Origin of the sequence: Streptomyces sp. NPDC048603 (assembly GCF_043199475.1) — a bacterium.
GTDB lineage: Bacteria > Actinomycetota > Actinomycetes > Streptomycetales > Streptomycetaceae > Streptomyces.
The window spans coordinates 110,935-167,340 of record NZ_JBICVY010000001.1; the positions used below are offsets into that span (position 1 = coordinate 110,935).

A 56,406-nucleotide genomic window follows, 5' to 3' on the forward strand; every position below is an offset into this window, starting at 1 on the left:
GCCCGGTGCTCTACGAAGACCGGTCCTGACCGACGTGCTGCCCGTGCGGCCGGGAGCCGCACGGGCAGCACGGGGGAACGACCCCGACACCGACCACCGACCACCGACCACCGACCACCGACCACCGACCACCATCCAGCACGAAACGGGGACGGACCGTGGCACTGTTCGACCTTTCCGCCGAGGAACTGAGGAACTACCGGCCCGATCGCGACGAACCGGAGGACTTCGACCTGTTCTGGGCCGACACGCTGGCAGCCGCGGCCGCGTCACCGGTCGACGCCTCCTTCACCCCGCACGCGACCGCGCTCCGGCTCGTCGAGGTCTACGACGTCTCCTTCACCGGGTGGGGCGGCCAGCGCGTCGCCGCCTGGCTGCTGCTGCCCGTGAACACCCCCGGCCCCCTGCCGTGCGTCGTCGAGTACGTCGGCTACAACGCGGGCCGGGGACTGCCGCACGAATGGCTGCTGTGGGCCACCGCCGGATACGCCCACTTCGTGATGGACAACCGGGGCCAGGGGTCCGGGTGGCGCACGGGTGACACCCCCGACAACGGCGCGGGCGGCGGACCCTCCCACCCGGGGTTCATGACGCAGGGCGTCCTCGACCCGCAGGACTACTACTACCGCCGTCTGTACGCCGACGCGGTCCGCGCCGTCACGGCGGCCCGCCACGCCCCGCGGGTCGACCCCTCCCGGGTGATCGTGGCCGGGAGCAGCCAGGGCGGGGGCCTGGCCCTCGTGGCGGGCGGGCTCGTCCCCGATGTGGCGGCCGTCATCGCGGACGTGCCGTTCCTGTGTCACTTCAGCCGTGGCGCCGAGGTCACCGACGAAGCCCCGTTCCGCGAGATCGCCGCCTACTGCCGTGCCCACCGCGACAAGGTCGACCGCGTGTTCCGGACCCTGTCCTACTTCGACTGCGTCAACTTCGCGGCACGCTCCCGGGCGCCCGGCCTGTTCTCGGTCGGCCTCATGGACCAGATCACCCCGCCCTCCACCGTGTACGCCGCGCACAACCACTACGCCGGGCGGAAGGAGATCCACGTCTATCCCTACAACGCGCACGAGGGAGGCGGCCCGCATCACCAGGTGAACCAGCTCGACTTCCTGGGGAAGGTGCTGGCGGCCTGAGGACGGCCGGTGGCCGGGGTCACGGGGACGGCGGAGGGGTCCATCCGGGATCGCGTCCGCTGAGCCCGACCGCCCGGTCCAGCAGGGGGGCGTCGTCCGGTACGGGCACGACGGGTCCGAAGATGTCTCCGCGGCCCTCGTCGTCGACGGAGGCCAGCAGGAACGCGTGCGAGGCCTGCAGCGCGGCCCGGTCGGGTGCGTACTCCTGGCCGGTGGCTCGGGCCAGGTCCCAGCCGTGGACGACCAGTTCGTCGGTGGCCACCGCTCCCGCGACGTCGCCGGGCAGGTCCACGCCGCCCGCGCGGGTCATGCCGGTCCAGGCGGCCGGATCGTTCCATGCCTCGCCCAGTTCGGCGAGGACCCGGGGAAGTTCCTCGCGCCAGGCGGCGGGCAGGGAGGAGCGTTTCGGATCGGGGGCGGTGTCCGTGGTGGGGCCCAGGTCCTTGCGGGCGGCGTCCCGGAAGGCGACGGCGAGATCTGCGAGGTGGACCAGCAGAACACCGACCGTGTACGCGGGGCAGGGGGTCGGGCCGGCGAGCCGGCCGTCCGGGACACCCGCCACCAGACGGGCCACGATCCGGGCCTGCGGTCCGAGGTCGAGAGCGGTCGTATCCGTCATGTGCCGTTTCCTCCGGAACGATGGGTCTGCAGGGTAGACCGGCGGCGCGGACCGGCCACCCATCGAAACGCGGGCCGGCGGGGGTTCCGTCCGCGGATCCGGCGTCGGGCTCTGGAAGCGGTCGGATGCGTCGTCGGCCGATCGGTCCAATCCGGAGTGGTCCTCGCCGTCCCGGAGGGCGTGGCGCTCCGGTGTGGGCCGGGGCCCTTCCTAGGGTCGGCGGGTGGGACCGGGCCGCAACGGCCGCGGTAGCGGCCCGGCAGCGGTAGCGGCGCCGGCAGCGGTACGACCGGGCAGAACGGATGGGTGAGCCGTGGATCGTGTGGTGGCGCCGTCGGGTGGGCGTATCGCTTCGTCGGCGGCGGCCGGCCGGGCCGGCCGGGCCCGCACCCGCCGGCTGGCGGCGCTCGTGGGCCTGTTCGTGCTGTGTGCCCTGCCGGCGGCACCGGCGAACGCCGAGCGGACACGCCCGGCCACCGGGAGCGTGCACCCTCCCGCCGGCCCGCCGCTGTACGTGTCCGACTACGGCAACAACCGGGTGGTGGTCCTGGCAGCCGACGGAAGCGGGCAGGCGACCCTGCCCTTCGACGGCCTGGTGCGGCCCACTGGCCTGGCCCAGGACTCCTCCGGCGCCCTCTACGCGGCCGACACGGGCAACAACCGCGTGGTGAAGCTGCCCCCGGACGGCGGGGAGCAGTCCACCGTGCCCACGGACGGCCTGTCGCGCCCCCTGGGCCTCGCCGTGGACGCCGAGGGCAGCCTCTACATCGCCGACAGCTTCAACGACCGGGTGGTCAAGGTGTCCGCCGGCGGTGGCCAGACGACCGTCCCCACGTCAGGGCTGCTGCACCCCTGGGGCCTCGCGCTGGACTCCGACGGGGACCTGTACGTCTCCGACTTCGTCAACGACCGGGTCGTCCGGATCGCCGCCGACGGCAGCGGCCAGAGCACCGTGCCGGTCGGCGGACTGTCCCAGCCGACCGGTCTCGCGCTGAACGCCGCGGGCGACCTCTATGTCTCCGACAGCGGCAACAACCGGGTGGTGAGGGTGGCCGCGGCGGACGGCGGGCAGAGCACGGTACCGACCGGTGGCCTGAGCAGTCCGCTGGGGCTCACCCTGGACGGGTGCGGCTTCCTCTACGTCGCCGACGGATTCGGCAACCGGGTGGTACGGGTCCGGGAGGCGGGCGGGGACCCGTCCACGCTGCCCGCCGAGGACCTCAACACGCCGACCGGACTGTCCGTCCCGCCGGCGACCGCCCGGCCCGGCCGGGACGGGGCTACGCCATCCTGCCCCTCCGCCCCGCACCCGACGCCCCGGCGGTACGCGCCGTCCGCCTGACAGCCTGACCGCCGCACCGCCGTGGCAGCGGCACGGCGACCCCGGCACGAAGCCGCCCTCAGCCGGCGGCCGTTCCGGCACTTCCCAGGAGTACGGCCAGCAGGCGCCCGGTGGTCGCCCCGAGGCCTTCGCCGTCGCCGGGGACCCTCGTCATCAGCAGGTGGTGGGTCGTGCCGACGAGAGCGAGGGCGATGGAGGCGGTGTCGGTTCCGGCGGGCAGCCGGCCACCGCGCTGTTCCGCCCCCAGGTACGCGGTGAAGGCCTGCTGGATCGCGTCGAAGGCGGGCGCACCGGCCTGGAAGCCCTGCCGCGTGTGCAGCGCGGCCGCCGGACGGGTCATCGCCAGTCCCACCACCGCCGGGGGCAGGGCCTCCAGCAGGGCGAGGACGACCTCCTGGAGGTTGGCCGTCACCGTACCCCGGCCCACTTTCGCGTCCAGGGCCTCGGCCTGGCGGGCGCTGCGCGCGAACCGGTCCAGGACCAGCTCGGCGACGAACTCGTCCAGGCCGGCGAAATGGGTGTGCAGGACGCCCTTGGCGCAGTCCGCCTCGGTGGTGATCGCGCGGCTGGTCAGGGCCAGTGCGCCGTCGCGGGCCACCACCCGCTCCGCGGCCGCGAACAGTCTCTCCCGCAGGTCGGGAATCGCCACTCCACGAGGTGACACAACAGCCCCTTTCCATAAGCCCGTTGCATGTATGGGCACATGCCCATACTGTTTGGGCACATGCCCATACTAGGGCCGGGACGCGCTGCCGCGCGTTCCGGCGGGAGGGAGTTCACCCATGGGTCGATTCGCCAACAGCGCGCAGGCCGAAGCGTGGAACGGCTACGAGGGCGAGCAGTGGGCCCGCGGCCAGGAGCGCTGGGACGCCGTCAACGACGGCTTCAACCAGCCCCTCCTGGACGCCGCGGCCGTCACGGACACCGACCACGTGCTGGACATCGGCTGCGGGGCCGGACGCACCACCCGTCTCGCGGCCGGGCGCGCCCGCGGGGGCCGGGCGCTCGGCCTGGACCTGTCCGGGCCCATGCTGGAGAAGGCCCGCGAGAGCGCCCTGCGCGAGGAGGTGGAGAACGCCTCCTTCGTTCAGGGCGACGCCCAGGTCCACGCCTTCGAGGCCGGGGGCTTCGACACGGTCATCAGCCGGTACGGCATGACCTACTTCGCCGACCCCGCCGCCGCGTTCGCCAACCTCCACCGCGCCCTGCGGCCGGGCGGGCGGCTGGCGTTCATCTGCGCGGCCGAGGCCGGGGCCAACGAGTGGCTGCGGGCGATGGCCTCGCTCGACGGCATCCTGCCGCTCGGCGGCTTCGGCAAGGCCGGCGGCCCCGGCATGTTCTCGCTCGCCGATCCGGACCGCGTCCGCGCCCTGGTCACGGCGGGCGGCTTCACCGGAGTCGGGGTGCAGCGGGTCGAGGTGCCCGGGAGGTGGGGCACCGACGCGGCGGACGCCGCGGCGTTCCTGCTGGACTCCGGCCCCGGACGCCACCTGCTCGACCAGGTCGGCCCGCAGCGGCAGGCCGAGGCCCGCCGGACGCTGACGGACGTCCTGCGCCGCCACGAGAGGGACGGGGCTGTGTGGCTGCGCAGCAGTTCCTGGCTGGTCACCGCGGTCTGCAGCGGGGCCGCGCCACGCTGACCGCCACCGGGGGCCGAGGCCACACCGCTCCACGGCCGGGTCCGCACCACAACCGATCGGCCCGCTCCCGCGTCCTACCCGCAGAGTCATCTCCGCCCTGCCGTCCGGCGCGGGGCCCACACCGACCCTGGAGGGGCATCATCGGGACGTTCACCGCCGACCAACCGAGCGGGACCGCGCGGCCCCGCCGCAGGACCGGCATCGGCAGAACACTGCTGGGGGGTGTGGCGGGCGTGCTGCTGACCGTCACGGTCATGGCCGCGCTGTGGTGGCCCCGGAGCGAGGTGACGTACCGCAGCAGCGCTCCCTCGTCGGTGGTCTACGACGACGGGTCTCCGCACTTCCTGACGCTGGTGCACCGGTACGACCTGGCGGGGCGGCACTCCTACGAGATGGTGATCGGCAGATCTCCGGGCGCCTCCTACGGACACTGGGTGGACGTCGACACCGTCCTGGGCGCGAAGGGGATTCAATCCACCACGTGGACGGAGTCCGGGGTGCGGGTCCGGTTCCCCACCGGTCACGAGGTGTTCGTCCCGGCCCGCTCGTTCCTGTTCGGCAGGTGACCCCGCCGGGCTCCGGCCCGCATTCTCACCGCCGACTTCTGGGAGCGCTCTCAGTGAGGGGTGGGCAGCGCTTATCCTGATCCGCGTCGGAACGGCAGCGCGGCGCGGGCCGCGGACGGAGACGGGAGTGCCTGCCTTGCCGGAGCAGAGCGCGGGGTCCTCCCGCCCCACGCTGGAAGCCGTGGCCGCGCGGGCCGGAGTGTCCAGGGCGACGGTCTCACGGGTCGTCAACGGCGGTGCGGGCGTGCGCCGGCCGGTGGTGGAGAAGGTGCGCGAGGCGGTCCGGGAACTTGGCTACGTCCCGAACCGCGCGGCCCGCTCGCTGGTCACGCGGCGCCATGGCGCGGTCGCCGTGATCATCGCGGAGCCGGAGTTCCGGATCTTCTCCGACCCGTTCTTCGAGAAGCAGGTGCGCGGGATCAGCCGGGAGCTGACCGTGCGGGACACCCAGCTGGTGCTGCTCTGGGTCGAAGGCGCCGGTGAGCACGAGCGCATCGCGCGCTATCTGGACGCGGGGCATGTGGACGGGGCTCTCGCCTTCTCCCTGCACAGCGATGACCGGCTGCCGGCGCTGATCGCCCGGAGCAGGGTCCCCGTGGTGTTCGGGGGCCGGCCGGCGGTGGAGTCGGGGCTGGCCGTGCCGTTCGTCGACTGCGACAACCGCGGCGGCGCCCGGGCGGCCGTACAGCACCTGGTGTCCCTGGGGCGCCGCCGTATCGGGCACATCGCGGGGCCCCGCAACCAGACGTCCGCGCTGGACCGCATCGCCGGTTACCACGACGTGCTGGTGGACGCGGATCCGGCGCTGCTGGGCCAGGGCGACTTCACCAGGGAGAGCGGTGCCCGCGCCATGGCCGGGCTGCTGGACCGGCGGCCCGACCTCGATGCCGTCTTCGCGGCCAACGACCTGATGGCCGCGGGCGCGCTGGCCACCCTGCGGGAACGCGGGATGCGGGTGCCGCAGGACGTGGCGGTGGTCGGCTTCGACGACATGGACTCGGTGGTCGGGTCCGCCGAACCCGCGCTCACCACGGTGCGCCAGGACATCGAGGGCATGGGCCGGCTCATGGTGAGGCTGCTGATGCGGGTGCTGGACGGGGCGGCCGACGCGGCCTCGGCGTCCGTGGTCACGCCGACGAGTCTGGTCAGGCGGGAGTCCGCGTAGCGGCCGCGGGCGCGGGGTGGTGTCCCGCGCCCGCGACCGGTTCTTCCACCGCCGGGGTCAGTCGTACGGGATGACCAGGACCGCGGCGTCCGTACCCGTCTGGAGGCGGGAGTCCGCGCTGCCGATCGCGCTCCAGACCTCCAGCCGTACCGTTCCGCCGCGCAGGTCGCCGAGCGTGCCGGTGATGGCCTTCAGGCCCCGGGTCTGGTCGTACACCTCCCAGCCCGGGACCGGGTCGGTGGCGAAGTAGTGGTACGTCTCGGTCCGGTCGAAGGTGCCGTCGCCGGTGAGGTCGTAGCCGACCCGGACCTGCTGGCCGAGGGCGACCGCCCCTCCGGCGTCCACCGGGAGGCGGAAGGCGGTCGTGCCGTTCGCCCGGAGGGTGCCGCTCACGTTCCGTGCCTCGTAGACCAGCGGCTTGTACGGGGTGCCGTCGTGGTTGGCCCCGTCGGCCGAGGGGATGGTGTCGCTGCCGGGCGTGCCGCCGGTGCCGGCCGTGGTGAGCACCCCGCCCGAGCGGAGGCGGTAGGTGTCGCCGCCGGAGGGGTCGGGGTCCGGGTCGGTGCCGGATCCGATTCCGGTCGCGGTGGACCGGGGAGGCACGGTCAGGGTCTTGCCGTCGGAGAAGGTGACGGTGCGGGTGGTGGTGCCGTGGTTGTGGGCCGTGTAGGTGCGGGTGCCGTTCCTGCCGAAGACCGCGGAGGTCGGGATGTCGCCGGTGACCGACGGGTCGGGGGCGCCGAGGGCGTTCAGAGTCGTGATCCAGTGGTAGGTGTGCGCCTTGGACTCGCCCGCCTCCGGGGTGTAGGCGGTGTTGCCGGCGTCCCACTTCGCCTTCGCGGCTCCCGGGTCGGCGAGCGCCTGGAACTCCCAGAGGATGTCCCGCCATTCGGCGGCGGGACCGCCGTTCTCCCGCTCCATCTCGGCGAGGTTGCGCCGGATCGCGTCCTTGTGCCCGCCGAGGTGGAGGGATCCGCCGGTCACCGGGAGCACGTTGATGCCGTGGATCTCCTCGGGGTTGGCGGTCCACCAGGTGGCGTAGGCGGCGCCGCTGCCCCAGACCATGCCGGCCGTGTCGTGGCCGAAGGAGGCGGGGAAGACCTGCCCGTCGGCGTCGAACCAGTACTGGGAGATCGCCTCGCCCTCGGTGGCGAGCAGGTAGGAGCCGAGGTCGCGCAGGCCGGTGTCGCCGGTGGCCGAGCCCCAGAGCACGAGGGCGGCGCTCAGGTTGGTCGACTCGGAGGAGGACTCCTGGTTGTTGCCGGCGGCGAAACCCTGGTGTCCGGAGGCCCAGCTGTGGCCGGCGTAGACGTCGAAGCCGCGCAGGAACGGGAAGGCGCCGTCGGTGCGGGAGGGGTTGGCGGTGTCGCGGATCAGGGTCTTGACCATGCCGCCCCAGGCGGAGTCGGCGGCCCAGCCGGGGTCGTACTGGGCGACGATCGCGGCCGCGTACACGTAGTAGCCGTAGTGGAAGTGGTGGTCGTTGAGCTCGGTGTCGCTGCCGTAGGAGGCCGGGTAGCCGGTGAGGGTCTTCCAGGTGCGGTCATAGGAGAACTCCTGTCCGCCGCCCACGGTGAACCAGTCCTGGAGGCGGCCCTTGAGGAGGGCGAGGAGCCGGTCGCGGGTTCCGGTCTCGCCGGTCTGGTCGGCGAGCGGTACGAGCTGGGCGAGCCGGCCGAGTGCCTTGCCGGTCCAGTAGGTGTCCACCGCCCCGGAGAACGGGTCGGGGGCGGACACCGCCTCGTTCAGGAGGGTGCGCAGCCGGGCGGTGTCGACGTCGTTCGTGCGGGGCAGGCCGGGAAGGACCGGGGCGGTCTTCTGGGTGGTGGTGAAGGCGAGGCCCTCGCGGACCTTCATGGTGCCGCGCGGCGAGACGTAGGTGTAGGGGGTGAGGAGGTCGGTGGTGTGGAGCCACTGGTGCCGGTAGAGGGCCTGGAGGGTGCCGCGTTCGGTGCCTTCCCTGGGCTCGGTGGTGAGGGTGTAGGTGGCGCGGACGGTGCCGCCGGCGGTGCTCCAGTCGACCCGGGATCCGGTGACGAAGCTGAAGGCGTACTTCCGGTACGTCGCGAGGGCGTCGGTGGAGGGCAGGACGGCGACGGAGAAGTAGTCCCTGCCGCCGAGCGCGGCGCCGATGGTGGTGCCGGAGACGTTCCAGTCGCTGCCGGTCGGCGCGAAGAGGGCGTAGTGGTGGCCGGCGACGGTGATGCCGAGGACGTTGCCCTGGTCGGCGAAGACGGTGGGGGTGCCGGCGGTGGTGATCTGTGCGGTGCCGCCGGAGCCCCGGGCGTACACGAACGGGCTGCCGTGGCCGATGGTGGTGCGCAGGGTGCGGGTGCCGTCGGACCAGTAGGGGGTGACGGTCCAGTCGGACCAGGAGTCCGCCCTGGTGTCGGTTGAGTTCAGCCCGGCGAGGCCGAGGGTGAGGTCGCGCTTGTGGGGGAACTCGTACTGGCGGCCGTCCCCGACGACGGCGGGGCTGGTGGGGTATCCGATCTCCAGCCCGCCCGCGACCGCCTGGTAGGTGAGGGGGTGGCCGTACATGGGTGTGGAGTACGGGTTGTCGCCGTAGCGCTGGAAGGCGAGTGAGGACCACCAGTCGTTGGTGGGCACCGGCTTGCCCGCGGCCGCGGGGGTGACCTTGGGGGTGACGGGCGTACCGGTGTTGGTGGTGGGGCCGGAGGTTCCGGCGGGGCGGGTGTCGGAGTGGCTTCCGGCGCCCACGGGGACGGTGGCGGCTGCCACGGGGCTCGCGGCCGTGCCGAGTCCGGTGGCCGCCAGGGCGGCGGCCAGGACGAGCACGGCGGCTCGGCGCGAGTGGAGGACGGGCATGGGGGAACACCTCATGTCATCGCGGTGGGTCATGTCCGGGACTCGTATCCGAGAGCGCTCTCAGCTGGCCGGAAACGTAAGACTCCCGAAACGTGGGTGTCAAGAGAGCCTGCAACAGCGGAAGTTGATGCTCATTCCGGCCCATTGCGGCTTCGACTCTTGACGGATCACGCGTGTCACGGGCACGCTCCCCTCGCCGGATGAGAGCGCTCTCAAGAAGGTGTTCCCGTTCGTTCCCGGAGCCAAGGGAGGCTTCCCATGCCCACGTCCCGATCCACCGGCAGAGCCGTCGTCCGCCTGGGGGCGGTCGCTCTGGCCGGGCTGCTGCTCGCCGCCTGCGGCGGTTCGCCGGAGGGCGCCTCCGGCAGCGCGGACGCCAAGGTCACCGTCACCGTGGACCTGTTCGGCTCCTTCGGCTACGAGGAGGCCGGGCTCTACGCCGAGTACGAGAAGCTGCACCCGGGGGTGACGATCAAGCAGACCGACACCGAGGACGAGGCCGACTACTGGAAGTCGCTGCAGACCCGGCTGGCCGGCGGTGGCGGTCTCGCCGACGTCCAGGCCATCGAGGTGGGCCGGATCGCCTCCGCCGTCCAGCAGCAGAGCGACAGGTTCGAGGACCTGCGGACGTACGGCGCGCAGGCGCTGAAGGGCGGGTTCGCCGAAGCCACTTGGGCGGCGGCCACCGGCAGGAACGGTGAGGTCCTCGGCCTGGGCACCGACGTGGGCCCGGAGGCGATGTGCTACCGCACCGACCTCCTCGCGCGGGCCGGCCTGCCCACCGACCGCGAGGAACTCGCGAGGAACTGGTCGACCTGGGAGGGCTACCTGGAGCTCGGCCGGCAGTACAAGGCGAAGGCCCCTGCCGGGAGCGCGTGGCTCGACAGTGTCGGCAGCCTCTACTCGGTCATGATCGGCCAGCAGAAGGAACGTTACTACGACGCCTCCGGCAAGCTGGTCTGGGAGACCAACCCGGCCTTGAAGGCGGCCTGGGAGGCGTCGGTCACGGCGGCGCAGGGCGGGCTGAGCGCCCGGCTGGACCAGTGGTCGCCGCAGTGGAACCAGGCGTTCGCCGCCGGTTCCTTCGCCACGCTGCCCTGCCCCGCCTGGATGCTCGGCTACATCAAGGGCCAGGCCGGGGAGGCCGGAAAGGGCAAGTGGGACGTCGCGAAGCTGCCCGCCGGTGCCGGGAACTGGGGCGGCTCGTACCTCGCCGTTCCGCGCGCGGCCAAGCACAAGAAGGAGGCGTACGAGCTGATCGCCTGGCTCACCGCGCCCGAGCAGCAGGCCAAGGTCTTCCGGAAGCAGGGCAACTTCCCGTCCGCCACCGGTGCCATCGCCACGATCTCCGGCGCGACCGACCCGTACTTCTCCGGCGCACCGATCGGCAGGATCTTCGGCGAGGCCGCGAAGGCCGCCCCGGTCCAGGTGCTCGGTGTCCACGACCAGAACATCGCCCAGCAGATCACCAACGCCCTGGGCGAGGTCGAGCGCAAGGGCACGGCACCCGAGAAGGCGTGGGCGAACGCCAGGAAGGGCGTGGCGAACACCCTCGGCTGACCGGCCGGTCCCCTGCAGGCCCGCAGGTCCCTCCGTCCCCAGGCACCGACTCGTCCCGAATCCCGAAGGGCCGCATCGTGACCCTGACAGCATCCGCACGCACCCGGCCGCGCACCCAGCCGCCGCCGGGCCGGGCGTCCACCGTCCGGCGCGCGTGGCGCACGGTCTCCCCGTATGCCTACATCGCCCCGTTCTTCACCCTGTTCGCCGCCTTCGGGCTCTTCCCGCTGATCTACACGGCGTTCGTGTCGCTGTACCGGGTGGAGCTGCAGACCCCGGGCGAGATGGAGTGGCGCGGGCTGGGCAACTACACCGCGCTCCTCGGCGACGAGTTCTTCTGGACCTCGCTGCGGAACACCTTCACCATCGGGGTGCTCTCCACCGTCCCGCAGCTGCTGATGGCGCTCGGCCTCGCGCACCTGCTCAACCACAGGCTGCGCGGGCGGACGTTCTTCCGTACGGCGATGCTGCTGCCGTACGCGACCTCGGTCGCCGCCGCCACCCTCGTCTTCGCCCAGCTCTTCGGCCGTGACTTCGGCCTGGTCAACTACGTGCTGGGGTTCGCCGGAATCGACCCGGTCGACTGGCAGACCGGCACGGTCGCCTCCCAGATCGCCGTCTCCTCCATCGTCATCTGGCGCTGGACCGGCTACAACGCGCTGATCTACCTGGCCGGCATGCAGTCCATCGCGCACGAGCTGTACGAGGCCGCCGAGATGGACGGGGCGTCCCGCTGGCGGCAGTTCTTCCACATCACCCTGCCCGGGCTGCGGCCGACCATCGTCTTCACGGTCGTCGTGTCCACCATCGGCGCCACCCAGCTCTTCGGCGAGCCGCTGCTGTTCGAGGGTTCCGTCTCCGGCGGGATCTCCCACCAGTACCAGACGCTCGGCCTCTACCTGTACGAACAGGGCTGGGGCTTCTTCCACCTGGGCCGGGCCGCCGCCATCGCCTGGGTGATGTTCCTGCTGATCCTGCTGGTCGTCGGGGTCAACGCCGCGATCGGGCGCCGCCGCGCCCGCAAGGAGGCCGTCCGATGACCGCCCTCGCCGATCCGCCGGCCGGGCGCCCGCCCTCAGGGCAGCGGGCCCCGGACGGACGCCGCCGCTCCCGGCACGGCTCCCGGAACCGCTCCCGCGCCGGGCGGACGATGCGGGGCGGGGTGCTCGCCCACGCGATCCTCGTCCTCGCCGTGCTCGTCTCGGCGTTCCCGTTCTACTGGACCGTCGTCGCCGCCAGCCGCTCCAACGCCGACCTGGCGAAGGTGCCACCGGCGCTGCTGCCCGGGCCGAACCTGATGCACAACTTCGAGGCGGTGGTGAAGGAGGCCGACATCGGCAGGGCGCTGCTCAACTCCCTCATCGTGTCGGGGTCGATCACCCTCGGCACGGTGCTGTGCTGCACCCTCGCCGGGTTCGCCTTCGCCAAGCTGCGCTTCCGCGGCCGCGGCGCCCTGCTCGCCGTCACGGTCGGCACCATGATGATCCCGCCGCAGCTGGGCGTCATCCCGCTGTTCATGCTGATCGCCGAACTGCAGTGGGTGAACCAGCTCCAGGCGGTCATCCTGCCCGGACTGGTCTCCGCCTTCGGCGTGTTCTTCATGCGGCAGTACCTCATCCAGTCGCTGCCGGACGAACTGATCGAAGCGGCGCGTGTCGACGGTGCCTCCACCGCCCGGATCTTCTGGTCGGTCGTCGTCCCCGTCGCCCGGCCCGGCATGGCCGTGCTCGGCCTGCTGACCTTCATGGCCGCCTGGAACGACTTCTTCTGGCCCGTGGTCGCCCTCTCCTCCTCGGAGCCGACCGTGCAGGTCGCCCTGCGCCAGCTCGGCGGCGGCTACGTCAACGACCAGTCCGTGGTCATGGCCGGCACCCTGCTGGGCACCCTGCCGGTGCTGCTGGTCTTCGGCCTGCTCGGGCGGCAGATCGTCGGCGGCATCATGCAGGGCGCGGTGAAGAGCTGAGCACACCGGCGCCCGGCGCGCCGCCGCCTCCTCTCCCCTCCCTCTCCCCCTGCCCCACCGCCGCCCCCACCTCCGGCGCCACCCCAGAGTCCTCTCACCCCCGGGAGTTCCCGCCTCATGACCGCGCTCGACGCACGCCCCCGCAGCGGGGCGACCCTCCGCTTCCCCGAACGCTTCCGCTGGGGCACGGCCACCGCCGCGTACCAGATCGAGGGAGCGGCGGCCGAGGACGGCCGCACCCCCTCCATCTGGGACACCTTCAGCCGCACCCCGGGGAGGGTCCGCAACGGCGACACCGGCGACATCGCCGCCGACCACTACCACCGCATGAGCGAGGACATCGCGCTCATGCGACGGCTCGGCGTCACCGACTACCGCTTCTCCCTCGCCTGGCCCCGCGTCCAGCCGACCGGCCGGGGACCCGCCGCCCGGAAGGGCCTGGACTTCTACCGGCGGCTCACCGACGAACTGTGCCGGGCCGGCATCCGGCCCGTGGCCACCCTCTACCACTGGGACCTCCCCCAGGAACTGGAGGACGCCGGCGGCTGGCCGGACCGGGAGACCGCGTACCGCTTCGCCGAGTACGCGGGCCTCGCGGCGGAAGCGATCGGCGACCGCGTGGCCACCTGGACCACCCTCAACGAGCCCTGGTGCGCGGCCTTCCTCGGCTACGGCAGCGGGGTGCACGCCCCCGGCCGTACCGGCGCCGTCGACTCGCTGCGCGCGGCCCACCACCTCAACCTGGCCCACGGCCTGGCCGTCCAGGCGCTGCGGGGCGCCGTTCCCGGTACCGCCGAGGTGTCGCTCACCCTCAACCTGCATGCGGTGCGGGCCCGCACCGGCACACCGCAGGACCTCGACGCGGCCCGCCGGATCGACGCCGTCGGCAACCGGATCTTCCTCGACCCCGTCTTCCGCGGCCGGCTCCCGGAGGACCTCGTCGGCGACACCGCGGCCGTCACCGACTGGGCCTTCGTCCGGGACGGGGACCTCCGGACGGCGGCCGCACCGATCGACTCGCTGGGCATCAACTACTACTCCCCCACCACCGTCACGGCCGGCAGCTCCCCGGCGCCCTCACCGTGGGCGGGCGCGGAGCGGCACGTCCGCTTCGTTCCCGTCCCCGGGCCGCGCACGGCCATGGACTGGCCGGTCGACGCCGGGGGACTGCACGAGTTGCTGCTCCGGCTGCGGGACGACCTCCCGGGCGTTCCGCTGGTGGTCACCGAGAACGGTGCGGCCTACGAGGACTACGCCGACCCCTCGGGGCAGGTGAGGGATCCCGAGCGGGTGGAGTACCTGCGCGCCCATCTGGCCGCCGTGCACCGGGCGATCGAGGACGGCGCCGACGTCCGCGGCTACTTCCTGTGGTCCCTGCTGGACAACTTCGAGTGGGCCTACGGCTACAGCAAGCGGTTCGGGATCGTGCACGTCGATTTCCCCACCCAGCGGCGGACGTTCAAGGACAGCGCCCACTGGTACGCGGAGGTCATCGCCCGCGGCGGCCTCACCGGCTGACCGGAACGTACCGCATCCCGGAACCTTGATCGAATTCGTGGAGTTTGTTGGCAGACTGTCGTATCGGCCGAGTTCCGCCGGGGCGTCCGGCACGCGTGTGACCCCGGGGGCTCGTGCCGCACTGCCTCATCTGCACACGGACCGAAACGAGTTGAGTTGAGAACGACACCAAGGGCCGTCGCCCTGGCGGCCCTCGCCGTGGCCATGGCGGTCACGGGTTCCGTCCCGGCCGGCGCGGTCAGCGGCCCGGCTCCCGTCATACCCTCCGCGCCGGCCGCGCAGCACCGGGCCGGCGCGACCGGCCCCGCCACGACCGTCACCCTGGTCACCGGAGACCGGGTGGTGCTCGGCGCCGACGGCACCGTGCTCCGGCTGATCCGGGGCGCCGGGAGGGAATCCGTACCGATCTCCGTCCGGCGAACCGCCGGCCACACCCACGTGGTGCCGCGCGATGCCCTCCGGATGATCTCCGAAGGCACGCTGGACCGGCGGCTGTTCGACGTCACCCAGCTGGTCGCGGACAAGTACGACGACGCGCACCGCGGCTCGATCCCGCTGATCCTCGGCTACCGGCAGGCACCCGGCCCGGCCGGCTCCGCCGGCTCTCCCGACCCCTCCGCCACGGGCGGGGGCCCGCTCGGCACTCTGCCCGGCGTGGCCCAGGACCGCCGCGCGCTGCCCGCCATCGGCGGAGAGGCGTTCGAGGCGGCCAAGTCCGGTACGACGGCCCTGTGGTCGGCGCTCACGGCGACCGGTCCGGGCGCCGGCGGCACCGGCCCCGGCAAGGGCCCGTTCGCGGCCGCCGCCCCGGCCGTCAGCCGGATCTGGCTCGACGCCAAGGTGTACCCCACCCTGGACAAGAGCACCGCCCAGATCGGCGTCCCGGCGGCCGTGAAGGCCGGCTTCACCGGCAAGGGCGTCAAGGTCGCCGTACTCGACACCGGCGTGGACCAGACCCACCCGGACCTCAAGGGCGTCGAGATCGCCGAGAAGAACTTCACCACCTGGGACGACGCCAGGGACTTCTACGGGCACGGCACGCACGTCGCCTCCATCCTGGCCGGCTCCGGCGCGAAGTCCGGCGGCAAGTACAAGGGCGTGGCGACCGGCGCGCAGATCATCGACGCCAAGGTGCTCGGCAACGACGGGCCCGGCCAGGAGTCCTGGATCCTCGCCGGCATGCAGTGGGCCGTCGACCAAGGCGCCAAGGTCGTCAACATGAGCCTCGGCGCCCAGGAGGAGGCGGGTGACCGGCCGATGGACGAGGCGGTGGCCCGGCTGTCCGGCAAGGCCCTGTTCGTGGCGAGTGCCGGCAACCTCGGTTCCGGGCCCGGGACCATCAGCTCGCCGGGCGGTGCCCCGCAGGCCCTGACCGTCGGCAACGTCACCAAGCAGGAGGCCCTGGCCGAGGACTCCAGCCGCGGTCCCTCGCTGGCCGGACCGGTCAAGCCGGACCTCACGGCCCCCGGCACCGACATCACCGCCGCCCGCAGCAGCCACCTGTCCGGCGGCCCGGGCAACGGCTACGTGACGAATTCCGGTACGTCGATGGCGGCCCCGCACGCGGCGGGCGCCGCCGCGATCCTGATGCAGCAGCATCCGGCGTGGACCGGGCAGCAGGTCAAGCAGGCGCTGACCGCCTCCGCCAAGCCCAACCCGGTGTTCCACGCGTACCAGCAGGGCTCCGGGCGGCTCGACGTGGCGCGCGCCATCACGGCGAACGTGGTCGGCGAGCCGGGCTCGCTGACCTTCGGCACCCAGTCCTGGCCGCACACCGACGACAAGCCGGTCGCCAAGACCCTCACCTACCGCAACCTCGGTTCCAAGCCGGTCACCCTCGCCCTGTCCACCAGGGCCGTCGACGAGCAGGGCCGGCCGGCCCCGGCCGGCATGTTCACCGTCAAGGACGCCAAGCTGACCGTACCGGCGGGCGGCACCGCGAAGACCACCGTCACCGCGAACACGAAGCTCGGCACGGTCGACGGCACCTTCGGCGGTACCGTCCTCGCCTCCGGCGGCGGCCAGGCCGTCAGCACCGGCCTGGTCGTGGTCCGGGAGATCGAGTCCTACGACCTCACCCTCCGGCACATCGACCTGAAGGGCGAGTCGGCGGGCTTCTACACGTCCGCCGTGTTCGACCCGGTCACGCTCACGCGCCACGAGGCCGCGCTGAGCGCGGACGGCGTCTTCCGGATCCGTCTCCCCAAGGGCGATTACGCCGTGGAGAGTTCGGTGTTCGGCGACGGTCCGGAGGTGGCCGCGCTCGTCCAGCCGGTGGTGAAGCTCGACAGGGCCACCACCATCACCCTGGACGCCCGGAAGGCCAAGCCGGTCACCGTCACCCCGCCCGACCCGGCCGCCAAGCTCACCGGGTACACCATCGGGTACCAGGCCCTGGACGCCATGTTCGCCGGCTCGTGGAACGACGGTGCCGGAACGGACCTGCGCACCGCCCACCTCGGGCCGTCGGCCCCGGACCTGAAGGCCCAGTACAGCGGCGTGTGGCAGGCACCCGGCGGCGCCGAGTACCGGCTCGCGTACAACACCAGGGGCAGCTGGTTCACCGGCCTGGACCGCCGTCCGGGCAAGGCCGACCTCGCCGAGGTGAAGACGGGCATCGCGACCTCGGTGGCCAAGCCCAAGGGCAGGCTCACCGGAATCCCCGTCGACCCGTCCGGGTTCTCCGTGGGCGTCCCGGATCCCGTCCGGGTGACGCTGCCGCGCACCATCACCCAGTACGTCAGCGCGGCACCGGACCTGAGGTGGACCTGGATCGCGGAGCAGCTCGACGCCGCGGGCGAACCCCGGATCGGGTACGTCACCGCCCCGAAGGCGCACGCCGCGGGCAAGACCCATTCCCAGTGGTTCAACACCGGCGTGGTGGGCCCCGACCTGAAGGCCGACCCCGAACAGGGCGGGCAGCGCACCGGCAACGACATGACCGCCTCGGTGAGGCTGTTCAGCGACGGCAACGGGCACGCGGGCGACTCCGCGACCACCGGCGGCGAGACGCTCCTGGAACGCAACGGCACCCTGATCGCCTCCTCCGGGGCGGTCGGCTGGCTGAACGCCTCGGTCCCGGCCGAGTCGGCGGCGTACCGGCTGAGCATGTACGCGACCCGGTCCGTGAAGGACAGCGCCACCAGTACCAAGGTGTCGGTGGCCTGGACCTTCACCTCGGCCCGGCCGAAGGGTTCCGGCCCGGTAGCGCTTCCGCTGTCCACCGTGCGGCTGTCCCCGCACCTGTCCTCATCGGTCACCGCCAAGGCGGGTGCCGGCCTGAAGGTGCCGCTGGAGCTCGCCGGTGCCGCCGCCGCTCCGGGCGCCCTGGCGTCGCTGACGGTGAAGGTCTCGTACGACGACGGCAGGACGTGGGTGGCTCTGCCGGTCACCACGGACGCCCAGGGCAAGCGCTCGGTGAACCCGGCCCACCCGAAGACCGCCAAGGCGGCGTCCTTCCGCGTCGACCTGAAGGACAAGGCGGGCAACACCATGACGGAAACCATCACCAACGCCTACCTGCTGGCCCCGTAGCCCGCTCGCGCTCCGGGAACGCGCCCCTTCCTCCGCCGCAGCCCGCCGTGGAGGAGGGGGCGCGCGTGCGTCTGGGGAACCGTCACCGGCGGCCCCGGTGTCAGGCGGCGCGGTGGACCCGGGCGAGGACCAGGACGGTGTCGTCCGTGGCGGAGTCCCGAAGCATGCGGTCGAGGATGCGGTCCGCCGCTTCCTCCAGCGAGCCGCTCGTGTCGGCGGCACCGAGTTCGCGGGCGAGTGCGGCGATCCCGGCATCGAGGTCCCGGTCCCGGGTCTCGACCAGCCCGTCAGTGTAGAGGGCGAGCACGGCGCGGTCGGGGAGCTCGACGTCCGTGGACCCGAAGGCCACGCCACCCACACCGAGGGGGACGCCCAGGACGTCGCCGACGGTCTCGACGGTGCCGTCGGCGTGCCGGATCAGGGGCGGGGGGTGCCCGGCGTTCGCGATCCGGGTCCGGCCGGTGTGCGGATCGTGGACGAGGTAGAGACAGGTGGCGAAATCGATGCCGTACTCCCGGGCGACGGCGTCGAGTTCGGTCAGCAGCGCGTCCGGTTCGGGGGTGTGCCGGGCGACGGCTTTGGCGGTGATGCGGAGGCGCCCCATCGCGGCCGCCGCCGGGACACCGTGCCCCATCACGTCGCCGACGACGAGGGCGACACGGTCCCCCGGCAGGCAGATGGCGTCGTACCAGTCGCCGCCCACCTCGGTGATGCGGCTGCCGGGCAGGTAGCGGTGGGCGAGGTCCACGTACGGCCCGGTGGCCGGGGCGGTGGGCAGCAGGGCCCGCTGGAGGGTGAGGGAGATGTCCCGGACCTGGCTGTAGAGACGGGCGTTGTCCAGGGACAGGGCGGCCCGGGAGGCGAGTTCGCCGGCCAGGCTGAGGTCGGCGGCGTCGAAGGCCGGGCGGGCGGCGGAACGGCCGAACATGGCGAGGCCCTGCACGGTGCCGCGGGCGATCAGCGGGGCGATGGCGATGCAGACCAGGCCGCTGTCGAGGAGGAGCCGGGCGCGTGCCTGGTGCGCGACGGTGCGCGTGGTGAATTCCTCGTCGACCGCCACGCACAGGGGGCGGCCGGTGCTCAGCATGTCGTGGATGCTGGATCCCGGTGGATAGGTGATCGTTTCCAGGCCGCCGACGAGTTCGGGGGCGGGCGGCGGGAGGGTGGTCAGGGCCGCGATCCGGTGGGTCACCAGTGGCAGGGCCGGGTCGAACGGCTCGCGTTCGTCGGCCCACCGCACGAGCTCCACGACCGAGCCGTCGCAGAAGTCCGGGACCGCCGCCTCGACCAGCTCGCGGGCGGTCACGCCCACGTCCAGGGTGGTGCCGATCCGTGCCGTGGCCCGGTCCAGCAGTTCCAGGCGCTGCCGGGCGGCGGTCGCGTCCAGGATGGCCTGCTCGCGGTCGGTCACGTCGATCAGCAGGCCGCCCACTCCGCGCAGGGTGTCGCCCGCCCCGCTGAGCGGGAACAGGCTGACCGACCGGACCTGGTCGCGGTCGGGGAAGCCGGGGGTGCGCAGACCGACGAGCGTGCCCACCACCGTACGGCCGCCCCGGGCCACCCCCTCCAGGAGGGCGTGGAACGCGCCGCCGTCGTGGGTGAGCATGACCTCGTCCGTCAGCCGGCCGAGGTGGTCCTCCAGGGGGAGACCGTCCATGTCGGCCAGAGCCTGGTTGAGGTGGACGTAGCGCAGCTCCTGGTCGAGCATGACCAGGCCGATCGGGCAGGTCTCGAACAGCGAGTCGAGGAACGACAGGTTCGTCTTGACCCGGTCGAGCTCCTGGGAACGACTGGCCAGGCCCAGCACCGCCGAGTCGCCGGCCGCTCCGGCGACCGGGAAGACGCGGAAGCCGCAGTCGAAGACCGTGCCGTCGCGGTGCCGGGCGGGCATCCTCACCCGCCAGTAGCCCAGGGTGCGGGCCCGCTCGACGAGCCGGGCGGCCGGGGGGACGCCGGCGGGGTCCACGGCTCCTCCGGGGAACAGGCGGGCGGCGGGCAGGGAGAGCACCTGTGGGGCGTCGTAACCGAACAGGCCGTGCGCACCGGGCCCCCACCAGCAGATCCGTTCCCGCTCGTCGATGCCGAAGACCGCCACGGGCACGTGTTCCAGGAGCGAACCCGGTTCGGAGCGGATCGGGCCGGCACCGTCGTCCCCGACCCTCCAGTGCGGTGGCATCGGGCCCCCTTCCTCCGGGTGGCGCGCGGGCGCGCCCTTCAATTCTGGGCGGCAGGGGCGTCCGGGGGCGAGCGGGGGCGAACCCGGTCAGGGGTGCCGCTCGACCGGCGTCATGGTCCGGTCGGGGACGGCGCGGGGGGCGGGGGTGTCCGGGGCCGCCTCCAGCAGGGCGTCACGGAGCCGGTCCGCGTCGACCAGGCGGGGGGTCCGGTGGTCGGGTTCGCTCAGCCAGGCCGAGGAGGGCGCGCCGTGGCGGCCGGCCGGGACCAGCAGCCACGTGCCGTGGCCGAGGGCGCGGGTTCCGGGCGCTCGGCAGAGGCGTGCCGTCCCGGCGGGGACCAGGACGATCAGCTCGCGCCGGACGTAGTCCGCGAGCACCGGGTAGCCGGCTTCCAGGGGCAGGCCCAGCCGGTCGAGGGCGGCGAGCCCGTGCTCCAGCGGGGCGATGGCGACCGCGTCCCACGTGGTGCCGCAGGCGAGGAGCTCGGTCTGGTGGGCTCCGCCCGCCCAGCTCGCCCGGCGCGTGCCGTCCGGCGTCAGCAGGGCCGCCCAGGGCAGTGGGGTGCGGGGGGTCGGTACGAGCGGCGGGACCGGCGGGATCAGCGCGTTGTCGGTGTTCTCCGCGTTCCGCTGGGCAGGACCGGGCATCGCAGTTTCTCCGGGGGGTCGGGAGCGCGTGGACGTCTTCCACCCCCCGCACTTCACGCTAGGCTCAAAAATTAAGCGTGTCTAGGTTTTCGAGTGGGAGCCTGCGGCTAGGGGGTGTCTTGTCGATCAGGCCGGATCAGCTCGCGGCGTCTGGCGCCGTGCATCGCAAGGCGGACGAGGGAGTCGACGCGGAGCGTCGGCGACTGAGGACAACGCGGCGAGGCGCGGTGCCAGACGCGGCGAGCCCGGCGTGATCGGCGAGACACCCCCTAGGGTTCCTGTGTGAGCACCCCCCGACGCCGCGGCCCCTACGCGAAGACCGCCGCGAAACGGCAGATGATCATCGACGCGGCACTGGCGGCGTACGCGGAGGCCGGCACCCGGGGCGCCTCGGTCAAGGACATCGCCGAGCGGGTCGGCATGACGGACGCGGGCGTCCTGCACCATTTCGGCAGCCGTGAAGCGCTGCTCACGGCCGTCCTGGAGGCTCGGGACACCGCGCTGGAGGCGGCCTACGGCAAGAAGGAAGCCCTCTGGCGGCCCGACATGATCGCGCAGAACGCCGAGACACCCGGTCTCAGCAAGCTGTTCCTGGACCTGGCGGCCGCCGCCGCGGAACCGGACCACCCCGCCCACGGCTTCTTCGCGGAGCGGTACCGCATGCTGCGGGAGCGGTTCGCCGACGCCATCGCCGAGGGCCGGCCGCCCGGGGGCGTTCCGCCGACCGCCGACCCGGACGCCGCGTGGGCGGCTCGCGTGCTCATCGCGGCGGTCGACGGACTGCAGCTGCAGTGGCTGCTGGATCCGTCGATCGACCTGACCGAGGACACCGTCAGGCTGCGGGACCTCCTGATGGACGCCCTCGAACCGGTCCCGCGCGACCCGGCCCCGCGCGACCCCGCTCCGGAGGGGTGACGGGTCCGGGCCGGTCCGCGGCGGGGTTACATGTCCCGGCCAGGCCCGTCCGGGTGTACGTCGGCGTGCGGCATTGCGCCCCTCGGGCCGGGGCGCGAGATTGATCCCATGGCGGTTCGGACCACGGTCGGCGACGACGGCACCCCGTCCGGTGAGGGCGACGACGAGGTGGAGGTGCTGATCGTCGGCGGCGGGCCGGTCGGGCTCACCGCGCGGGCGCTGCTGGAGCGCTGGGGCGTACGCACCTCGCTGATCGAGAAGCACCGCGAACTGTCGCCCTTCCCCAGGTCCCGGCTGGTCAACGTGCGGTCCATGGAGATCTTCCGCCGGCTGGGGCTCGCCGCGCGGATCAGGGCCGCCGCGTTCGCGCCGGAATACGGCCGCATCCGCTTCCGGGACACCCTGCTCGACCGCGACTTCGCCACGGCGGCGATGGTCGGCATCAACGCGCCGGTACCCGAGAGCCCGGTGACCGGCGTGGTCACCTCGCAGGACCGGCTGGAGCCCACGCTGCTGGCCGCGGCGGACACACCCGTGCGGTTCGGGGTCGAGCTCATCGACCTCGTCGAGGAGGCCGAGGGCGTCGTGGCCGTCCTCGTCGACCACGACGGCGGCCGGCAAACCCGGGTCTGGGCCCGCTACGTCCTGGCCGCCGACGGCGCGAACTCCACCGTCCGGCAGCGGCTGGGCATCGGCAGCACCGGCCCCGGAGCTCTGGGGGACTTCACCACCGTCGTGTTCGATGCCGACCTCGACCGCTGGTGCGCCGCTGAGCCCGCCGGGGTCTACTTCACCTCGCACGGAAGCTTCCTGCCGCTCTACCCGGAGGGCGGCTGGGCCTGGTTCTTCCCCACGCCCGACGACGCCGCCCAGGCCGGCCACGCCGACTGGGCGCGGCTGGTCTCCCAGGCTCTCGGCAACGGCACCGCGGCGGACACCGGCTCCGGCTCCGGCTCCGGCTCCGGCGTACGGACCCGTGTGTTGCGGGTACAGCAGTGGGTCATGAACGCGTTCGTCGCCGAACGCTTCCGGCGCGGCAGGGTCCTGCTGGCCGGCGACGCGGCGCACGCGGTCCCGCCGACCGGCGGACTGGGCATGAACGCCGGCATCGCCGACGTGCACAACCTGTGCTGGAAGCTGGCGGGCGTTCTGCGGGGGTGGGCCCAGCCGGCCCTCCTGGAGAGCTACGAGGCAGAACGCCTGCCCGTCGCCGACCGGACCCTCCGGCGTGCCGTGGAGAACACCCAGCTCATGCTCCACGTCCACGGCCGACGCCAGGAACAGCGACGGACGGGCGGCGGCTCCCCGGAGCAGGTCGAACTGCCGTGGTCCGAGGAGTACTTCGCGCAGCTCGGCTTCGTGCTCGGCGTCGCCTACCGCTCCGGCGCGGTCCTCGCCGACGGCAACACCCCGCCGGACCCGTCCGGGACGGGCACGCACTACGTCCCGGCCGCGCTACCGGGCCACCGCATGCCCCATCTCCGTCTGGCGGACGACCGCTCCACCCTGGACGCCTTCGGTGAATGGTTCACCCTGCTCACCCCCGGCCCCGAGCAGTGGGAGCGACAGGCCGTCACCGCCTGCCCGGTGCGCATCGAGGACCTTCCCCCCGAACACGCCGACGCCTGTGGCATCAGCCGGGGCGGAGCGCTCCTGGTCCGGCCCGACGGCCACATCGCCGCCCGCTGGAGCGGCCGCCCATCGGACGACTCGACCCTGCGGCACGCCCTGACCGAACTGACCGGCGGTACGCCCGAGCCGTAGCGGACCACGACCCGTGCTCCGGCGCCGGCGCCGGTCCATCTGCTCGGTGGACCGGCACCGGCCTGCTGGTTTCCGTACGGGCAGGGGTCAGTGCCGGTCGGCCGGGTGCCGGCGGCGCGCGTACACCGCGGCGCCACCCGCCGCCGCCAGGGCCGCGGCGGTCCCCGCGGCCCACTGCCAGGACGTCGCGCCTGCCGGCCGCCCGGACTCGGCCGCTGCCGGGACCGGCTCGCTCTCCCCGAGACCCGCGTACCCTCCGGCCAGGCCCCTGCGGTCGTAGTCCGAGCCGGGGAGTTTGTCGCCGTAACGGGCGGCGACCAGCTTCTGGTAGGCGGCGAGGGTGACGGTGCGCTTGCCGCCGAGGCCGGCGGTCCCCTCCGCGTTCAGCGGCTCGACCGTGCCCGCGGCGGTGAGCCGGTACCAGGCGCCGATCTGCGGCTCGGAGAAGGCACGGGCCTGTGGGGTGCCGCGCCCGGCATGGCTGACGTCCGAGTCGCCGTCCCGGATGCCGGCCAGCTGCCAGCCCTCGGAACCCACGTTCTGCCCGCCCTGCCCCGTCGCGGCGGCGCTTCCCTGAGGTGCGAGGAGCACGGCGGCCCGGTGGCCGTCGGCGGCGGCCACCCGGGAGGCGAGGTAGGTGAGCCGCAGCGCGGTCTGCGGGGTGGCCCGGGTCTTGCCGGACACGAACTCGGGGCTGATCTCGAAGAGCGGCACCGGGTCCTTCAGATCGAACCCCGGCGGCGCCGCGACCGCGGCCGGGGCGTCGGCGGGCCCGCCCTGGCTGCCGCCGTCCGCGGCCGCGGCACCCGGGGCGGGCGGCCGGGTCGCGACCAGGAAGCGGGAGACGGTGTCCCTGGTCTGGTCGCTCCGCAGGGTCTGCCGGGCGGACTGGTAGCCCGCGATGCCGTCCCCGTCCGCGGCCTGCGCGGAAACGTGGGTGCACAGGGTGGCGGCCAGCGCGGCCGTGGTGAGGACGGCTGCCCGGGCGGCCACTCGCGCACTGCGTCGTATGGTCTGCATGGTCGGTCCTGTCCTCAGCCCTGTATGCCGATGCGGGAGTGGGTCCACTGGAACGAGTTGTTGTTGACGTAGGTGTTGTAGTTCCACCAGGTGTAGGTCTGGGTGGTCTGCCACGGGTCACCGACCGCGATCATGTTGCTGGCCTTGTCGTAGCCGTAGATGACGTTCATGTGGCCGCCGCCGCTGCGCCAGCCGAACCGTACGCCGAACGGCCGGCCGGCACCGATCTCCCCGGCCGTCTCGCCGAACGAGGCGTTGCGGTAGAGGCTTCGGCCACTGTCGCGGAGCCCCAGCCGGGCCAGGCCGTTGGCCATGTCCTCCAGCGTCGCGGGCTGGTTGTTGCAGTCCACCCATGTGCCCTGGGCGGCGAGCCGGCAGAACTGTTCCTGGGTGACCGTGCGCCCCCAGTACTTGGCGATCGTCACGCCGGAGGCGTCCCAGCACCACTGGGTCCTGACCTGCTTCTGCATGTCGATCTTGAGCGTTCGGGAGGTGCCGGGGGGCGGGGTGGGGGTCGGGGTGGGCTTCGGGTTCGCACCGCAGACCGGCAGGGGGGTGGTGTTCTCCTTGATGAACGCGTCGGAGATGTAGTACGAGCCGGTGTAGATCCACCGCGGGTTGTTCTCCACGGTGTCTCCGGTCGTCCGGCAGGACATCCGGATCCTGGCGCCCACCTTCGAGGAGCCGGTGACCTGGGCCGAGAGGGAAGGCCTGGCCCGGTGGTTGACGGTGGCGAAACCACCCCGCCCGCCGATGACCGTACCGCTGACCACGTCGGCCTGGGCGAGGACATCGAAGCCGAACAGCAGGCCGCCGGAGAGCGCGGCGGTGGCCGCGGCTATAAGCGCCTTCTTACGGCGGGACGTGCGACGTTTACGCATCATGCTCCTTGATCCGAGCTGTGGGGGAACGTGCCGGAGCGGCGGTGCGGGGAATCCTGCCAGACAGAAATGGGGGCCTGGACACCTTCGCTCTACGCGCGAAGATGTCAGCAATTCAACGATCACCAGATGCGATTTGACGGATCGTCAACACTCCTGCCACTCACATGATTTGACGGCACGCCAGTTGCTGGTCCAGGCCATTCGGGCGCCCCGGAGCCGCGCGGACTTTGCGTAAAGTTGAGACACCCGGCGCTTTATTGGACGCAATGTCAAAAGCCAAATAGCCGAGAGTGCACGCGATGTGACTCTCCATCAATCCCAATTGGTGATTTCGTTCGGATCAGTCGGCGTAGCGGGTGGCGATCGCGAGGGCGCGCTCGCGCAGGGCGGTGCGCAACGACCGCGGGGCCAGGGCTTCCACGTCCGTGCCGAGCTGCCACAGCGCCCATTCGGCGTGCCGGGAATCCTGGAAGGTCACCTCCAGCCGCAGCCGGCCGTCCGCCTCGGGTTCTTCCGCGCGGACGGCCACCGCGGCGTCCAGCAGTTCCTCCCGCCGTTCCGGGTTCACCCGGACCAGCACGGCCAGGTGGCCCTCGGCGAGGAACCGCGCGGAGCGTTCCCGCCAGATCCGGTCCAGATCGACGCGGTTCGGCCGCTCTGCCGTTTCGGGGAGTTCCTCGGCGGCCAGCACCCGCGACAGGCGGTAGGTGCGGTCCGCGCCGGCTCGCGTGGCCAGCAGGTAGGCCCGGTCGCGCACGGTGACCAGCCCGATCGGGTCCACCGTGCGCCACTGTGGCGCCTGACCCGTGGCCGCGTAGTGGATGCGCAGCTTGTGTCCGGCGAGCACCGCTCGCCTGACCTCGATCATCGTGCTGTCGGGCACCTCGTCGGTGACCAGGCGCCGCGAGAGCAGGTCGGTCTCCGGGTCGACGAGGAATCGCCGGGCCGCGTCGCTCGCGGAGGCACGGTGGCTTTCGGGCATCGCGTCGACGACTTTCCGCATGGCCGAAGCGAGCGCGGAGCCGAGGCCGAACGCCTTCTCGCCGCGCCCCGATCCGGCGGTCAGCAGGGCGAGGGCCTCGTCGTGGTTCAGTCCGGTGAGCTCGGTCCGGAAGCCGGGCAGCAGGGCGAACCCGCCATGCCTGCCTCGTTCGGCGTAGACCGGAACGCCGGCCGCGGACAGCGCCTCGATATCGCGCAGCACGGTGCGGGTGGACACCCCCAGCTCGCGGGCGAGTGTGTCCGCCGTCAGCCGGCCGCTCCGGCGCAGCAGGAGCACCAGGGAGACCAGCCGGTCGGCGCGCATGCGGGAACCCTAACGGAATACATGACAGAGGGTGTCGTGATTCATTGCGAGGCTTGTTCACGCGACGTCAGGGCCGGCCGCTGCCGCGCCGACGGACGTACGCGTGACCGATGGATCGAATGGAGATGACGTGACAGTGCAACGAACGGCGGTCAACCCGGTGACGTGGTCGGTGGGGCTGGGTTTCAACCAGGGCGAGCTCGTCTCCGGGCAGACGCGGACCCTGTACGTCTCGGGGCAGACGGCGATGGGCGACGACGGCAAGCCGCGGCATGAGGGGGACATCGCGGGGCAGTTGACGCTGAGCATCGACAACCTGGAGGCGGTGCTCCGCGAGGCCGGCATGTCGCTCGCGAACCTCGTCCGGCTCAACGTCTACACGACCGACGTCGATCAGCTCTTCCCGCACTACGGCGCGCTGGCGTCGCGGTTGGGTGCCGCCGGGGTGGCACCGACCACCACGATGCTCGGGGTGACGCGACTGGCGGTCCCCGGCCAGATGGTCGAGCTCGAGGGGACCGCCGTCGCGTGAGGTGACCCGGTCGTCCCCGCCGCCCGCGGGTGAGGGGGCGGTCCGCCGGGGCGTGATGTGGCGAGAAGCACATTTCGCTCCCGGCGGTTCGTCCGGGGCGGGGTGTCCCCCGTTCCGCCCGGCGGCGGAACGGCTGCGAGGGCCGGGAACAGCGGCCTGCGCGGGGTTGGCGAGGCCCCCGCGCACTCGGGACGGAGTCGGACAGAGGGGCTGAAAGGGCGATGAGGGATGTTTCCGGCGTTACGTACCCTTGTCGGCCGGGGGACCTCACTGCGACACGAGAGCGGCTTTCATGGCGATCACCAGCACGCGTGCCCGGCGCCGGGCGGGCCGTACGGCCCTGGCGGCGGCAGTCCTCATCCCCGTGACACTCCTCGGCGCACCGTCGTACGCCGCCGCGGACGGGGCGACGGAGGCAGGGGGCCCTGCGGGTGCGGCGGGCGCTGCGGGTCCGGCGGGTCCGGCGGGCGCTGCCGCCGGGCGGCCGGGGAACGCACCGGGGACGGCGTCAGGGAAGGCGCCGGCGGCCCGGCCCGCGGCACCGCCGGTGACCATCACCCGGACGGCCATGGGCGCGGAGCGCTCGGTCGCCATCACCATCGACGACGGCCCCGACCCCGTCTGGACCCCCAAGGTCCTCGACGTGCTCGACCGGTACGAGGTCAAGGCCACCTTCTGCATGATCGGCACCAAGGCGCAGAAGCACCCCGCGCTGGTCCGCGAGGTCGTGGCCCGGGGCCACCGGCTCTGCGACCACTCGGTCGGCCATGACACCGCGATGGACCACAAGCCGGTCGCCTACCAGGAGCGGGAGATCGTGGGCGGCAAGGAGATGATCGAGAAGGCGGCACCGGGTGCCCGGGTGGAGTACTACCGGGCACCGGGCGGCGCGTTCACCCCGGACAGCCGGCGGATAGCCGCCGCGCACGGGATGCGGCCGCTGGGCTGGAGCGTGGATCCGCAGGACTGGAGCCGTCCGGGCGTGCCGGCGATCGTGGACAGCGTGCAGCACCCGCTGGTCCGCCCCACCGTCCTCTTCCACGACGGGGGCGGCGACCGCTCCGAGACCGTGGCCGCGCTGGAGAAGGTGCTGCCGTGGTACGCCCGGCAGGGATACGCCTTCACCTTCCCCGCCGTACACTCCGCCTGACCGCACCGGCCGACCGTGCCGGATGACCGCAGCGGCCGTCACGGCCGCCGGATCCGGCCCCGCCCCGCGACCTGGCCGTCGTACGGCGGGGTCAGTCGCGCGCCGGCGCCTCGCCGCCCATGGACATCAGGCCGCGCAGGCCGTCCCGCAGCATCCCGCGGTCGACGCCGCCGAAGAGCGCCTGCTGGGTGACGTAGCCCTGGGCCGCCGCGATGAGGGTGCGTGCGATGTACCGGGCGGGGACGTCGGCGGGGAGCATGCCGGCCTCCCGGTACGCCTCCACGAGTCCCACCCACACCCCGCTGATCTCCTCGAACCCGCGCCGCAGCAGGTCCGCGAGCTCCTCGTTGCGCAGGGTCTCCGTCCAGACCTGGAGCATCAGGCGGGGGAAGTCGCGGGGGTCGGCGCCCGGCTCCCCCGCGCCCACCTCCAGGATCGTCCCGAGGACCTCGGCGATCAGGAGGTCCGGGCCGGGCGGCGGACTCTGCTCCGCCGCCGCCGCGAACGCACCGCGGATCAACGCGAAGGTCTCCTCGGCGATCGCGACGATCAGCTCGTCCTTGCTGCGGAAGTAGCGGTAGACGGCCCCGGCGGACAGGTCCGCCTCCTTCAGCACGTCCTGCATGGACGTGGCGTGGAAGCCGTTGCGCGTGAAGCAGCGGGTGGCGCCGTCGAGGATCTGCCGTCGGCGGGCGTCGAGGTGTTCCTGGGATACGCGAGCCATGCGCCCACGCTAAAACGAACATTCATTCTTGACAAGGCGGAGGGGTCGGAGCACAGTGGGGCCAGATCGTAAAACGAACGATCCTTCTCTTTGAATCGAGTGCCCGCCATGCCCGTGACACCGACCCCACCGACCCCGACTGCCTCCCGCCACGCCGTCCCGGAATCCCGCCGGGTCCTGGCAGTGATCGTCATGGTCCCGCTCCTCGCCGCGCTGGCCCTGTGGGCCTTCGCCTGGCCGGCCACCCGGATGGCCCCCCGCGACCTCCCCCTCGGCATCGCCGGGCCCGCTGCCGCGGCCGCCCCGCTGGAACAGCGGCTCACCTCCCACCAGGGCGCCTTCGAGATCCACCGGTACGCCGACGAGGCCGCCGCCCGCACCGCACTGCAGGACCGCGAGGTCTACGGCGCGGTCGTGGTCACCCCGCAGGGCCCGCACCTGCTCACCGCGTCCGCCGCGAGCCCGGCCGTCGCCCAGCTGCTGACGCAGGCCGTCACCTCCCAGGCACCCGCAGGGAAGGCCATACCCGTCACGGACGTCGTGCCCGCGCCCGCCGCGGACGCGCGCGGCACCGGTTTCGGCGCCAGTGTCCTGCCCCTCGCACTGGCCGGGGTCGCCGCCGGCGCCGTCACCTCCCTCGCCGGACTGCGCGGCGGCCGGGCGGTCACCGCGGTCCTCGGCGCCTCCGCCCTCGTCGGCCTGACCGGGGCCGCGCTGGCGCACACCTGGCTGGGCGTCCTCACCGGCAACTGGTGGGCCGAGGCGGGCGTCCTGGCCCTGACCGCCGCGGCCGTCGCCGCCGGCGTCGCGGGGCTCCACGCCCTCCTCGGCAAGCCGGGCATCGGCCTCGGCGCCTTCCTGGTCGTACTCCTGGGCAACCCGTTCTCCGGCGCCGCGGGCGCGCCGCAGCTGCTGCCCGAGCCCGCCGGGCTCGTCGGCCAGTGGCTGCCGCCCGGCGCGGGCGGCTCGCTGCTCCGCTCGGTCGCGTTCTTCGACGGCGCGGGCGCGGCCGGGCCCGTACTGGTCCTGTCCCTGTGGGCCGCGCTGGGTGTGACCGCGCTCGCGCTCACCGGCCGCCGGTCCGCCCCGGCCGGTACGAGCGCCCCGGAGGCCCCCGTTCCCGTCGACGCGGCCCCGGCCCCGGCTCCCGCTCCCTGACACCCGAAGGACGCGGGGGCCGGCCGGATGCGTCCCGGGGCGCGCCCGACCGTTGGCCGGCCCGGCCGTCGGACGGCCCCTGACCGGCGGCCCCGGTCAGCCGCGAAGGGCCTCGGCCGGTTGTACGGAGGATGCGCGCCGGGCGGGGTAGATCCCGGCCACGACACCGGTCGCCAGACCGATGAGCGGGGCGGTGGCCAGGGTCACCGGGTGCATGACCGGCGTCCAGTCCCTGATCAGCGCCACCACCAGGACGGCCAGTGTGCCGATGGACGTACCGATGAGTCCGCCGAAGGCGCCCAGCGTGCCCGACTCGGCGAGGAACTGGGCGGTGACGTGCCGCCGCTGCGCACCGAGGGCACGGCGCAGGCCGATCTCCCCGGTGCGTTCCAGGACCGCGACCAGGGTGGTGTTGGCGATCCCGACCGCTCCGATGACCAGGCACACCCCGGCGAGCAGCAGGAAGAGCTGCTCGAGGTCGGAGGTCACCGAGGTCCGCAGGCTCTTGGGGTCGGGCGGCGGTACCGCCTTGAGGTACTCCGGGTGGTCGGGGCGGAGCGCCGTGGGGGCCTCCTCGGCCACCTGACGGGCGGCGCCCAGATCGGTGGCGATGAGCATCCTGGCGCCCTCGGCGGGCCGCCCCCAGATGTCGACCGCGGTGGTCTGCGGTACGAGGACCGAGAGCAGCACGTCCGGTTGGCGCTGGACGTCCTCGACGATGCCGATGACGGAGAACGGCTGCCCCCCGATGAAGATCGCCGGCTTGGTCTCCAGTGTCGTGATCCCCAGCCGGGCGGCGATGCCCGAGCCGATCACGGTGACGCGCTGGCGTGCGCCGGTGTGGAAGTCGTCGTAGAGCCTGCCCTGGGAGAGCCGGGGTTCGGCCGCACGCAGGGCACCGGGGGCGGCGGCCACCACGTTGAGGGCTTCCGCTCCGGCACCGCCCACCGGGGCGGCGGTGACGGCGAGTTCAGCGGCGCTGCGCCGGGGCCGTACCGTCCACAGCACGCCGGCGTTCCGCACCCCGTTGAGCCGCTCGACACGGTCCGTGGCGTCGTCCGGGAACGCCGCGCCGGCGAACTTGTCGTGTTCGCGGGCGATGTCCTCGACCGTCACCTCGGTCGCGGACAGCACGTTGAAGCGGTCGTCGATCTGCGAAGAGGCGGTGGCGGTGAGGCCGAGCACCGCGACGAAAGCCCCTACGCCCAGGACGGTACCGAGCATGGTGAGTGCGGAGCGGGCGGGGCGCTGCAGCATCCCGGCCAGCGCCTCGCCCAACAGGTCCCGTGACGCGAACCCGGAGCTTCCGATGTCGGGCAGGGGCGGGGCGTCCCCTGCCTTTCGGATCCGGCTCAGCATGGGCGCACCTGCTCGCTCTCGCTCAGGATGCCGTCCCGGATGGTGACGGTCCGCCGCCCTCGGGCGGCGACGGCCAGGTCGTGGGTGATGAGGACGACCGTGATGCCCTCGGCGTTGAGGGTTTCCAGCAGCTGGAGGACCGCCTCGGCGTTGCCCGTGTCGAGGTTGCCCGTCGGCTCGTCGCACAGGAGCAGCGAGGGCCGGGCGACCAGGGCCCGGGCGATGGCCACGCGCTGGCGTTCGCCGCCGGACATCCGGGTGGGCAGCGCCTCTGTGCGGTGGCTGAGGCCGACCCGGGCCAGTGCCTCGCGGGCCCGTTCGGGGCGCTCGCGGCGCGAGAAGCCGCCGTAGACCATGGCGAGTTCGACGTTCTCGCGGGCGCTGCGGTGCGGCAGCAGGTGGAACGCCTGGAAGACGAACCCGATACGGCGGCCGCGCAAGGTGGTGCGCTCGGTGTCCTTGAGCCGGCCGGTGTCGATTCCGTCGAGAAGGAAGCGGCCCGTCGTGGGGGTGTCGAGGAGTCCGGCGATGTTCAGGAACGTGGACTTGCCCGATCCGGAGGGGCCGACGACGGTGATGAACTCGCCCCGGCGGACCGTGAGGTCGCTGGGGCGGAACGCCTCCACGGGCGGCGGGCCCGGATAGGTGAGTCCGGCCTGCCGGAACTCGATGACGGGCGGTTCGGACGGAGTCGGGGAGGCGCTCATCCGGTACCTCCCTGCGCGGCGCCGTCGGCCCGGACCCCGGTCACCACCCGGACGCCCTCGCGGAGGGCCCCGCCGTCCAGGGGGGTGACCTCGACATGGCCGTCGCCGGTGGTGCCGGGCTTCACCCGGACCCGGCGCTGCCTGCCGTCGTCCTCGAGCACGGTGACCGCCGTGGAGCCGTCGGCACCGGCCGACACCGCCGTGACGGGTACCACCAGGACCTTGCCGCCGGTCGTGGCGGCCAGGACGGTCAGGCGGACGTTCTGCCCGGTCCATTCGGCCTCCAGTGGCCGGGCCGGTGCGAGGACCATCAGATACCCGTCCGCGTCGGCCTGCCCACCGACCTGCCCGCCGGGCGGCTGCCCGGCCTGCGCGCCGCCATCGGTGCGCGGCGTCGTTCGGGTGGTGGCGATGGACCGTACAGAGGCCGCGGCGGTGGCACCGTTGGCCTCGGAGAGGAGCTCAGCCTTCCGGCCCGCCGTGATCAGGCCCTTCTGGTGGTCGGGCACATAGGCGTGTACGACCAGGGGGCCCGCGGCGACGGTCATCACGGCTCCCTGCACCTTCGCGCCGAGCCGTGCGGGGAGGTCCTGCACCCGGGCGGGGAAGCTCTCCAGGAACGTCACCTCGCCGGACGGGACCATGGGGCCGGCGGCCGCCCGCGCGGCTACGAGGCCCTCGCGTGCGGTGACCAGGTCCTCCCGGGCGCGGTTGACCGCTTTGCGCAGCGGCTGCAGGTCGCGACCGCTGCCATCGGCTTTACCCGACGTTCCGGTGGTCGAGCCGGTCGTCTTGTTCGAGCCGGTGCCTGTACCGGAGCCGGCCTCGGCGCTCTTCAGCGCGTCCTTGGCGTCGTCCAGGGCCCGTTCGGCCGAGGTCACCTGTGCTTCGGCTGTGGTGACAGCGGCCGATCCCTCGGTGCCGCCGACCGGAATGGGTTCGTAGCCGGCCGCGTCGTAGAGCTTGGCGACCGCCGACTTCGTGCCCTCGCCGAAACGCCCCCGGTTGTCGGGGGAGGTGGAGTGGCCCAGCCGTTGCAGCGCGTCCTGGAGCTGGCCCACATCACTGCCCTGGGCACCGGGCTTGAGGTCACGATAGAGGGGAACGGTGCCCTGGAGCGCGATCACCGGACGGCCGGAGATCTCGACCAGCAGCCGGCCCGCGCGTACCTCGTCCCCTGCCTTCAGCGGCAGTTTGGAGACCGTGGGACTGCCTCCGTCGGCCGTGCCGCCGGGGGTGATCTCCACGCTCTGGCCGGCGACCACGGTGCCGCGCAGGACCATCGAGGAGGCCAGCGCCCGGTACTCGACCGGCGTGGTGATCACGGACGGTGCCGGAGGCCGGGAGTCCGCCGCCGCCTGAGCGGGCGACTTGATCAGCAGGGAGGCCCCGAAGCCCGCCCCGGTGAGCGCGACCGCACCCACCGCGATCAGGGCGAGCCAGCGGCGCCTGATCCGCACGCCGTCACCTGCTTTGCCTCCGTTGGCGCCGACTGCCTCGGCCGCGTCCACGGAGGGTTGTCCGTCGTTCTGCATTCAGTTCGCCAATGCCTCGTTCGCCGACTTGATGACCGCGCCCTGGTCCTTCTTGATCTCGGCGAAACCGGCGGCGTTCTGGTCGATGTAGTCGTTCTGGATCTTCGCTTCGGCGCGGAGCAGCACGGTGGCGAGTCTGGTTTCCTGCTTGCACCTCACATCGGCCCTGGCCACGATCTTCTCCTCCGGCGACGCGGAGTTCCCCTGGGGCGCGTATTTCTCGACGGGCTGCAGGAAAGCGGTGTGCTGATATCCCGACTTCTTCATGCAGGCCGCCCAATCGTCCTGCGCCTTCTTGAACTCCGGTGTCTCCTGGGCCCTCCCGAAGGAGGAGTAGTCGATGCTGAGGAGTCCGATCTTGCCCTTGGAGGGGTCCTGCACCTTGTCGAGCCCCAGCTTGCGGCCGGCCTCGCCGATGCAGCCGCCCTGGGGGATGTCCTTGCCCTGGTAACTGCCGCCCGCACCCGTCTTGCCGCCCTTGGCGCCGTAGACCATGTACGCCTCGGACGGAAGCTTGGTCCCGCTGGACACCACGCCTTCGGCGTGCTCGCGGTCATCTGCCGATGGGATCACGTGATAGCCGTGTTCAGCGGCGAGCTTCTCACTGACCACGCCGTATCGACGGTTCACGGCCTTGGACGGCTCGGCCTTCTTGACGGGCCAGTCGAAACCGAACCGCTTCATGCAGTCGGCAGCCAGCCTGGAATGAGCGGAGTCGACCTGCGCCTGCTGCTCAGGGGTGAAGAGGTAGGCCGACACCGGGAGGACGATGTCGGCCTCTGTGACGACATCCCGGACAGCGGAACCGCCACCGCCGGCGCCGGCCTGTTCCTGGCTTCCCTCCGAACAGCCGGTGAGCAGCAGCGTGCCGACCCCAGCGGCGATGACGAGACGCGTGTAACGCAAGGGAACCCCTGGATAGAGTGGATGTGCGCGGTGGGGCGGAATTGGCCTCCGCCCCACCGTGGTCATGAGCCGACGATCAGAAGTTGTACGTGCTCCCCAGGCAGCTGTCGCCGAACCTGTGGGAGTTCATGTTGTCGTTGGCCTGCTTGGTGGAGGTGATGTAAATGCTCGCCATGTTCTTCACCCTGCCGTAGTCTGCAATCTTGAAGCAGGGGCCGGCGTACCCGGAGTTGTAGAACACCGAGACCCTGCTGTCCGGGTCCATGTTGTTGATGGAGCTGACGTTGTCGGGGTTGTAGTCACCCTGGTAGACCGCGGGCTGGCCGCCGTAGTAGGTGATCTGGGACCAGTTGGGACGGGAGCTGAAGTCGTCCCGATACAAGCCATTGAAGTCGCTGTCCGAGTGGAGACAGACGTTGTCCCAGGTGCAGTTGTAGGCCTGTGCGGGCGCGGCCATGGCGACTCCCGCGCCGAACAGGGATGCCGCGGCAAGCAGCGCTGCTGAAGTACGTCGAATCATGAGCTTTTCCTTGTCTTCGATAGATGCCGAGATAACGGCCGATAGCCCGGTCTTCTGCCGATCTCCCAAACCAGCCTGGAGGATCAGGCGATCAAGTTGGCAACCACTTAAGCAGCCAACAAACTTCCTGATTGACGCCCGGCGGGTGCGAATTGACCACTCCGCGACAGCCGCGATCCCTCATTAGGCGCAGCACGAACAGGGACAGTTACCCAGTTCCGGCTGACCCCATCCGATGCCGACGCCGCACCTAATCACAGTCCGCGAATTTTGTTCACGCCGGACCAGTTTGGCCAACGGAGAATTTAGGCCGGAGCGGCGCGTGGTGGTGTGCGTCGAGTGCCGGGTTCTTGTGCTCTGCGTGCCGTGGGGCCGCCGTGGAGAGCACACGATGCTCGGTGGGGGTGATGCCGTAGGCGTCGCGGAACGCCCGGCTGAATCCGGTGGCGCTGGAGAAGCCCCAGCGCGCCGCGATTGCCTGAACGGGCTGGCCGCTCAGCTCCCTGCGCGCGAGGTCGCTGTGGGCGCGCTCGAGCCGGCGTTGGCGGATGCACGCAGCGACGGTCAGGTGCTGGCCGTCGAAGAGGGCGTGGAGACGCCGCAGGGACATGTTGTGCCGATCGGCGATGGTCTGGGGAGTCAGGCCGGGGTCTCCGAGATTGTTCTCGATGAAGCGGTAGACCCTCTGCAGCCTCTCCTGCGCGCGGGCCTCGGCAGGCGCCTGGCCGGGGTCCCCGAGCTGCCGTGCGAGGAACGCGGTGGCCAGGTCCAGGGTGACGGCCCCCATCGCATGCAGCTCCTCCGGGCGACAGTGCGGGCCGCGTGCGACCAGCGCCTTGAGGAAGTCGGCGAGGATTGCCCCTGACCCCACGTCTGCGGCCAAACCCTGCGCCAGCAGACGGTCCACCCGGTCCGAGCCGAGCGCCAGGGCCTGACGGGGAATCTGCATGACCAGCGCCTCACCCTGCCCGCCCGTGAAGGCCCCTGCACTAGGTCGCGAGGTGTCCGTGAGCACCAGGCCCCCCGCGACCACCGAATCGTTGCCTCGCTGCGAGATCCCGAAGGTGCCCTGCGTGATGAGGGCCAGCTGGAGGCGCTCGGGATCGCCACGCCGGACATGGGCCGATGTGCGGCGCGAGACAACGGGTGAGCAGGCCGTCGAAGTGAGCTGTGCAACGCCGAGATCCAAGTGCATGAGGCTCGCCCGGAAGTCGGCTGCATGCCGGGTGTTGAGCGTGACGGGCATCACATCGCTGGATATCGCCTCGCAATACCAATCAAATCTGTCCTTGCGCTCGACAACATCCGACGTAACCAGCGACACCATGCGATCCCTCACACATCGACGTGGCGGCGGTCCAGTCCCTTTTGTCACACCGTCGTGCTCCACCCCCACCGCCACGTGATCGATTATCAGACACACTTTCGGCCACACCCTCGGGTTCCCGGTTCACTGCGGCGGTCGCCGACGAGCTGCCCGGGCGCAGCGGCGCCCTGCCGGCCGTCGCGACACGGAGGCGGCCGAGTCGTGCCGGTGCCGACGGCACGCAACGGGACAGCGTCCACGACAATCGCCCGCGCCTTCGTCTTCAACGGGCCGAGGACACCCGGCCGCACGAACCGCCGTACTCCGCCGACCACGAGGCAGGCCACGTCGTGCTCGGCAGGCACTCGCCGAATTCGAGTCCACCGGCCCCGTCGGCGCGTAGCGTCGACACCGCAGACACACACGAGGGGCTCGCTACGGGCCCGCCCCCTGCATAAGGACGCACACTATGACCACCGCAGCAGACCCCACCCCTCGCCAGCCGTCCCCCCTGCCGCTGCGCACCCTCGGCGACATCAGGGCCGCCCTCCGGGACGGCCACGGGTTCCCCGGCGACCGGGACAACTTCGAAGCCGCCCTCACGAGGGCCTTGGAGGCGTCCGACGAGACCGACCTCCAGGCCGTCGCCGAGGTGATCGTCGACTACCGCGGGCGGATCCGGCTGCGCAGTGACCCGGCCTTCGAGGCCGCACTCGCCGAGGGCCTGGAGCTGACCCGCACCATGAAGGGACGTTCGTGAGCGAGGTCATCGTCGATATGACGGCGTTGGCGCGGAAGCGCGTCGAGGCCCTCGGCCTGGTCGCCGAGGCCGCCGTCGAGGATCTGGCCGCCGAGCTGGAAAGGACGCCGCGCCTGGGGGTCCTGGTCGGCACCTCGGGGGACTCGGAGATCTACAAGACGCGCATGGAAGGCCGGCAGGGGATGCCGGGCCTGGCGGTGGCGTACCTCTACACCCCGCAGCCCCCGCCCCAGACGGTCGCGATCGTCTCCGTGGTCCCTGACGACACCGCCCCCGCAGACTGATCTTCCTCGCGTACATCACGAAGGCCTCTGCCGATCCGATCTCGGTGGGGGCCAACTTGTTGCCCGGGGTAGTGGGTCGTCCGCCCCCTGCTGCCGCCATTCATTTCGCGTGATGTTCCGAGAACACCCTGAGCTGCGGCGTGTTTACGAACTCCCCCGCGAAGCCCCCCGTCCGCCCATACGCGCGTACGGATATCCGGAAAGCGAACGCGGGCGATCAGCGGTGCAGGAGGTTCGGCCAGTCTTCCGGGACGCGGCCGGCCGGGCCCGGGGCCGGCTGGTCGGCCGGATGGCCGGTCGGCGGGGCCAGCTCGGGGCCGGAGGAGTACAGGTCGTCGGTGTCGTAGTTCCAGAACCATTCCTCGCCCGGCTCGAAGCTCTGCACCAGCGGATGCCCGGTGGACTTCCAGTGGGCGGTCGCGTGCCGGGCCGGTGAGGAGTCGCAGCAGCCGATGTGGCCGCACTGCGCGCAGCGCCGCAGGTGGAACCACCAGCCGCCGACCGCGTCGCAGTCCCCGCAGCCGGTTCCGCCGGGCGGGACGCTCGGGTCGATTCCGTCGATTCCGTCTGTCTCGGTCATACGGGCTCCTCGGCGGTGTCGGTCATGCGGGCTGTTCGTCGGTCGCGGCGTCGGGAGCGGTCAGCGGGAGCAGGACCTGGAACCTGGTGTCCCCCGGAACGGACTCGACCTGGAGGCTGCCGTGGTGCTTGTTGACGACGATCCGCCAGGATATGTCGAGGCCGAGGCCGGTGCCCTCGCCGACCGGCTTGGTGGTGAAGAAGGGGTCGAAGATGCGACCGCGGATGTCCTCGGGGATTCCGGGGCCGGTATCGCGGAACTCGACGAGGAGGCGGTCGCCCTGCCTCGCCGTGCGGACCGTCAGGGTGCCGTCACCGCCGGTGCCCGCCATGGCGGCGACCGCGTTGTCGACGAGGTTGGTCCACACCTGGTTGAGTTCCGCCGGGTACGCGGGAACCTCCGGGAGGGATCGGTCGTAGTCCTTGACCACCCGCACCCGGGGGCCGATCTTGCCGGACAGCATGAGCAGGGTGCTGTCGAGGAGTTCGTGGACGTCGACCTCGCGGTGCGGGGCGCGGTCGAGCTGCGCGTACTGCTTGGCCGCGTCCACGAGGTGGGAGATGCGGTTGGTGGAGTCGTCGATCTCGTCCATCAACAGCTCGGTCTCGACCGTGTAGTTGAGCCAGCCGATGGCCCCCGGGAGGATGTCCTCCGACACGGTCGCCGCGACCTGCTCCAGCCAGTCCGTGTCCAGCCCGGCCTGTACGAAGGCCGGCGCCACCCGCCAGCCCTCCGGCATCCCGTGGTCCTCCAGCCAGTCGGCGAGCTGGTCCTCCCGGTCGGACGCCTCCAGCGGGCTGAGCACCGGTGCCTTGGCGACGCGTTCGGCGGTGCGTTCCTGGATCTCGATGAGCTCGGCGAGGGCCTCCCTGGAGTAGGGGCCCCGGGCGATGACGGCCAGCTTGTGCCGCATCTTCCCGACCCGTTCGCGCAGGGCCGCGGTGGCCCGGACGGCCGCCGCGGCCGGGTTGTTGAGTTCGTGGGTGAGACCGGCGGACAACGAGCCGAGCGCCAGGAGGCGTTCGCGGTGGCCGATGGCCCGCTGGGTGTTCTTCGCTCCGAAGAAGAGCCCCTCCAGCAGGTGCGCCGCCATCGGGAACCACTCCTGCATGATGTCCGCGAACGACTGCGCCGACAGGACGAAGAAGCGGCTGGGCTCGGTCACCCGCATGGAATTGACGTACGTCTGCGGTACCCGGTCGCCCAGGTACGCCTGCATGGCCCCGGCGTACACGCCGCGCTGCGAGGTGCGGCTCACTTCCACGTCGTCGCCGCCGACCCTGCGGTACAGCACGACGGTGCCCTCGATCATCACGTAGAAGCAGGTGGCCGGGTCGCCCTCGGTGTAGACCGGCCCGGCCTCGAAGCGTTCCACCCGCCCCTCGGAGCACAGCCGCCCCAGCTGTTCCGGGGAGAGCTTCTCGAAGAGGAACAGCGAGGCGATTTCCCGCGGGTCGCAGGACATGGCCTGCCCGCTCATGACGGCTCCGCCCCTCTCACGACTCCTCCAGGTAGCGGTGGACGAGCATCACGGCCATGGCTCCTTCTCCGACGGCGGAGGCGACCCGCTTCGCGGACCGGGCGCGCGCGTCGCCCGCCACGAACACCCCGGGAACGCTGGTCTCCAGGTGGTACGGCGGCCGGTCCAGTTCCCATTCGGCCGGCGGGCGCCCGTCCGGGGTGAGGTCGGGACCGGCCAGGATGAAGCCGTCGGCGTCGCGCAGCACCGTTCCGCCCAGCCAGTCGGTGAGCGGAGCCGCACCGATGAAGACGAACATCCACTGGGCCTCGACCTCGTCGGTGGCGCCGGTGTCCACGTCGCGCAGGGTGAGCCGTTCCAGGTGTTCCTCGCCGTGTGCCGCCTCGACGGCGGTCCGGGTCCGGACCGTGATGTTCGGCGCTTCCTCGATCTGCTGGACCAGGTAGTACGACATCGAGGCCGTGAGGGACTCCCCGCGCACCAGCAGCGTCACCGACTTCGCACCGCGCGCCAGGTACACCGCTGCCTGACCTGCGGAGTTCGCACCGCCGACGACGTACACGTCCTCGCCCTCGCAGGAGGACGCCTCGGTGAGGGAGGAGCCGTAGTACACCCCGCGGCCGGTCAGGTCCGCACAGCCCGGCGCCCGGAGCTGCCGGTAGGACACGCCGGTCGCGAGGATGATGCTGTGCGCGGCGACCGCCGAGCCGTCGGAGAAGCGCACGACGCGGGCCGCACCGCATGCTTCCAGTCCGGTGACCTCGCGCGCCGTGAGGATCTCGGCGCCGAACCGGCTCGCCTGGCGGCGGGCGCGTTCGGTGAGCTGCGCGCCCGACACCCCGTCCGGGAAGCCGAGGTAGTTCTCGATGCGGGAGCTCTGGCCGGCCTGCCCGCCGGTCGCCGACCGTTCGACCAGTACGGTACGGAGCCCCTCGGAGGCCCCGTAGACGGCCGAGCCGAGCCCGGCCGGGCCGCCGCCGATGACGACGAGGTCGTAGAACTCGGCGGCCGGTGTGGTCGCGAGCCCCACGCGGGCGGCCAGTTCGGGTGTCTCCGGCTCGATCAGCGCGGTGCCGTCCGGTGTGACCACCAGGGGCAGGCGCCGGCCGTCGGTCCCGGCCGCCTCCAGCAGCCGCTGTCCCTCGGGCTCGTCGGAGGAGTACCAGCGGTAGGGGACCTGGTTGCGGGCCAGGAACTCCCGCACCTGTGAGGAGCGCGCCGACCAGCGGTGCCCGACCACCTTGGTGGCGGGTACCGGCCGGTGGTCACTGGAGCGCCAGGCCGCGATCAGGTCGTCCAGGACCGGGTAGAGCTTCTCCTCGGGCGGGTCCCAGGGCTTGAGGAGGTAGTGGTCGAGGTCGACGACGTTGATCGCGTCGATGGCCGCGTTGGTGTCGGCGTACGCGGTGAGCAGCACGCGCCGCGCGCCGGGGTAGACGGCGAGGGCCTGTTCGAGGAACTCGATGCCGTTCATCTGCGGCATGCGGTAGTCGGCGAGGATGACGGCCACCAGGTCGCCGCGGAGCTTCAGCTCGTGCAGTGCCTCCAGTGCCGAACCGCCGGATTCGGCGCGCACGATCCGGTATCCGCCGCCGTAGTGGCGCCGCAGGTCGCGGGCGATGGCGCGGGAGACCCCCGGGTCGTCGTCCACGGTGAGGATGACGGTCCGCGCTGCGTCGCCGGCCTGTGCCATGCGTGACCACCCCGCGTGCTGCGGTCGTCCGGCACGGCGGGTCGCCCGCGCCGGTTCCCGCCCATCGTATGTTCGATCCCGCGGCGGCGCGCCGTACGGCCGGCCGGGGCGCTCCGTGTACGCGGCCGGTCGCTCCCTGACACCGGGGCTGCGGGGGGCCGGCCTTGCCCGCCGGCGCAAGACACCCCTTAGCCGGGGTCCCCGGGGGGCCGGAAGCCGTTGAACAGGTCGTCCAGACCCCGCCGGGCCAGGCGGTCGGGGGTGACCCGGACCGCGAGATCGCGGGCGGCCACCGCGAGGGGGCTGCGCAGGGCGCCCAGCCGGCCGGCCCGGCGGGCGCGGAGGCGTACGGCGTCGGTGCGGTCGCGGCGGGCGGCCGTGTACGCGGCGAGGGCGGCCGTGAGGGAGCGGTCGTCGTCCGCGCCCGCCCTGCCGTCCCCCCGGGGGAGGAGGCGGGCGAGGACCGCGGCGTCCTCGATGGCCTGGCAGCCGCCCTGGCCGAGGTTGGGCGCCATGGCGTGGGCGGCGTCGCCGAGCCAGGCGATCCGTCCCTGGTGCAGGCGCGGGAGCGGGGCGGCCAGGTCGTGGAGGTCGTTCTGCAGCACGTCGGCGGGGTCGAGGCGGCCGATGCGGTCGAGCAGGGCCGGGATCGGGTCGTGCCAGGATCCGAAGCGGTGCCGGAGTTCGGCGCGCGGGTCGGCCGACCGGGTCCCGGCCGGTACGACGGCGGTGGCGTAGAGGTAGAACCGGCCGTCGGCGAGCGGGGTCACACCGAACCGCTCGCCCCGTCCCCAGGTCTCGCTCATGGCGGGTATGCGCAGGTCCGGGGCGTCCACGATGGTCCGCCAGGCGGTCTCACCGAGGTAGTGCAGGCCGGGGTGGGACGGGAAGAACGCCTTCCGCAGCGGGCTGTGGATCCCGTCGGCGGCGACGACCAGATCGGCGGAGAGGTCGTCCCGGCCGGCCTCGGTACGGACGGCCGGGCAGCCCGCCGCGTCGTCCACGCCGGTCACGGGAGTGCCGTAGCGAAGGGCCTCGGGCGGCAGACCGGCCGCCAGGGCGGCGGTGAAGGCCGGCCGCGGCACCGCGACCGGCGCGGTGCCGTAGCGGGCGGCCATGTCCGCCGTGGCCATCCGTACGAGCCACCGGCCGTCGCTGCTGCGTACGCCCATCGTCGCCGGGACGGCACTGCCGACCGCGCGGGCGGCGTCGACACCGATGGCATCGAGGGCCCGCAGGGCGTTGGGGGCGAGACCGATGCCGGCACCGGTGGTGGGCGGCTCGGCGGCGCGTTCGCACACGGTCACGTCCCAGCCGCGGCGGTGCAGCGCGAGCGCGGCGGTCAGCCCGCCGATGCCGGCCCCGACCACCACCGCATGACGTCTCGGCACAGAACACCACTCCCCTCGCGTCCGGCATCGGCCACGGCCCCGCTCCGGAGCCCTGGCCGGGGGCCACGCCGGGGCCCACTCCGCAAGGCCACGGTATCCCCACCCGGTTGGGCCCGGGGGCGCCATGCCGTCCGGCGATGCCCTGGGGTGTCCTACGGGGCGTCCGTACCGAAGGGGTTGTCGATCACGTAGCGCCAGTGGCCGTCCGCGCCGCGGCGGGCGACGTCGGTGGCCGTGCCGCTCATCCGGACCTCCGCACCATCGGGGCCGGTTCCGGCGATCTCCCAGTCGACGATCAGGAGGGCGATGTCCCCGGCCACGTACGTGTGGCGCGGCCGCAGGGTGATCGGCAGCCCCAGGGCGAGGAAGCGGGCGTTGGCCTCGGTCAGTTCGGGTCCCGACACCTGGCGGCCGGGCTCCGGGACGAACGCCGCGCCGGGCTCGTAGGCCAGGTCCACCAACCCGGCGTCCCCGGTGGCGAACAGCTCGGCGAACACGGCCGGGTGTTGCCCGGGTTCGGTGGCGAGGGGGACAGTGGGCTCGTGGAAACGCACGTCGAAGGTCATGACCCCAGCCAAGCGACCCTTCGCGTGGGTCACCAAACGGAAACCCACGGGGACTGGGACGCAACTCTGGTGCCGGACGCGCGCGGGCGCACCGACCGGCCCCTGCCGCACTGCCCGGTGGAGATCGCGCTCGCCGCGGTCTCGGGCCGGTGGACGACCCTGGTCCTGCGCGAACTGATGCACGGCCCGCACTCGTTCACGGCGCTGCGCGAGAGGCTCCCCGCCCTGGGGGCGAAGGTCCTCAGCGAGCGGCTGCGTGAGCTGGCCGGCCGCGGCCTGGTCGTACGGGAGGAGCAGCGCGGCTTCCCGGTGCGCACCCGCTACCGGCTCACCGCGCGGGGCGAGGCCCTGCGGCCGCTGCTCGTGGAGTTGTACCGCACGGGGGCCGCCCTGTCCGTCCCGCCGTCCGTCCCGCCGCCCGTCCCGCCGTCCGTCCCACCTCGCGCCTGACGGACCGGCGCCGATGCGATCTTCGCCGTTCGGCGTTTCGATGGGTTCATGCGGCAGACAGTCATCGGTGGGGCGGCCCTCCGTGCCGGAGCGGCCGCCGTGCTCGTCGTCTCGGGCCTGGTGTTCGCGCCCGTGGCGTCGGCGGGGCCGCTCGCGGTGACTCCCGTCGCGGAGCGCTGCTCCCCGGGCTGGGTGTGCGGCTGGACCTCGCCCGGCTACACCGGGGTGGTGAGCCCGGTGGCGGAGGACATGCCGTGGTATCCGCAGACCACTGCCTATGTCGGCTTGAACAACGGACTGTCGGTGTGGAACGGCGTCTCCCGTACATGGCGGTCCGGCAACGCGGTGTGGGGCCGGTGCGTCACCGTGTACAACACGACCCACTACCGGGGCGCAGCGCTCACCCTCCGGCCCGGGATGGGCATCGAGCACCTTCCGGGGGCATTCGGGCACGTCCGGTCCAACAGGTTCCACGCCTGCCGCGTCGGTTGACCGCCCCGTCGCCCGCGACGGTGACGGTGACGGTGACAAACCCGCTTCGGCGGACACGCAGCCGGATGCGTACAGTGGCGCGGGTGCCTCGGCCCGTACGGCCGGTGGCCGGCGGTGAGGGAGGTTTCCGACGTGTGTCGTCGTCTGCCGTTGTTCGTACTGGCGCCGGTCGCGCTGCTGGCCGCCGGGGCTGCTCTGGTGGTCGCGGCGCCCTTCGGTACGAGCGGGCAGCCGGTGACCATGAAGCAGCTGATGTCCGTGCTGCCGCGCGGCAAGGACGTTCCCGGCTACCGGGCCGTGTTCCAGCGACCGGAGACCGGGATCGGCCCGTCGCCCGAGCACCACTGCGGAAGGGTCGAGTCCGCCCTCTGGTCGCCCGACCGGATGCCCGTCGCGTCAACGCGTGTCGTACTGAGCTCTACGAGGGGCGGTCAGGAAAGGCACGTCGTGGACTCCTACAGCTACGCGGAGGACGACGCGGAAGTGATCATGGACGAGCTGCGGGCCTCGATTCCCGCGTGCGCGCACTACAACTCCTACTTCGCCGACCTCTACCTGCGGTTCGGAACGAAACCGGCGGAGCCCCCGTTCGCGGTGGGCGACGAGATGGTCGGCTACCGGGTCCTGGCCCCGCCGGAGGGGCACGTGGACCTCGCGGGTTCAGGGGTCCCCCTGGGACCGGGCCCCCTCCGGGAGCCGGGCGCGTCGACCACGTTCGTCCGGACCGGCGGCGTGATCACCCGGTACCGGCTCCCCGTGCCGCAGGACATCCCCGAGGGCTTCCACGAACGGTTCCGGCGGGCGCCGGACGCCGAGGACTGACCGTGCCGGCAGGCGGCCGGACAGGACAGGCAGGCAGGCAGGCAGGCAGGCAAGACAGGCAGGGCAGGCAGGGCAGGTCAGCGGAGCGATTCCTCCGGCGGGCGCTCGCGCAGGGCGCCGTACGCCAGGAAGTAGGCGGGCACTCGGTTCAGCCACTGCGAGTCGGTGACGAGCTCGGTCAGCCGCTTCGCCCTGCGGGGGTTCCCGAAGGCGGTGCGGCCGGCCAGCAGCGGCTCGATGACCTGGGTGTGGGCGAGCCGCTGGAGGCCCTGGGTGGCCACGGTGGTGGGCAGGCGACGGTGCTGGACGCGCCGTACGTCCCGCAGTCCCACGGTGCCCTCGCGCAGCGGCCGTACGAGGTAGCGGGCCGCCGCCACCGCGTCCTGTACGGCGAGGTTGATGCCGATGCCGAACACCGGTGACATCGCATGGGCGGCATCACCGATGCAGAGCAGCCCGGGACGGTGCCAGCGGCGCAGCCGGTCGAGCCGTACGTCGAGCAGTTTGACGTCGTCCCAGGACGTGAGGGCATGGGCCCGGTCGGCCAGCCAGGGCACGGCGTCGGTGAACCGGCCCATGAAGCGGTCCAGACCCTCGGCGCGGCGGCCGGCATCGGTCCCCTTGGGGATGAGGGCCGCGCACTGCCAGTAGTCGCCCCGGTCGATCAGCGCGGTGAAGAACCTGTCGCCGAGGCCGCCGACGAGCCCGCTGGGGTCGCCCTCGTGCCGCGGGAGCCGGAACCACCAGGCGTCCATCGGGCAGGGGAAGCGCTCCAGCCCGAGCTCGGGCATCGTCCTGGCCAGCGAACCGCGGCCGTCGCAGGCGACGGTCAGGGTGGCCCTGAGCTCGCCGGTGCCGCCGTCCGCCGTGCGGTAGCGCACACCGGTGACGCGTCCCCGTTCGATCAGGAAGGAGGTCGCCTCGGTGTCCATGCGCAGACGGAAGGACGGCTCGCGGGCCGCTTCGTCCGCGAGCAGGTCGAGCAGGTCCCACTGCGGGACCATGGCGATGTAGTTGTACCTGCCGTGCAGCGCGCCGATGTTCCCGACCGTCACCAGCGACCGGTCCGGCCCGATGGGCAGCTGAACCGATGTCACCCGGCGCTGCGGCAGCCGGGCGAAGCGTTCGGCGAGACCGATGTCCTCCAGCAGCGACAGGGTGGAGGGATGCACGGTGTCACCGCGGAAATCGCGCAGGAAGTCCCCGTGTTTCTCCAGCACCGTCACCTGCACACCGGCTCGGGCCAGCAGGAGGGCCAGGACCATTCCGGCGGGCCCGCCTCCCACGACGCAGCAGGTCGTACGCTCCACGGCAACCAGTCCCTTCGCGGCCGGGGGTGACTCAGGGCACGTATACCGCACCCACGGCCGCGCGCACGGCAACGGCGCCGACACCCCCCGCCCGGGTCAGGCGGGCGCGCGGCGGTCCGCGGCGTCGAAGCGCGCGAGGGCGAGGGCGCCGGGCCGCAACGCCTGCTCCAGGGCCGCGGCGAGGCCGTCCCCACCATCGTCCTCGCACTCGTCCCCGCGCTCCTCCCTGCGCTCCTCCCCGCACTCGTCCCCGAAACCGGCCCTGAAGCCGTCCTCGAGGCCGCCGAGGGCCTCGGCGGTCTCCTCCACCGCGTCCCGGACGATCTCTGCCGCGATCTCCTCGACAGGGGTGCGCGGGCCCAGCTTGCTGACGGCGGCCGCGGCGCGGGCCGGGGTGAGGAGGGCGGTGACCTGGCCGAGGAGCCAGCCGGGGACGCCGGCGGCACCCGTGGGCGGCACCCGGTAGGGGCGGGAGCCGTCGTAGCGCCCGTCCTCCGCGAAGGCGGGGTGCTTGGACTTGGCGACCGGCCGCGTACCGGCGGGGATACCCGCGGGGGACCACCACATGCCCGCCGGCTTGACGACCAGGCCCTCGGCGAGGTTGCCGGGCAGGCCGGGCAGGCCCAGCAGGGCCGGTACGCGGGTCGGGAACACCGGGCTCCGGTCCTGGACCCGGTCGAGGGCACCATGGGCGATCAGCGGGGCGCAGTGCAGGCCGGCGGCCGCCGCGGCCTCGCGCAGGACGCTGTCGCCGACCCAGAGCAGGCCGCCGTCGCCCGCGTCGCCCTTGCCGTCGCCCTCATCGCCGTCATTGCCGTCATTGCTGTCCGTCCCGCTGGCCCCGCCGGCCCCGCCTCCGATCGTGGCGTCGAACGGCAGCCAGAGGAGTCCCGGCGCGTACCAGACGCCCGTCTGCACCGGCTCCGTTCCCGGTGAGGCGGGCACGTCCGGGTGGGGGTAGCGGCCTCCCGCCAGTTCGCCGTAGATCGTCACCGGAGCCTCGGCGCCCACGCCGTGCCGGCGGCGGAGGCCGGCGGCGCACCGGTCCGCGGCGACGGCCAGGGCCGGCCAGATCCGTGCCACGCCGAAGAAGTCATCGAGGCCGCCCTCCCCCAGCAGTTCACGGCGTTTGGCCGGGCGGATCCCGGTGCGGTCGCACACGACGGCGAAGTTCGCCCCGTGGACCTTCTCCAGCGCGACCCACTCCCCCTTGGCCCGCGTCTCGCCGAGCCTGATCCTGGACGGGATCTTCGGGTACGGCGACCAGCGCCCCTCAGTCACGGGCACCGCCGTGCTGGTGCTGTTCCGGCAGGCTGCTGTCCGGGTGGACCCAGAGCAGGACGTTGGCGGGCCGTGCGTCGCCGAAGAAGTCGAGGACCTCCCGGTCCGAGTGGCGCAGGCTGAAGTGGGTGAGGACGAACACCGTGTCCGGGTGCGCCTCCACGACGGGCCGCAGCCGGCTCCAGACCGTGTGTCCGACGCGGTCGGCCCGCTCCGTCTCGGCGTCGTCCAGGTAGGTGCACTCCGTGATGATCACCGGGTATTCGAACAGCCATGGGTTGTCCTCGAAGACGCTCGCGTGGGTGTCTCCCAGGAAGGCGAACAGGGGCTTGCGCACCTCGTGTTCCACCCGGACGCCATCCGCGCGGCGCCGGGCCATGACCCGGCCGAACTCTCCGCCCCTGCCGTCCGCGGTGAACGAGCGGCGCAGTTCCTCGTACTCGGGGAGCAGTGCCGTGCGGCGTTCCGAGAAGGCGTACCCCACGCACGGCACCTTGTGGGCGCAGTCCACCACGCGTACGTGGTGCCCGCAGCGGCCGAAGGTGAACTCGTCGCCCCCGCGCACCCCGTGGAGCCGGCCGTTCGCTGCCAGGGCCGGGTCGTAGGCCGGGCCGTGGTTCAGCTCGGCCGAGGCCTTCAGGAAGGCCTGCGCGTAGGGGACCGCGGCGGCCGGCAGGTGGATGTCGACGCCGCCGGGCCTGGCGGCGAGGTAGTCGAGGTCCTTGGCGTGGTCGTGATGGGTGTGCGTGAGGAAGACCGTTTCCGGCTGACGGCCTTCGGCCAGTCCGGCGTCGAGCGCGCAGCGCAGTTCCGGGACGTGGAAGAAGGTCTTGTCGTTGGCGCGTGAGTACCCCGTGAGGGTGAGCTCGGTGCCGGGTATGCGCCAGGTCTTCCACTGCCGGAACGGGTGTCCCCGCTCCAGCCGTTCGGGGTGGGCGGGGAGTGCGGAGATTGCGGGGCGTGCGGTCCGCGGGGGCGGCTGTGTCATCGGTGCCTCCGTCGGACCGCCGTGATCAGGTGAGGTCCCGATGGTAGCGGGGCCGTTTTCGGCGGGCGCATGGTTTTCGCGTGCGGTGGTGGAGCGGGCCGGCGGGGCCGTCACCCGGGCAGCCGGGCCGCCAGGAGCGCCAGGCCGTGGCGCAGTCTGCGGAAGTACGTGGCCCGGCTCAGGTGCAGGCTCCGGGCGATCTGATGGTGCGTCCGGGGCCGGCCGAGGTAGTACGCCGCGAGGATCGCGCCCGCCTCGGCGTCGGCGTCGGCAGCGGCTTCGGCCCCGGCCAGGGCGGCCACCCCGTCCTCGAGCCATCCCCGCAGGGACTGCGCGGTGTCGAGTCCCGGAAGGCCGATGAGCGGGCTCTCCGCCAGTCGGCCGGGCTCCCGCAGATGGGCCAGTGCCCTGCCGACCAGGGCCGGCAGGTCCGCGCCCGGCCCGGGTGCCGCGCCGGGGCCCAGACGGCGCATCCACCCGGACAGGCCGACGCCGGTGAAGTCCTGGCTGTACACCTCCGGGCGCCGGCCGCAGCGGTAGACGTCGTCCCGGATGCCGCCGTGCGGGCGGAAGCTCAGGGTGCGCAGCAGGTGCTGGTAGTCCTGGCTCGCCGTCGAGACGACCAGATGCCCCGCGAGGGTGGCCTGTACGAGGATGTGGCGCAGCATCTGGGCGTGCACGCCGGCGTCCGCGCCGTAGGCCGCACCCAGGAACAGCCCGCTCGTGGCCGGGCCGCTCACGGCAGGGCCGCCCGCCGCGCGCTGTCCGGCGCCGCGGGGCACGAGGAGGTCGCCGGCGTGCTGCTGGAGCAGTGGTTCGATCCCGTCCGCCGTGTCCGAGCCGACCGGCACCAGGGCCGCCAGCGCCACCGCCCGGCCGTCCCGGTCCCGGGCCATGTGGAACGAGGCCGGTCCCGCCGCCAGCCAGCGTTCGGTGATCCGCTCCGAGCGCCGGGCGTCGAAGCCGCTGCGGACCGCCCACCGGTGCATCAGCCGGCCGATGTCGTCGGCTTCCGCGGGCCCCGCGGGCCGGATCAGCGCGGAGTCCTCGACCGGCGGGAACAGGGAGCGGCGCAGGACGGGTTCGCCCGACAGAAAGAGTCCCTGTTCCACCAGCCGTGCCTGCTCGCGCGGGTCCCGGCGGTCGGCGAGCAGCGCCTGCCGGTAGCCCGCCGCGCGCTTCCGGACGCTTTGGTGGGCCTCCGGCCGACGCCAGGCGTAGGCCAGTTCGAACAGGCTGCGGTACGGCTCCCGCACCGCCAGGCCGAGCGGCTCCCGGCGTACCAGGCTCAGCCCGGCGAGCGCGGAGAACAGGTCCGGTCCGCCCGTGAGCAGCCGTTCGTCGCCCGCCCGTACGGTCGCCAGCAGGCGCAGTGCGTGCCGGTGGCGGCCGCCGATCCGGGGGTCCTCCCGGCCGAGCCGTCTCAGCACCTCCTCGGCCACGGCGTCGGCGACTGCGCCGGGCGCGTCCGCCGGGGTGCCCGCCAGCAGCTCCCGGCAGGCCAGTTCGGCCACGAGGGGCAGTCCGCCCGAGAGGCGGACGGCCAGTGCCACGGCCTCGGCGTCGGCCAGGCCGGTCGCCCGAACCTGCTCCTCGACGGCCCCGGGCGGCCACGGGTCCAGGGACACCGTGACGGGAGCGTGCTCCGCCCAGCCGGGCGAGGACCGCAGGGGGCGCCGGCTGACCAGCAGCACGGGACGGGTGCAGGCGTCCAGGGCGGCCGCGACGGACTCCGCCCGGGCCGGTCCGTCCACGCTGTCGATCAGCAGCAGCCCGCCGGCCGGCGCGGCCCCGGGCCGCGGCGCCCGGAGCCGCGCCGCCGCCCCGGCCCCGGACAGGCCGCAGAGGTCGACGGCGGCCGCGAGGGGCAGCCTGCGGGCCAGTGCGCTCTTGCCGCTGCCGAGCCCGCCGACCAGGTTGACCACGGGGCTCGTGGCGAGAGCGGTCCGCAGGGCGGAGAGGCCATGAGTGATCTTCACGGATCCGGGACGATACCCAGCCGCCGCGGGCCGGGGTCAGAAAACATCCGGCCGAAGTGTGGCCGGAGTTGATACTCCGTTGAGACTTCCCGCGTGCGGGGCGGGGCTAGTGTCGAGCCGACCGCGGGGCCCCGGCGGCACACCCACCTGCACGGCTACCACGAACCCGAAAGGAGCCTGGCGTGAAGCTGGTTCGATGGCTGTCGACCACGGCCACGGCCTTCCTCGCCGCGACGGCCCTCCTCGCCGGACCTGCGACGGCGACCGCCGCGGAGAACACCTCCTCCTCGTCCTCCGCCGCCGCCCTGGCGCCCACCGCACCCAAGTACTTCCTCGGCACCGGATACGGCCCCTACAACATCGCGGTCGACGCCGCCTGGGCCTCGGCCTACAACGCGGCCGCGAACGAGGGCTACGAGACCGGCCGCTGTTCCCCTTCGGCCGGCCCGGCGGCCAACCCGATCGGCAGCAACGGCTACTACCAGGTGCTCGTGGAGATCTACTGCACCGTGCCGCCGCCTCCGGGATCCGGCCAGATCGTCGGCGTCCACTCCGGCAAGTGCGTCGACGTCAAGGGCGCCAGCCTCAAGGACGGCGCGCCGATCCAGCTCTACGACTGCAACGGCAGCGCCGCGCAGGCCTGGAAGCTGGAGGGCGACGGCACCCTCCGCGCGCTCGGCCGGTGCATGGACGTCCAGTACGCCAAGACGGAGAACGGCTCGCTGCTCGGGCTGAACACCTGCCACCAGGGCCTGAACCAGAAGTGGGAGGTGCTGCCGGGCGGCCTGCTGCGCAGCCTCCACTCGGGCAAGTGCCTCGACGCCCTGGGCTGGGCCACGGGCAACGGAGCGCGCCTGGGCATCTGGGACTGCACGCCTCACCACACCAACCAGCAGTGGCGGGGAGCGCCCCTGGGCACCTGACACCGGCCAATGTGACGACCGCCTCCGTACGGTGCCCCCGTGCCGTACGGAGGCGGTGTCGTCCCGGGGCCACGGCCACGCCGCCCCGGGGGTGTCCCCCGTGGCAGTCGTCCCCGTCGCGGTCGTCCCCGTGGCGGTCGTCCCCGTGCCGGTTGTCCCCCACGGGGGTGGATCCCCGCCGTCCAGAGGGCGCAGTGCGGCCCGTGCCTCGGTGGTGCGGCGCTGGTGCGGGCCGAAGCTGTGGCCTGCTCGTTCCCGCCGCGACCGGAGGTCCGTACGCCCATGTCCCACGCACAGCCCAGACCTCCGGAGCGGTGGTTCCCGATCCGGTCCGGCGGCCGGGCGGCCAGGCGGGTGGCCGCCGCTTCTGCGGCCGCCCTGGCCCTCGTTCTCGCACTGCCCGGTACCGCGATGGCGGCCCCGGGAGACCTGGACCCGACCTTCGCCGCCACCGGCAGGGTGCAGACCTACTTCCCGAACGACGAGGGGCCGTGGGAGTACGCCGAGGGCCTCGACGTCGCCCGGCAGGGGGACGGGAAGCTGGTCGTGGCCGGCCGGGTGACGGGGCCGGGTGTCCCGTTCGACATCGCGCTGATCCGGTACAACGCCAACGGCAGTGTCGACACCGGTTTCGGCGGCGGTGACGGCCGGGTGACCACCGACTTCGGCGGCGACGACCAGGCCGAGGCGGTGGCCGTGCAGCCGTCCGACGGGAAGATCGTGGTGGCCGGCAGCACCGAGGTCACCGACGAGGGCGGCGGCTGCTGCTTCTTCTCCGTGGCCCGCTACAACACCGACGGCAGCCTCGACCAGAGCTTCGGCTCGGGCGGGCTGGTGCGGGTGGACGCGTTCGGCGGGGCGTCCGGCGCCAGTGACCTGGTCGTCCAGCCGGACGGCAAAATCCTCGCGGTGGGTCTGAGCGGCGGCGCGGGCTTCGCGCTGACCCGAATCAACCCGAACGGCAGCCCCGACCCGTCCTTCGGCGGGGACGGCACGGTGGTGGCGGGCTTCACGCCCGCCTCGCCCCAGGACGCGGGCGGTCGCGCCACCGGTCTGGCGCTGCAGCCGGACGGCCGGTTCGTCGCCGTCGGCTACACCGGCAACACCGCCTTCGACTTCGGAGTGGCCCGCTACCTGTCCAACGGCAGCCTCGACACCTCCTTCAGCGGCGACGGCATGGCGACCGCGGACTTCGGCGGTACGGACTTCGGGCGGGCGGTGGCGGTCGCTTCCGACGGCTCCGTCGTCGCCGCGGGTTCCACCGGCACCGGCTTCGCGCTCGCCCGGTTCACCTCCGCCGGCACCCCCGACCCGGGCTTCGGCACCGGCGGGCGGGTCACCACCGTGTGGCCCCTCAGCACGGCGGTGGCGTACGACATGACGCTCCAGGCGGACGGCAAGATCCTGGTCGGCGGGACGGCGGACGACCCGGACAGCCAGGAGGCCGTCGACTTCGCCCTCGCCCGCTACCAGCCGAACGGCGTTCTGGACACCGGCTTCGGCGGCGGTGACGGCCGGGTGTACACCGGCATGCTGGGCGGGGAGGAGATCCGGGGCCTGCTCGTCCAGCCCGACGGCAGGATCGTCGCCGCGGGCCTGGCCGGGCTGGGTGCCTTCGGGATCGCCCGCTACGAGGGCGGCGGGACCACGCCTCCCCCGCCGCCGGCCGCGGACCTCTCGGTGACGAAGACCGGTACCACCACCGTGAGCATCGGCGACCAGGCGTCGTACACGGTACGGGTGTCCAGTTCCACGGCCTCCACCGTGACCGCGACGGGCGTGACGCTCACCGACACCCTCTCGGGGGCCGGCGGCACGATCCTGTCTGCCGTGCCGTCGCAGGGCAGCTGTACGACCACGGCGACGGGGGCGAACTGCGCCCTCGGCAGCCTCGCCCCGGGCGCGAGCGCCACGGTGACGGTGACCGCGGAGCCGCGCGCCACCGGCACCCTGACGGACCTGGCGTCCGTCACCTCCTCCGCGCAGGACCCGAACACGGGGAACAACAGCGCCGCCGCGTCGACTTCGGTGAACAACTCACGCGGGTGCACGATCATCGGCACCAGCGGGGCGGACACGCTGAACGGCGGCTTCGGCAACGACGTGATCTGCGCCCTGAGCGGCAACGACACCGTTCGTGCGAGCTACGGCAACGACACCGTCCACGGTGGCCCCGGCAACGACAACGTGGACGGCAACTACGGCGACGACACCCTCAACGGCGGCCCGGGCAACGACGTCCTGACGGGGTACTACGGCAGCGACCGCCTCACCACCACCGACGGCGTCGGCGCCAACGACACCGCCAACGGCGGCCTGGGCATCGACACCTGCACCACCGACCCGGGCGACACCCGCATCAGCTGCCCCTGAGCGTGTCCCCCTCCCCCGTCGGGGCGGTCCGGGCCGGCGTCCTCCGGTCCGGACCGCCCCGGTCCGGACCCCCGCTTCGTGACGATCCGCCGTGGTGGGACCCTCACCGACGCGGATCACCGTCTCCTCGCCCTGTGGGCCGCCTCGTGCGCGGAACACGTCCTCCACCTCTTCGAGTCGGCCCGGCCCGGGGACCCGCGGCCGCGCCGGGCGATCGGGCATGCCCGGGCCTGGGTGCGTGGCGAGGTCAGGATGATGCAGGCCCGCGCGGCGGGCGGCCATGCGATGGGGGCGGCCAGAGACCTGCGCGGGGCGGCACGGCATGCCGCGTACGCCGCCGGCCAGGCCGGGGCCGTCGCGCACGTCGCCGCGCACGAACTGGGCGCGGCCGCCTACGCGATCAAGGCCGCACGAGCGGCGGCACCAGCAGGCGGGAGCGAGGCCGCGGGACGACTCGGGTGCCGGTGGCAGCGCGATCGGCTCCCCGAGGAGATCCGCGCGCTCGTGCTCGACGACCAGCGGCTCCGCAGCGACATCTGCTGGTCGGTGTTCGACTGCTGAACCGGGGCAACCAAGGCTGTCGCGGGCGAAGTTGACCAGATCCTGACTGGTTTCCCCCCGCTCCTGCGGGGAGCCCGGGCCGCCCGCCTGTCGGAACGCCGTTCTTCCGTGCGGACCTGTCCTGATCCTTTCGATCCCCGCGCGACGGCGGCCGGTTGGGTTTCGGGTGCGGTGCCCGGCTGGTGTACCGTCACGCTCACCGAACCTACTGTTGAGTAAGTTCGGCGAGCGGGGTGGCATGCGCCTGACAGCTGCTTCCCCGGGACCGGCGCCGCGGCTCTGCCGCCACGACGCCCGTGACCTGCGGCCTGCGGCCTGCGCGTACGGCACCTTCCCCGCTCCCCCTGCATTGCCTTCCTGACTGACCATCAAAGCCGAAGGTTCCCCTCTGCATGTCCCCTCGCACCCGCGGAGCGCTCCCCGCACTCCTTCTCACCACCGCGCTCACGCTGACCGCCTGCGGCGGCTCGCCTGCCTCCGACGCCAAGTCGGCAGGCGCCACGTCCACGGCCGGCCCGACCGCATCCGACGCCACGCCGCCGGCCGGCTCGGCCGCCACCGTGGCCGCCCCCGCGCCCACTTCCGCCAAGCCGAAGCCCTCGCGCACGTCGACGGCCGGCAGCCTGCCGGTCTCCGTGGTGCCCGCCGGCAAGCCGGCGAAGCTGGCCCTCGTCACCCCCGCCGCCGCCCGGTCCGGCAAGCCCGCACCCGAGGCGAACTCCCCCGACCTCACCCTGTCCTCCTACGACCGGCAGACCGGCGCGGCCGTGCTCACCGCCGCCGAAGGCTCTCCGGCCGGCAAGGGCGGTGCCGCCGCCGGAGTCAAGGTCGGCCAGCTCATCGACAGCCCTCCGACCCCGGCCGCGCCCCGCGGGGCACTGGTCGCGATCACCGAGGTGAAGAAGACGGAAGGCGGGAAGACGGCCGTCGCCACCCGTCCGGCCACCGTGGCGGAACTGCTCGGTGACAGCTCGGCCGGCCTGCACACCGCCCTCGACCCGCGCAACATCAAGGTCGAACCGCAGGTCAAGGACCTCAAGGTCTCCTTCACCAAGCGTGCCGACGGCGGCAACGGCTCCGTCTCGACCGGACTGAAGCTGGACGCGGACACCAAGGTCCCGCTGCCGCACGGGGCTTCGGTGGACCTGTCCGGCTCGGTCGAGATCGACCCGTCCATCGACTTCTCCTACGACGGTCACGCGCTGAGCCCCCGTCAGGCCAGCGTCGGTTTCGACGTGGAAGCCCGCGCCAACTGGCGGGTCGCCGCCGGGATCGCCGGGTCGGCCGAGCCGATCCGCATCCCCCTCGCCAAACTCCACGCCACCCCCACCGTGATGGCCGGTCCGGTGCCGATCGTGGTCGGCCTGGACCTGGCGCTCTACGCGACGGTCTCCGCCGACGGCAAGGTCACGGTCGAGGCCGAGCAGCAGCTCGCGGCCGACTGGGGCATCCGCTCCGACTACGCCAAGGGGAAGGGCTGGACGACGAGGACCGAGCCCGGCACCACGAACATCTCCCCGGTGCGCGCCAAGTTCAGCGGCTCCGCGTCGGTCCGTACCGGCCTGGACCTCGAAGGATCCGTCGCCCTCTACGACGCGGTCGGCGTGAAGGCCGCGATCAAGCCCTACCTGCGGGCCGCGATCGACGGGGCGGTCACCATCGACTCCAGCGGTGCCGCACCGGTCGTCAACGGCAAGGCCGGCCTCTACGGCGGTCTCGACATCAACGGGGCGCTGATGGCCCGCATAGCCATCCTGGGCACCCCGCTCTTCGAGAAGGAGATTCCCTTCGCGGCCTTCCAGCGCGAATGGCCGATCGTGACCCGCTCCACGGGCACCAACACCCCGGCTCCCGCCCCCGGACCGGTGAAGGGCTGACCCCGGTCCGCCCGAATGGAGGGGGCTTGCGGGCGGTGTTCCGTCCGCAAGCCCCCTCCGGCTTCAGCCGGCCGCGCGTTCCGCCAGCGAGCGGCGCTCCGTCTCGGTCAGCCCGCCCCA

At 72.8% G+C, this 56,406-nt stretch carries 50 protein-coding genes (2 of these 50 cut by a window edge); 25 read left to right on the top strand and 25 right to left on the bottom strand.

Annotated features, from left to right (window positions below):
* Together ACGFQ9_RS00580 and ACGFQ9_RS00585 are read left to right on the top strand one after the other, a co-directional pair.
* Nucleotides 1–29: the 3' end of a phytanoyl-CoA dioxygenase family protein gene (locus ACGFQ9_RS00580; protein WP_393569690.1), read on the top strand. It extends 877 nt beyond the left edge of the window; 29 of the gene's 906 nt are visible here — the last part of the coding sequence; its start codon lies off the left edge, out of view; the stop codon is at nucleotides 27–29.
* Between the two features lie 129 nt (nucleotides 30–158).
* On the top strand, nucleotides 159–1,130 hold the full coding sequence (locus ACGFQ9_RS00585) for an acetylxylan esterase (protein ID WP_393569692.1): 972 nt from the start codon (nucleotides 159–161) through the stop codon (nucleotides 1,128–1,130).
* Between the two features lie 19 nt (nucleotides 1,131–1,149).
* Here the strand turns inward: ACGFQ9_RS00585 and ACGFQ9_RS00590 are convergent, their stop codons facing one another.
* Complete coding sequence (locus ACGFQ9_RS00590) at nucleotides 1,150–1,749, bottom strand: TIGR03086 family metal-binding protein (protein WP_393569694.1); 600 nt, start codon at nucleotides 1,747–1,749, stop codon at nucleotides 1,150–1,152.
* Nucleotides 1,750–2,062: 313 nt separating this feature from the next.
* Here ACGFQ9_RS00590 and ACGFQ9_RS00595 point away from each other — a divergent pair, with 313 nt between their 5' ends.
* The gene (locus tag ACGFQ9_RS00595) at nucleotides 2,063–3,091 is read left to right on the top strand and encodes a hypothetical protein (RefSeq protein WP_393569696.1); all 1,029 of its coding nucleotides are present in this window, start codon (nucleotides 2,063–2,065) and stop codon (nucleotides 3,089–3,091) included.
* A gap of 58 nt (nucleotides 3,092–3,149) precedes the next feature.
* On the opposite strand, the gene ACGFQ9_RS00600 is transcribed toward ACGFQ9_RS00595, so the two are convergent.
* A complete protein-coding gene (locus ACGFQ9_RS00600; protein ID WP_393569698.1) occupies nucleotides 3,150–3,755 on the bottom strand; it encodes a TetR/AcrR family transcriptional regulator in 606 nt (201 codons plus the stop codon).
* A 118-nt stretch (nucleotides 3,756–3,873) separates the two neighbouring features.
* On the opposite strand from ACGFQ9_RS00600, the gene ACGFQ9_RS00605 reads away from it, so the two are divergent.
* From ACGFQ9_RS00605 to ACGFQ9_RS00615, 3 genes are all read left to right on the top strand, one after another.
* Nucleotides 3,874–4,731: a class I SAM-dependent methyltransferase gene (locus ACGFQ9_RS00605; protein WP_393569700.1), complete on the top strand. Its 858-nt coding sequence runs from the start codon at nucleotides 3,874–3,876 to the stop codon at nucleotides 4,729–4,731.
* A gap of 233 nt (nucleotides 4,732–4,964) precedes the next feature.
* Complete coding sequence (locus tag ACGFQ9_RS00610; protein WP_393569702.1) at nucleotides 4,965–5,297, top strand: hypothetical protein; 333 nt, start codon at nucleotides 4,965–4,967, stop codon at nucleotides 5,295–5,297.
* Between the two features lie 136 nt (nucleotides 5,298–5,433).
* Nucleotides 5,434–6,462 (top strand): LacI family DNA-binding transcriptional regulator, encoded by a 1,029-nt coding sequence (locus ACGFQ9_RS00615; RefSeq protein ID WP_393570761.1) that lies wholly within the window; start codon nucleotides 5,434–5,436, stop codon nucleotides 6,460–6,462.
* A 57-nt stretch (nucleotides 6,463–6,519) separates the two neighbouring features.
* Here the strand turns inward: ACGFQ9_RS00615 and ACGFQ9_RS00620 are convergent, their stop codons facing one another.
* Nucleotides 6,520–9,291: a glycosyl hydrolase gene (locus ACGFQ9_RS00620; RefSeq protein ID WP_393569704.1), complete on the bottom strand. Its 2,772-nt coding sequence runs from the start codon at nucleotides 9,289–9,291 to the stop codon at nucleotides 6,520–6,522.
* 258 nt (nucleotides 9,292–9,549) lie between these two features.
* Between ACGFQ9_RS00620 and ACGFQ9_RS00625 the strand changes: the two genes are divergently transcribed.
* From ACGFQ9_RS00625 to ACGFQ9_RS00645, 5 genes are all read left to right on the top strand, one after another.
* Nucleotides 9,550–10,851, top strand: a complete 1,302-nt coding sequence (locus ACGFQ9_RS00625; RefSeq protein ID WP_393569705.1) for an extracellular solute-binding protein — start codon at nucleotides 9,550–9,552, stop codon at nucleotides 10,849–10,851.
* A 77-nt stretch (nucleotides 10,852–10,928) separates the two neighbouring features.
* On the top strand, nucleotides 10,929–11,891 hold the full coding sequence (locus tag ACGFQ9_RS00630) for a carbohydrate ABC transporter permease (RefSeq protein WP_393569707.1): 963 nt from the start codon (nucleotides 10,929–10,931) through the stop codon (nucleotides 11,889–11,891).
* Nucleotides 11,888–12,814: a carbohydrate ABC transporter permease gene (locus ACGFQ9_RS00635; protein WP_393569709.1), complete on the top strand. Its 927-nt coding sequence runs from the start codon at nucleotides 11,888–11,890 to the stop codon at nucleotides 12,812–12,814. Before ACGFQ9_RS00630 ends, ACGFQ9_RS00635 begins: the two co-directional genes overlap by 4 nt.
* Before the next feature lie 117 nt (nucleotides 12,815–12,931).
* Complete coding sequence (locus tag ACGFQ9_RS00640; RefSeq protein ID WP_393569711.1) at nucleotides 12,932–14,332, top strand: GH1 family beta-glucosidase; 1,401 nt, start codon at nucleotides 12,932–12,934, stop codon at nucleotides 14,330–14,332.
* Between the two features lie 156 nt (nucleotides 14,333–14,488).
* Nucleotides 14,489–17,866, top strand: coding sequence for a S8 family serine peptidase (locus ACGFQ9_RS00645; protein ID WP_393569713.1), 3,378 nt, complete (start codon nucleotides 14,489–14,491; stop codon nucleotides 17,864–17,866).
* 100 nt (nucleotides 17,867–17,966) lie between these two features.
* Here ACGFQ9_RS00645 and ACGFQ9_RS00650 read toward each other — a convergent pair whose 3' ends face one another.
* Nucleotides 17,967–20,042, bottom strand: coding sequence for a SpoIIE family protein phosphatase (locus tag ACGFQ9_RS00650; protein ID WP_393569715.1), 2,076 nt, complete (start codon nucleotides 20,040–20,042; stop codon nucleotides 17,967–17,969).
* A gap of 87 nt (nucleotides 20,043–20,129) precedes the next feature.
* Complete coding sequence (locus tag ACGFQ9_RS00655) at nucleotides 20,130–20,690, bottom strand: hypothetical protein (protein WP_393569717.1); 561 nt, start codon at nucleotides 20,688–20,690, stop codon at nucleotides 20,130–20,132.
* Between the two features lie 282 nt (nucleotides 20,691–20,972).
* On the opposite strand from ACGFQ9_RS00655, the gene ACGFQ9_RS00660 reads away from it, so the two are divergent.
* Both ACGFQ9_RS00660 and ACGFQ9_RS00665 read left to right on the top strand, forming a co-directional pair.
* Complete coding sequence (locus tag ACGFQ9_RS00660; RefSeq protein ID WP_393569719.1) at nucleotides 20,973–21,605, top strand: TetR/AcrR family transcriptional regulator; 633 nt, start codon at nucleotides 20,973–20,975, stop codon at nucleotides 21,603–21,605.
* A 108-nt stretch (nucleotides 21,606–21,713) separates the two neighbouring features.
* On the top strand, nucleotides 21,714–23,369 hold the full coding sequence (locus ACGFQ9_RS00665; RefSeq protein ID WP_393569721.1) for an FAD-dependent monooxygenase: 1,656 nt from the start codon (nucleotides 21,714–21,716) through the stop codon (nucleotides 23,367–23,369).
* 87 nt (nucleotides 23,370–23,456) lie between these two features.
* Here the strand turns inward: ACGFQ9_RS00665 and ACGFQ9_RS00670 are convergent, their stop codons facing one another.
* The 3 genes from ACGFQ9_RS00670 to ACGFQ9_RS00680 form a co-directional block, all read right to left on the bottom strand.
* Nucleotides 23,457–24,389 carry a hypothetical protein gene (locus ACGFQ9_RS00670; RefSeq protein WP_393569723.1) on the bottom strand — a complete coding sequence of 311 codons (933 nt, stop codon included), beginning with the start codon at nucleotides 24,387–24,389 and terminating at the stop codon, nucleotides 23,457–23,459.
* Nucleotides 24,390–24,403: 14 nt separating this feature from the next.
* Nucleotides 24,404–25,273: a papain-like cysteine protease family protein gene (locus ACGFQ9_RS00675; RefSeq protein WP_393569725.1), complete on the bottom strand. Its 870-nt coding sequence runs from the start codon at nucleotides 25,271–25,273 to the stop codon at nucleotides 24,404–24,406.
* Between the two features lie 340 nt (nucleotides 25,274–25,613).
* Nucleotides 25,614–26,579, bottom strand: a complete 966-nt coding sequence (locus ACGFQ9_RS00680; protein ID WP_393569727.1) for a helix-turn-helix transcriptional regulator — start codon at nucleotides 26,577–26,579, stop codon at nucleotides 25,614–25,616.
* 136 nt (nucleotides 26,580–26,715) lie between these two features.
* Here ACGFQ9_RS00680 and ACGFQ9_RS00685 point away from each other — a divergent pair, with 136 nt between their 5' ends.
* Nucleotides 26,716–27,111, top strand: a complete 396-nt coding sequence (locus tag ACGFQ9_RS00685; RefSeq protein WP_393570763.1) for a RidA family protein — start codon at nucleotides 26,716–26,718, stop codon at nucleotides 27,109–27,111.
* Between the two features lie 292 nt (nucleotides 27,112–27,403).
* Nucleotides 27,404–28,261, top strand: coding sequence for a polysaccharide deacetylase family protein (locus ACGFQ9_RS00690; RefSeq protein ID WP_393569729.1), 858 nt, complete (start codon nucleotides 27,404–27,406; stop codon nucleotides 28,259–28,261).
* A gap of 91 nt (nucleotides 28,262–28,352) precedes the next feature.
* On the opposite strand, the gene ACGFQ9_RS00695 is transcribed toward ACGFQ9_RS00690, so the two are convergent.
* Nucleotides 28,353–28,985: a TetR/AcrR family transcriptional regulator gene (locus ACGFQ9_RS00695; protein ID WP_393569731.1), complete on the bottom strand. Its 633-nt coding sequence runs from the start codon at nucleotides 28,983–28,985 to the stop codon at nucleotides 28,353–28,355.
* Between the two features lie 108 nt (nucleotides 28,986–29,093).
* On the opposite strand from ACGFQ9_RS00695, the gene ACGFQ9_RS00700 reads away from it, so the two are divergent.
* A complete protein-coding gene (locus tag ACGFQ9_RS00700) occupies nucleotides 29,094–30,143 on the top strand; it encodes an ABC transporter permease (RefSeq protein ID WP_393569733.1) in 1,050 nt (349 codons plus the stop codon).
* A gap of 96 nt (nucleotides 30,144–30,239) precedes the next feature.
* Here the strand turns inward: ACGFQ9_RS00700 and ACGFQ9_RS00705 are convergent, their stop codons facing one another.
* The 6 genes from ACGFQ9_RS00705 to ACGFQ9_RS00730 form a co-directional block, all read right to left on the bottom strand.
* Entirely contained in the window at nucleotides 30,240–31,502 is a 1,263-nt protein-coding gene (locus tag ACGFQ9_RS00705; RefSeq protein ID WP_393569735.1) for an ABC transporter permease, read from the bottom strand.
* On the bottom strand, nucleotides 31,496–32,209 hold the full coding sequence (locus ACGFQ9_RS00710; RefSeq protein WP_393569737.1) for an ABC transporter ATP-binding protein: 714 nt from the start codon (nucleotides 32,207–32,209) through the stop codon (nucleotides 31,496–31,498). The genes ACGFQ9_RS00705 and ACGFQ9_RS00710 overlap by 7 nt, the downstream gene beginning before the upstream one ends.
* On the bottom strand, nucleotides 32,206–33,669 hold the full coding sequence (locus ACGFQ9_RS00715) for a peptidoglycan-binding protein (protein ID WP_393569739.1): 1,464 nt from the start codon (nucleotides 33,667–33,669) through the stop codon (nucleotides 32,206–32,208). Before ACGFQ9_RS00715 ends, ACGFQ9_RS00710 begins: the two co-directional genes overlap by 4 nt.
* Nucleotides 33,670–33,744: 75 nt before the next feature.
* Nucleotides 33,745–34,716 (bottom strand): hypothetical protein, encoded by a 972-nt coding sequence (locus ACGFQ9_RS00720; protein ID WP_393569741.1) that lies wholly within the window; start codon nucleotides 34,714–34,716, stop codon nucleotides 33,745–33,747.
* 10 nt (nucleotides 34,717–34,726) lie between these two features.
* A complete protein-coding gene (locus ACGFQ9_RS00725; protein WP_393569743.1) occupies nucleotides 34,727–35,170 on the bottom strand; it encodes a hypothetical protein in 444 nt (147 codons plus the stop codon).
* 274 nt (nucleotides 35,171–35,444) lie between these two features.
* A complete protein-coding gene (locus tag ACGFQ9_RS00730) occupies nucleotides 35,445–36,497 on the bottom strand; it encodes a helix-turn-helix domain-containing protein (protein WP_393569745.1) in 1,053 nt (350 codons plus the stop codon).
* A gap of 448 nt (nucleotides 36,498–36,945) precedes the next feature.
* On the opposite strand from ACGFQ9_RS00730, the gene ACGFQ9_RS00735 reads away from it, so the two are divergent.
* Nucleotides 36,946–37,236 (top strand): DUF6247 family protein, encoded by a 291-nt coding sequence (locus ACGFQ9_RS00735; protein WP_393569747.1) that lies wholly within the window; start codon nucleotides 36,946–36,948, stop codon nucleotides 37,234–37,236.
* A complete protein-coding gene (locus tag ACGFQ9_RS00740) occupies nucleotides 37,233–37,520 on the top strand; it encodes a hypothetical protein (RefSeq protein WP_393569749.1) in 288 nt (95 codons plus the stop codon). The genes ACGFQ9_RS00735 and ACGFQ9_RS00740 overlap by 4 nt, the downstream gene beginning before the upstream one ends.
* Nucleotides 37,521–37,737: 217 nt before the next feature.
* Here the strand turns inward: ACGFQ9_RS00740 and ACGFQ9_RS00745 are convergent, their stop codons facing one another.
* The 5 genes from ACGFQ9_RS00745 to ACGFQ9_RS00765 all read right to left on the bottom strand — a co-directional run bounded on the left by ACGFQ9_RS00745 (nucleotide 37,738) and on the right by ACGFQ9_RS00765 (nucleotide 43,230).
* Nucleotides 37,738–38,100: a UBP-type zinc finger domain-containing protein gene (locus ACGFQ9_RS00745; protein WP_393569751.1), complete on the bottom strand. Its 363-nt coding sequence runs from the start codon at nucleotides 38,098–38,100 to the stop codon at nucleotides 37,738–37,740.
* Between the two features lie 22 nt (nucleotides 38,101–38,122).
* Entirely contained in the window at nucleotides 38,123–39,580 is a 1,458-nt protein-coding gene (locus ACGFQ9_RS00750) for an ATP-binding protein (RefSeq protein ID WP_393569753.1), read from the bottom strand.
* 16 nt (nucleotides 39,581–39,596) lie between these two features.
* Nucleotides 39,597–41,273: an FAD-dependent oxidoreductase gene (locus ACGFQ9_RS00755; RefSeq protein WP_393569755.1), complete on the bottom strand. Its 1,677-nt coding sequence runs from the start codon at nucleotides 41,271–41,273 to the stop codon at nucleotides 39,597–39,599.
* 188 nt (nucleotides 41,274–41,461) lie between these two features.
* Complete coding sequence (locus tag ACGFQ9_RS00760; RefSeq protein ID WP_393569757.1) at nucleotides 41,462–42,664, bottom strand: FAD-dependent oxidoreductase; 1,203 nt, start codon at nucleotides 42,662–42,664, stop codon at nucleotides 41,462–41,464.
* 152 nt (nucleotides 42,665–42,816) lie between these two features.
* Complete coding sequence (locus ACGFQ9_RS00765) at nucleotides 42,817–43,230, bottom strand: YybH family protein (RefSeq protein ID WP_393569759.1); 414 nt, start codon at nucleotides 43,228–43,230, stop codon at nucleotides 42,817–42,819.
* A 24-nt stretch (nucleotides 43,231–43,254) separates the two neighbouring features.
* On the opposite strand from ACGFQ9_RS00765, the gene ACGFQ9_RS00770 reads away from it, so the two are divergent.
* From ACGFQ9_RS00770 to ACGFQ9_RS00780, 3 genes are all read left to right on the top strand, one after another.
* Nucleotides 43,255–43,680, top strand: coding sequence for a winged helix-turn-helix transcriptional regulator (locus tag ACGFQ9_RS00770; RefSeq protein ID WP_393569761.1), 426 nt, complete (start codon nucleotides 43,255–43,257; stop codon nucleotides 43,678–43,680).
* A gap of 48 nt (nucleotides 43,681–43,728) precedes the next feature.
* Entirely contained in the window at nucleotides 43,729–44,172 is a 444-nt protein-coding gene (locus ACGFQ9_RS00775; protein WP_393569763.1) for a peptidase inhibitor family I36 protein, read from the top strand.
* A gap of 132 nt (nucleotides 44,173–44,304) precedes the next feature.
* Nucleotides 44,305–44,994 carry a hypothetical protein gene (locus ACGFQ9_RS00780; protein WP_393569764.1) on the top strand — a complete coding sequence of 230 codons (690 nt, stop codon included), beginning with the start codon at nucleotides 44,305–44,307 and terminating at the stop codon, nucleotides 44,992–44,994.
* Nucleotides 44,995–45,071: 77 nt separating this feature from the next.
* On the opposite strand, the gene ACGFQ9_RS00785 is transcribed toward ACGFQ9_RS00780, so the two are convergent.
* The 4 genes from ACGFQ9_RS00785 to ACGFQ9_RS00800 all read right to left on the bottom strand — a co-directional run bounded on the left by ACGFQ9_RS00785 (nucleotide 45,072) and on the right by ACGFQ9_RS00800 (nucleotide 50,552).
* Nucleotides 45,072–46,304: an FAD-dependent oxidoreductase gene (locus tag ACGFQ9_RS00785; protein WP_393569766.1), complete on the bottom strand. Its 1,233-nt coding sequence runs from the start codon at nucleotides 46,302–46,304 to the stop codon at nucleotides 45,072–45,074.
* A gap of 96 nt (nucleotides 46,305–46,400) precedes the next feature.
* Nucleotides 46,401–47,585: an RNA ligase family protein gene (locus ACGFQ9_RS00790; RefSeq protein WP_393569768.1), complete on the bottom strand. Its 1,185-nt coding sequence runs from the start codon at nucleotides 47,583–47,585 to the stop codon at nucleotides 46,401–46,403.
* A complete protein-coding gene (locus tag ACGFQ9_RS00795) occupies nucleotides 47,578–48,573 on the bottom strand; it encodes an MBL fold metallo-hydrolase (protein WP_393569770.1) in 996 nt (331 codons plus the stop codon). Before ACGFQ9_RS00795 ends, ACGFQ9_RS00790 begins: the two co-directional genes overlap by 8 nt.
* A gap of 110 nt (nucleotides 48,574–48,683) precedes the next feature.
* Nucleotides 48,684–50,552: a hypothetical protein gene (locus tag ACGFQ9_RS00800; RefSeq protein WP_393569771.1), complete on the bottom strand. Its 1,869-nt coding sequence runs from the start codon at nucleotides 50,550–50,552 to the stop codon at nucleotides 48,684–48,686.
* A gap of 182 nt (nucleotides 50,553–50,734) precedes the next feature.
* Here ACGFQ9_RS00800 and ACGFQ9_RS00805 point away from each other — a divergent pair, with 182 nt between their 5' ends.
* From ACGFQ9_RS00805 to ACGFQ9_RS00820, 4 genes are all read left to right on the top strand, one after another.
* The gene (locus ACGFQ9_RS00805; protein ID WP_393569773.1) at nucleotides 50,735–51,475 is read left to right on the top strand and encodes a ricin-type beta-trefoil lectin domain protein; all 741 of its coding nucleotides are present in this window, start codon (nucleotides 50,735–50,737) and stop codon (nucleotides 51,473–51,475) included.
* Nucleotides 51,476–51,757: 282 nt separating this feature from the next.
* The gene (locus ACGFQ9_RS00810) at nucleotides 51,758–53,848 is read left to right on the top strand and encodes a calcium-binding protein (protein ID WP_393569775.1); all 2,091 of its coding nucleotides are present in this window, start codon (nucleotides 51,758–51,760) and stop codon (nucleotides 53,846–53,848) included.
* Between the two features lie 78 nt (nucleotides 53,849–53,926).
* On the top strand, nucleotides 53,927–54,409 hold the full coding sequence (locus tag ACGFQ9_RS00815) for a putative immunity protein (RefSeq protein ID WP_393569777.1): 483 nt from the start codon (nucleotides 53,927–53,929) through the stop codon (nucleotides 54,407–54,409).
* A gap of 392 nt (nucleotides 54,410–54,801) precedes the next feature.
* On the top strand, nucleotides 54,802–56,286 hold the full coding sequence (locus ACGFQ9_RS00820) for a hypothetical protein (RefSeq protein ID WP_393569779.1): 1,485 nt from the start codon (nucleotides 54,802–54,804) through the stop codon (nucleotides 56,284–56,286).
* Nucleotides 56,287–56,349: 63 nt separating this feature from the next.
* On the opposite strand, the gene ACGFQ9_RS00825 is transcribed toward ACGFQ9_RS00820, so the two are convergent.
* A protein-coding gene (locus ACGFQ9_RS00825; RefSeq protein WP_393569781.1) for a WhiB family transcriptional regulator crosses the window boundary here: on the bottom strand, nucleotides 56,350–56,406 show its 3' end. The gene runs 225 nt beyond the window's last position; only the last 57 of its 282 coding nucleotides appear in the window; its start codon lies beyond the right edge, outside the window; the stop codon is at nucleotides 56,350–56,352.

Bases quoted from the DNA above. Each gene is read 5' to 3' on its own strand.
- ACGFQ9_RS00590 (WP_393569694.1), bottom strand. From the start codon at position 1,749: ATGACGGATACGACCGCTCTCGACCTCGGACCGCAGGCCCGGATCGTG.
- ACGFQ9_RS00605 (WP_393569700.1), top strand. From the start codon at position 3,874: ATGGGTCGATTCGCCAACAGCGCGCAGGCCGAAGCGTGGAACGGCTAC.
- ACGFQ9_RS00620 (WP_393569704.1), bottom strand. From the start codon at position 9,291: ATGCCCGTCCTCCACTCGCGCCGAGCCGCCGTGCTCGTCCTGGCCGCC.
- ACGFQ9_RS00625 (WP_393569705.1), top strand. From the start codon at position 9,550: ATGCCCACGTCCCGATCCACCGGCAGAGCCGTCGTCCGCCTGGGGGCG.
- ACGFQ9_RS00635 (WP_393569709.1), top strand. From the start codon at position 11,888: ATGACCGCCCTCGCCGATCCGCCGGCCGGGCGCCCGCCCTCAGGGCAG.
- ACGFQ9_RS00640 (WP_393569711.1), top strand. From the start codon at position 12,932: ATGACCGCGCTCGACGCACGCCCCCGCAGCGGGGCGACCCTCCGCTTC.
- ACGFQ9_RS00650 (WP_393569715.1), bottom strand. From the start codon at position 20,042: ATGCCACCGCACTGGAGGGTCGGGGACGACGGTGCCGGCCCGATCCGC.
- ACGFQ9_RS00655 (WP_393569717.1), bottom strand. From the start codon at position 20,690: ATGCCCGGTCCTGCCCAGCGGAACGCGGAGAACACCGACAACGCGCTG.
- ACGFQ9_RS00665 (WP_393569721.1), top strand. From the start codon at position 21,714: ATGGCGGTTCGGACCACGGTCGGCGACGACGGCACCCCGTCCGGTGAG.
- ACGFQ9_RS00670 (WP_393569723.1), bottom strand. From the start codon at position 24,389: ATGCAGACCATACGACGCAGTGCGCGAGTGGCCGCCCGGGCAGCCGTC.
- ACGFQ9_RS00675 (WP_393569725.1), bottom strand. From the start codon at position 25,273: ATGATGCGTAAACGTCGCACGTCCCGCCGTAAGAAGGCGCTTATAGCC.
- ACGFQ9_RS00680 (WP_393569727.1), bottom strand. From the start codon at position 26,579: ATGCGCGCCGACCGGCTGGTCTCCCTGGTGCTCCTGCTGCGCCGGAGC.
- ACGFQ9_RS00690 (WP_393569729.1), top strand. From the start codon at position 27,404: ATGGCGATCACCAGCACGCGTGCCCGGCGCCGGGCGGGCCGTACGGCC.
- ACGFQ9_RS00695 (WP_393569731.1), bottom strand. From the start codon at position 28,985: ATGGCTCGCGTATCCCAGGAACACCTCGACGCCCGCCGACGGCAGATC.
- ACGFQ9_RS00700 (WP_393569733.1), top strand. From the start codon at position 29,094: ATGCCCGTGACACCGACCCCACCGACCCCGACTGCCTCCCGCCACGCC.
- ACGFQ9_RS00705 (WP_393569735.1), bottom strand. From the start codon at position 31,502: ATGCTGAGCCGGATCCGAAAGGCAGGGGACGCCCCGCCCCTGCCCGAC.
- ACGFQ9_RS00710 (WP_393569737.1), bottom strand. From the start codon at position 32,209: ATGAGCGCCTCCCCGACTCCGTCCGAACCGCCCGTCATCGAGTTCCGG.
- ACGFQ9_RS00720 (WP_393569741.1), bottom strand. From the start codon at position 34,716: ATGACCACGGTGGGGCGGAGGCCAATTCCGCCCCACCGCGCACATCCA.
- ACGFQ9_RS00725 (WP_393569743.1), bottom strand. From the start codon at position 35,170: ATGATTCGACGTACTTCAGCAGCGCTGCTTGCCGCGGCATCCCTGTTC.
- ACGFQ9_RS00730 (WP_393569745.1), bottom strand. From the start codon at position 36,497: ATGGTGTCGCTGGTTACGTCGGATGTTGTCGAGCGCAAGGACAGATTT.
- ACGFQ9_RS00735 (WP_393569747.1), top strand. From the start codon at position 36,946: ATGACCACCGCAGCAGACCCCACCCCTCGCCAGCCGTCCCCCCTGCCG.
- ACGFQ9_RS00745 (WP_393569751.1), bottom strand. From the start codon at position 38,100: ATGACCGAGACAGACGGAATCGACGGAATCGACCCGAGCGTCCCGCCC.
- ACGFQ9_RS00750 (WP_393569753.1), bottom strand. From the start codon at position 39,580: ATGAGCGGGCAGGCCATGTCCTGCGACCCGCGGGAAATCGCCTCGCTG.
- ACGFQ9_RS00755 (WP_393569755.1), bottom strand. From the start codon at position 41,273: ATGGCACAGGCCGGCGACGCAGCGCGGACCGTCATCCTCACCGTGGAC.
- ACGFQ9_RS00765 (WP_393569759.1), bottom strand. From the start codon at position 43,230: ATGACCTTCGACGTGCGTTTCCACGAGCCCACTGTCCCCCTCGCCACC.
- ACGFQ9_RS00775 (WP_393569763.1), top strand. From the start codon at position 43,729: ATGCGGCAGACAGTCATCGGTGGGGCGGCCCTCCGTGCCGGAGCGGCC.
- ACGFQ9_RS00795 (WP_393569770.1), bottom strand. From the start codon at position 48,573: ATGACACAGCCGCCCCCGCGGACCGCACGCCCCGCAATCTCCGCACTC.
- ACGFQ9_RS00810 (WP_393569775.1), top strand. From the start codon at position 51,758: ATGTCCCACGCACAGCCCAGACCTCCGGAGCGGTGGTTCCCGATCCGG.
- ACGFQ9_RS00820 (WP_393569779.1), top strand. From the start codon at position 54,802: ATGTCCCCTCGCACCCGCGGAGCGCTCCCCGCACTCCTTCTCACCACC.